The organism is Kitasatospora indigofera, assembly GCF_014655955.1.
Lineage (GTDB): Bacteria > Actinomycetota > Actinomycetes > Streptomycetales > Streptomycetaceae > Kitasatospora > Kitasatospora indigofera.
This window is the reverse complement of sequence record NZ_BNBO01000062.1, coordinates 1-51,918: the sequence shown is the minus strand read 5'-3', so window position 1 is coordinate 51,918 and position 51,918 is coordinate 1. Positions and strand designations below refer to the sequence as shown.

Here is a 51,918-nt window from a genome sequence, read left to right as displayed (position 1 = left end):
GTTGCCGGCCGCCCCGACCCGGGGCGGCCGGCAACGGCGGCCGGTGCGGCCGGGCTGCGGCCCGGCTCCCGGCGCTCCGTCGACGTCCCGTCAACGACGAAGGCCCCCACCGGTGGTGGGGGCCTTCGCGACGTTGGTGACACCGACCCGCCATGCTCGCCTCGCGGCAAGTGGTCGCTCGAAGCGACTAAGGTTGGGCCCGGGGGCTTGGATCGAGCCGGTGTCCCGTCCAATGTAACGCATCCGCTCCGAACGCCAAGAGCACGCGGCGGATTTCCGGTGCGAGGTTCCGCCGGCCGGAGACTCTTTTGTGGAGTCCGGACACTCAATGAACTTTATTTCTGCGTACCCCCTGGTAGGTGCGACGATCGAGGTCTAACATGCGCTGGGCGCGATCTTCAACACTTTGTTGAAGGCGCCTCGGTGTTGCAGACCCTCAGAGTCATACCCTCAGTGGACGGAAGAAGGACGTCGATGGCGACCGTGCCCAGTGTCTCCAACTCGATCACGGTGCGGATGGAGGTCCCGGCCTCGGGCAGCGCCGTCAGCTCGATCACCACCGCCGTGGAGTCCTCCGGCGGCTCGGTCACCGGCCTCGACGTCACCGCCTCCGGCCTGGAGGCGCTGCGGATCGACGTCACCGTCGCCGCGTCCTCGGTCGCGCACGGCGAGGAGATCGTCGAGAAGCTCCGCGCGATCGACGGCGTCACCATCGGCAAGGTCTCCGACCGCACCTTCCTGATGCACCTCGGCGGCAAGATCGAGATGTCCTCGAAGCTGCCGATCCGCAACCGTGACGACCTCTCGATGATCTACACCCCGGGTGTCGCCCGGGTCTGCATGGCGATCGCCGAGAACCCCGAGGACGCCCGCCGCCTCACCATCAAGCGCAACAGCGTCGCCGTGGTCACCGACGGCTCCGCCGTGCTGGGCCTGGGCAACATCGGCCCGGCCGCCGCGCTGCCGGTGATGGAGGGCAAGGCGGCCCTGTTCAAGCGCTTCGCCGGCATCGACGCCTGGCCGCTCTGCCTGGACACCCAGGACACCGACGAGATCGTGGCGATCGTCAAGGCGATCGCCCCGGGCTTCGCCGGCATCAACCTGGAGGACATCTCCGCGCCGCGCTGCTTCGAGATCGAGGCCCGGCTGCGCGAGGCCCTGGACATCCCGGTCTTCCACGACGACCAGCACGGCACCGCGATCGTGGTGCTCGCCGCGCTGACCAACGCGCTGAAGGTGGTCCGCAAGGAGATCTCCGAGATCCGGGTGGTGATGTCGGGCGCCGGCGCGGCCGGCACCGCGATCCTGAAGCTGCTGCTGGCGGCCGGCGTCGAGCACGCCACCGTCGCGGACGTCCGCGGCGTGGTCCACGGCGGCCGGGACGACCTGAACGACAGCCTGCGCTGGATCGCCGAGCACACCAACCGCTCCGGCCGCACCGGCAGCCTCAAGGAGGCCGTGGCGGGCGCCGACGTCTTCATCGGCGTGTCGGCCCCCAACCTGCTGGACGGCGACGACCTCGCCACCATGGCGAAGGACGCGGTGGTCTTCGCGCTCGCCAACCCCGACCCCGAGGTCGACCCGGCCGTCGCCCGGCAGAGCGCCGCCGTGGTCGCCACCGGCCGCAGCGACTTCCCGAACCAGATCAACAACGTGCTGGTCTTCCCGGGCGTCTTCCGCGGCCTGCTGGACGCCCAGAGCCGCCACGTCACCACCGAGATGATGCTCGCCGCCGCCCGCGCGCTGGCCACCACCGTCGCGGACGACGAGCTGAACGCGAACTACATCATCCCCAGCGTCTTCCACCCGGACGTGGCCAAGACCGTCGCCGCGGCCGTGCGCGAGGCCGCGCTGGCCAACGCGGGCCCGCAGGAGCCCGCCCGGGACCGCCCCACCCCGGGCTTCGTGGGCACGCTGGACACCTCGTCCTTCCCGGCCGTCGAGCTCTGAGCCCGCCGGCCCGGGCGGGCCGTCAGGGGCGTCACGCCGCCGGGCAAATGACCGGCTCGCGACCCTACCCGCCCGAGCCGGGCCCGAACCCTTGCGACACAAGGGCGAGGGGCGTGTTTGGGCTTGTCCGCGCCAGGGCGTACGGTAGCCCTGAACGGGGCAGGCGTGTCCGACAAGTACGGAACGTCCCCCCGGCCTACCGGCGTGTCGTCCCGACCGCCGCCCGCTCCGGTGCACCGGAGCCGACGGAGCGTCACCGTTCCGACGGGCGGGCGCTGTTCGGGTCAACAGCGCCGGGGCCCGATTGGCTTTCTCGGGCCCGGTCGGGGCAGGATTCGTACCCAGGCAGGCACGCGGGCAGAAAATGCACGGCGCGCGGCTCGGGGTACGAGCCGACCCCTGACCGACCCCATGCCTGAATGAGCACAGTGTGCGGACCAGTGGCCACCCGGGTGCCCCCGGAGGGACGACCGCTGGGTCCCCTGCACACCGCAACGCGAACAGACCACAGGAGTACACATGAACCGCAGTGAGCTGGTGGCCGCGCTGTCCGAGCGCGCCGAGGTGACCCGCAAGGACGCCGACGCCGTTCTGGCCGCTTTCGCCGAGATCGTCGGCGAGGTCGTCGCCAAGGGCGACGAGAAGGTCACCATCCCCGGTTTCCTGACCTTCGAGCGCACCCACCGCGCGGCTCGCACCGCCCGCAACCCGCAGACCGGCGAGCCGATCCAGATCGCGGCCGGCTACAGCGCCAAGGTCAGCGCCGGCTCCAAGCTGAAGGAAGCCGCCAAGGGCGCCTGACGCCGCAGGCTCCCAGGAGCCCCGCAGCAGCTGTGAACCGCCGGGGGCGGACCGACTTGGGTCGGTCCGCCCCCGGCGGCGTCGTACGGCCCGGTGAACGGGCGTGGAACGGCCGGTGGCCGGGCCCCCGAGGGGAGCCCGGCCACCGGCCGTTCTGCGGGCGGTCAGGCCGTCACCAGCTCCTCGCTGGGCAGCTCGACGTGGGCGCCGAGGTCACGGAGCTTCTCCATGAAGTTCTCGTAGCCGCGGTTGATCAGGTCGATCCCGTGCACGGTGGAGGTGCCCTCGGCGGCCAGCGCCGCGATCAGGTACGAGAAACCGCCGCGCAGGTCGGGGATGACCAGCTCGCCGCCGATCAGCTTGGACGGGCCGGAGACGACCGCCGAGTGCTGGAAGTTGCGCGCGCCGAAGCGGCACGGCGTGGAGCCCAGGCACTCGCGGTAGAGCTGGATGTGCGCGCCCATCTGGTTCAGCGCGCTGGTGAAGCCGAGCCGCGACTCGTAGACCGTCTCGTGCACGATCGACAGGCCGCTGGCCTGGGTCAGCGCGACCACCAGCGGCTGCTGCCAGTCGGTCTGGAAGCCGGGGTGCACGTCGGTCTCCAGGGCGATCGCCTTGAGCTCGCCGCCCGGGTGCCAGAACCGGATGCCCTCGTCGTCGACCTCGAAGGCCCCGCCGACCTTCCGGAAGGTGTTGAGGAAGGTCATCATCGGGATCTGGTCGGCGCCGCGGACGTAGATGTCGCCGCGGGTGGCCAGCGCCGCGCAGGCCCAGGAGGCGGCCTCCAGGCGGTCCGGCAGGGCGCGGTGGTTGTAGCCGCCCAGCTCGTCCACGCCGGTGATCAGGATGGTGCGGTCGGTGCCCAGCGAGATGATCGCGCCCATCTTCTGCAGCACGCAGATCAGGTCGACGATCTCCGGCTCGATGGCCGCGTTGCGCAGCTCGGTGACGCCCTCCGCGAGGACGGCGGTGAGCAGCACCTGCTCGGTCGCGCCGACCGAGGGGTAGGGCAGCTCGATCTTGGTGCCGCGCAGCCGCTGCTGGGCCACCAGGTAGGTGCCCTGCGGGTGCTTCTCGATGGTGGCGCCGAACTGGCGCAGCACCTCGAAGTGGAAGTCGACGGGCCGGCCGCCGATGTCGCAGCCGCCCAGGCCGGGGATGAAGGCGTGGCCGAGGCGGTGCAGCAGCGGGCCGCAGAACAGGATCGGGATCCGCGAGGAGCCGGCGTGCGCGTCGATGTCCGCGACGTTGGCGCTCTCCACGTGCGAGGGGTCGAGGATCAGCTCGCCGTCCTCGTCGCCGGTGCGCACGGTCACACCGTGCAGCTGCAGCAGGCCGCGGACGACCTTGACGTCGCGGATGTCCGGGACGTTGCGCAGCCGGCTGGGGCCCTGCCCGAGCAGGGCGGCGACCATGGCCTTGGGGACCAGGTTCTTCGCACCACGGACCCGGATCTCGCCTTCGAGCGGGTTTCCGCCGTGAACCAGCAGGACGTCGTCGGTCATCGTTCTCGCAATCCGGGGTGCCAGAGGTCGGGTCCGGGCTCCGCGGGAGAGCCTGGCATGGTGGGGTCGAACGGGCGGCTGTGGGGCCCGGGCGAGCGAGTTTCCGCCGCGAAAGGGCGTCCACCATCAGTAGATGGTAGTAGGCGTGTGATTGGTTCCCGTCTGCTCCTCCGGTGATCGTGCTCTCTCCGGGTGGTGGCGCGCCCCCGCAGAGGGCCGTACGGGTGGCCGGCGGGCCCGGCGGGGTTTCGTGTTGAGGTGCCCCGGACGGGCTCTCCTGCGGGATCATGTGAGGCATGACCGCGGCGCACTCGCACACCGGCCGGCTGCTCGTCGCGACTCCCGTGCTCACCGATCCCAACTTCGCGCGGGCCGTCGTGCTCCTCCTCGACCACGATGCCGAGGGGGCGCTCGGCGTCGTCCTGAACCACCCGACGCCGATCGAGGTGGGGGCGGTGCTGGACGGCTGGGGCGCGATGGTCGGGCAGCCCGCGGTGGTCTTCCAGGGCGGCCCGGTCGCGCTGGACGCGGCGCTGGGCCTGGCCGTCGCGCCGGGCGAGCCCGGGCAGGCCGAGCCGCTCGGCTGGCGGCGGGTGCACGGCGCGATCGGCCTGGTCGACCTGGAGGCGCCGCCCGAGGTGCTGGCGGGGGAGCTGGGCGGGCTGCGGATCTTCGCCGGGTACGCGGGGTGGTCGCCGGGCCAGCTGGAGGCGGAGATCGCCGAGGGCGCCTGGTACCTGGTGGACTGTGAGCCGGGCGACATCTCCAGCCCCGAGCCGGAGCGGCTCTGGCGCTCGGTGCTGCGGCGCCAGCGCGGGCCGCTGGCGCTGCTGGCGACGTACCCCGAGGACCCCACGCTGAACTGAGGCCCGGCCGGGCCCGGGGCGGCGCGCGGGGGCCCCGGCGGCGGGACCGGGGCGGGGCGCCGCCGCACGCGCCGCCGCACACTGGCCCGCCCTCGCGGCGCCCCCATAGACTTGGCACTCATGAGCACTCTTGAGCCCGAGCGCGGCCTCGGCACCGGCACCCTGGTCGAGCCCGTCCCGCAGGTGTCCCACGGGGACGGCGACCACGAGCGCTTCGCGCACTACGTCCAGAAGGACAAGATCATGGAGAGCGCGCTCTCCGGGTCTCCCGTGGTGGCGCTGTGCGGCAAGGTCTGGGTGCCGGGCCGTGACCCGAAGAAGTACCCCGTCTGTCCGATGTGCAAGGAGATCTACGACGGCATCGGCCAGCCGGCCGACGGCAAGGGCGGCGGCAAGGACAACGGCTGACCTGCGCAGACCAAAGGCGGATCGATCCTGCGGACCGGCCGAATCGATCCCACGATTGGTCTATGCCATTTGGGTTCGGCGGGGCAGGATGGCGGCATGGACCTCATCCCTGCCCCGCTGAGTTCTGTCCGCCTCGCCGACCAGGACCTCCTCCTCGACCAGGACACCACGCTCACCGCCGCGCCCGGCCTGGAGCCGGTCGAGCAGTGGCTGCGCACCGCCCTCACGGCGGCGACCGGGCTGGCGCTGCGCCCGGCCCCGCCCGGTTCGGCGGCCGGCGTCGAGCTGGCCCTCGACGACACGCTGGACGCCGAGGCGTACCGGATCTCGGTCCGGGCGGACCGGGCCGTGGTCACCGCCGGCGGCCCCGCCGGGGCGCTCTGGGGGGCGCAGACCCTGCGCCAGCTGCTCGGCCCCGACGCCTACCGCCGGGCGCCGCTGCGCCGCACCGGCTGGGTGCTGCCCGGCGGTGACGTCGAGGACGCCCCGCGCTTCGCCTGGCGCGGCGTCCTGCTGGACGTCTCCCGGCACTTCCTGCCCAAGTCCGACGTGCTGCGGTTCCTGGACCTGATGGCCGTCCACAAGCTCAACGTCCTGCACCTGCACCTGACCGACGACCAGGGCTGGCGGATCGAGATCAAGCGCTACCCGCGGCTGACCGAGGCGGGCTCCTGGCGGGAGCGCTCGATGACCGGCTACCGGGCCGGCGAGCGCCGGGACGACCGCCCGCACGGCGGCTTCTACACCCAGGACGACCTGCGCGAGATCGTCGCCTACGCGGCCGGCCGGCAGATCACCGTCGTCCCCGAGATCGAGCTGCCCGGCCACGCGCAGGCAGCCGTCGCCGCCTACCCGGAGCTCGGCAACGGCGACGTGGTGGACACCGCGGCCCTCGGCGTCTGGACCGACTGGGGCGTCAGCCCGAACGTGTTCAACGTGTCGGACGAGACCCTGCGCTTCCTGGAGGGGGTGCTGGAGGAGGTCCTGGAGATCTTCCCGTCCGAGTACGTCCACATCGGCGGCGACGAGTGCCCCAAGGAGCAGTGGCGGGCCAGTGCCGCCGCGCAGGCCCGGATCAAGGAGCTCGGGCTCGCCGACGAGGACGAGCTGCAGAGCTGGTTCGTCCGGCACTTCGACGGCTGGCTCGCCGCGCGCGGCCGCCGGCTGGTCGGCTGGGACGAGATCCTGGAGGGCGGGCTGGCGCCCGGCGCCACGGTGTCCTCCTGGCGGGGCTACGGCGGCGGCGTGGCGGCCGCGAAGGCCGGGCACGACGTGGTGATGTGCCCCGAGCAGCACGTCTACCTGGACCACCGGCAGGCGCCCGGCGACGACGAGCCGATCCCGGTCGGCTGGGTCCGCTCGCTGGAGGACGTCTACCGCTTCGAGCCGGTGCCCGCCGAGCTGGACGAGGACGCCGCCCGGCACGTGATCGGCACCCAGGCCAACCTCTGGACCGAGTTCATGGACAGCGCCCGGGACATCGACTACCGGGCCTTCCCCCGGCTGGCGGCCTTCGCCGAGGTCGCGTGGTCCCGTCTGCCGGCCGACCCGGCGGCGCGCGACTACGCGGGCTTCGAGCGGCGGATGGCGGCGCACCTGGCCCGGCTGGACGCGCTCGGCGTCGAGTACCGCCCGGCCGCGGGCCCGCACCCGTGGCAGCAGTGGCCGGGGGTGCTGGGCCGCCCGATCGAGGGCGCGCCGCCGCGGGTGTGACCGGCGCGCCGCAGGTGTGACGCCGGCGCCGGGAACTTCGACCCGGTCGTCGTGCGTCAAGAAAAGGTGAACAATCGGCTCCGGTTCGTACCGGACCGGAGCTGATACCGGCTGGTTTCAGCCACAATCGGGCACACCTGTCCACCGGCCCAGAAATGATCATCAAGCTTTGTGTGCCAGAGTTGCCCAACCCTGCCCGATCGCCCGTACCCTACGGGCCAGGCCGTGCTGCCAGACGGGGGCGGGTCGTCGATGAGCAAGTGGAGCACGGTGGGACCCAGGTGAACCGGACGATCATGCTGCCGGCCTCCCTCGACGAGGCCGTCGAGGCGCTTGCCGCCACCCCGGCCGCGGTACCGGTGGCCGGCGCCACCGACCTGATGGAGGCCGTCAACGCCGGGCGGCTGCGCCCCGCCGCCCTGATCGGCCTGGGCCGGATCACCGAGCTGCGCGGCTGGCGCTACGAGGACGGCGGCACCGCCGTCCTCGGCGCCGGCCTCACCCACGCCCGGATGGACCGCCCCGACTTCGCCGCCCTGATCCCCGCCCTGGCCGACGCCGCGCGCACGGCCGGGCCCCCGCAGGTGCGCAACGTCGGCACCCTCGGCGGCAACATCGCCACCGCCGCCCCGGCCGGCGACACCCTCCCGGTGCTCGCCGCCCTGGAAGCCACCGCCACCCTCGCCCGGCCCGGCGCCACCCGCGAGGTCCCGGTCAGCCACCTGCTGACCGGGCTGGACCCGCTGCGCCCCGGCGAGCTGCTCACCTGGGTACGGGTCCCGCTGCTGCACGCCCCCCAGGTCTTCCTCAAGGCCACCGGCCGCAGCGGCCCGGCCCGCGCCACCGCCTCGGTCGCCGTCGTGCTGGACCCGGCCCGCCGTGCCGTGCGCTGCGCCGTGGGCGCCGTCGCACCGGTGCCGCTGCGGCCCCTGGAGGCCGAGACCTGGGTCGCCAGCTGCATCGACTGGGACGGCTCGCGCGAGATCGACCCCGCCGCCACCGCGGCCTTCGGCGAGTACGTGGCCGCGGCCTGCGTCCCCGACAGCTACGCCGCGGAGGGCCCCTGGGAGGCCGTGACCGAGGGGCCGACCGCCGCCGCCGTCCGGCTGCGGCGTACGGTATCGGTGCTGGCCCGCCGGGCACTGGGAAGGGCGCTGAAGTGACCACCGAATCTCTCGACTCCGGCCCGCTCGACCCGGCTCCGCCGGTGAGTGCGGAGATGCGCCCCTGCGCCTCGTACACGCTGCGGGTCAACGGCTTCGAGCGCCCCGTCACCGACGCCTGGATCGGCGAGAGCCTGCTGTACGTGCTGCGCGAGCGGCTCGGCCTGGCCGGCGCCAAGGACGGCTGCGAGCAGGGCGAGTGCGGGGCCTGCTCGGTGCAGGTGGACGGGCAGCTGGTGGCCGGCTGCCTGGTCCCGGCCGCGCTGGCCGCCGACAGCGAGATCAACACCGTCGAGGGCCTCTCGGCCGGCGGCGCCGCCAGCGACGTCCAGCAGGCGCTGGCCGAGTCGGGCGCGGTGCAGTGCGGCTACTGCACCCCCGGCATGGCGATGGCCGTGCACGACCTGCTGCAGCGCAACCACCGGCCCAGCGAGGTCGAGGCCCGCCAGGCGCTCTGCGGCAACCTCTGCCGCTGCACCGGCTACCGCGGCGTGCTGGCGGCCGTGCAGACCGTCGCCGAGTCGCGGGCGGCCGAGGCCGAGCAGGCCGAGGAGAGCACCGCCCCGGCCGAGGAGGGCGCCGCCGAGCGGCCCGCCGCGGCCCCGGTGGTCACCGAGCAGTCGGCCGCCGACGTCCCGCTGGCCGGCGAGCTCCCGGTCTACGCGGACTCCGACGCCTGGGTCGAGCACGTCCCGCAGCCGCCGGCGGCCGGGCCGCCGCCCGCCGGGCACCAGGGACATCAGGACCACCAGAGCCACCAGGGACATCAGGACCACCAGGGGCATCAGGACCACCAGAGCCACCAGAGCCACCAGGGACAGCCGCAGCACCAGGGACAGCCGGGGCAGCCGGGCGCCGGGCCGTCCGGCGAGCACCTCGGCGGCCCCTACGGCGACGGCGCCGGCCCCAGTGGCGGGCCGACCGCCGCCGGCACCGGCACCGGCATGGGGATGGCCTACGGCGGCCACGAGCAGGGCGGGCAGCCCGGCGCTCCCTACGACACCGGCGTGTACGACACCGCGGTGCTGCCGCCGGTGCCGTCCTTCCCCACCCAGCAGGGGCCCGCCGGCCAGCAGAACGGCCAGGGCTACTACCAGCAGCCCGGGTACCCCGAGGGGGCCTACGCCGGCCCGCCCGCGCACGGCACGCCCGCGCACGGCACCTACCTGCCCGGCGCGCCCGGCTACCAGGAAGCCCCGTACGAGGGCATGCCCTACCAGGTCCCCGGCCAGCAGAACGGCCAGCAGCACGGCCAGCAGGGCGTGCCCTACCCCGGCCCGGCCTACCGCAGCGGCGAGTACGACACCACCGACTTCGAGCACGCCCCGTACGACGGCCCGGTCTACGAGAGCACCCCCGCGCACGGCACCGCCTTCGACGGCACCGGCTACGACGGCACCCCGGCGCAGGGCACCCCGTACATCCCCACGCCCCCGCACGGCGTCCCGACCGACGGCGCCCCGGCGGGCGTCCCGTACGGCGCCGACCCCGCGCACGGCATCGTCCCCCAGCCTTCGGGGACCTCCATTCCCGAGGACCGCCACGCATGACCTCGCCCAGCGACATCGCGGCAATGCCCCCCGCGGACAACGCCCGGCCGGACGGCGGCGACGGCGAGCAGCCCGAGCCGTTCGGCCTCGGCAGCTCCCCGCTGCGCACCGACGCGCTCCCCAAGGCGCTCGGCATCTACCCGTACGCCTCCGACCTGTGGGCCGAGGGCCTGCTCTGGGGCGCCGTGCTCCGGGCCCCGCACCCGCACGCCCGGATCCTCTCGGTCGACACCTCCGCCGCCCTCGCGCTGCCCGGCGTCCGCGCCGTGGTCACCGCCGACGACCTCCCCGCCGGCCCGGACGGCGGCCACGACGGCGCCCCGCACGGCCCGGTGGTCGCCGACCGCCCGATCCTGGCCGCCGGCGTGGTGCGCCACCACGGCGAGCCGGTCGCCGCGGTCGCCGCCGAGCACCCCGACACCGCGCGGCTGGCCGCCGCCCTGATCGTGGTCGAGTACGAGCTGCTGGAGCCCGTCACCGACCCCGAGCAGTCCTTCACCGCCCCGCCGCTGCACCCGGACGGCAACCTCTTCCGCCACCTGCCGCTGCGCACCGGCGACCCGGAGGCGGTCGGCGAGGTCGTCGTCGAGGGCCTCTACCAGGTCGGCCGCCAGGACCCGGCGCCGCTCGGCGCCGAGGCGGGCCTCGCGGTGCCCCGCCCCGACGGCGGCGTCGAACTGCACCTGTCCTCGACCGACCCGCACGGCGACCGCGACCGCACCGCCGCCTGCCTCGGCCTGGAGCCCGACCGGGTGCGCCTGGTCGTCACCGGTGTGCCCGGCGCCACGGCCGACCGCGAGGACCTCTCCTTCCAGGTCACCCTGGCCCTGCTCGCGCTGCGCACCGGCCGCCCGGTGAAGATGACCCTCACCCGTGAGGAGTCCTTCCACACCCACACCACCCGGCACCCGGCCCTGCTGCGCTACCGCCACCACGCGGACGCCGAGGGCCGGCTGGTGAAGGTCGAGGCGCAGATCCTGCTGGACGGCGGCGCCTACGCCGACGTCTCCGCCGAGGCACTGGCCGCCGCCACCGCCTTCTCGGTGGGCCCGTACGTCTGCCCGAACGTCTTCGTGGACGCCTGGGCGGTGCGCACCAACAACCCGCCGGCCGGCCGGATGCGCGGCGAGGGCGCCCTGCAGACCTGCTTCGCGTACGAGTCCCAGCTCGACCAGCTCGCCGTCCGGCTCGGCCTGGACCCGGTGGAGATCCGCCGCCGCAACGCGCTCGCCACCGGCGACTCGATGCCCACCGGGCAGGCCGTCACCTGCCCCGCGCCGGTCACCGCCCTGCTGGACGCCGTCGCGTCCGAGCCGCTGCCCGCCCTGCCGGTGGACGACCCGGACGCCGACTGGCTGCTGCCGGGCGGGCCCGGCGGCGCCGGCGACCCCGCCTCCGTGCGGCGCGGCATCGGCTACGCGGTCGGCATGGTGCACATGCTCGGCGCCGAGGGCGAGGACGAGGTCTCCACCGCGACCGTCCGGGTCAGCGGCGACCACGCCACCGTGATCTGCGCCGCCGTCGACTCCGGCCAGGGCTTCGCCACCCTGGCCCGGCAGATCGTGCAGAGCGTGCTCGGCGTCAGCGAGGTCTACATCGCGCCGGTCGACAGCGACCAGTCGATCGCCGGGCCGTCCGCCCGCGGCCGGCACACCTGGGTCTCCGGCGGCGCCGTGGAGCGGGCCGCGCTGATGGTCCGCCACCAGCTGCTCCAGCCGATCGCCGCCAACTTCGGCATGTCGGTGGAGCTGCTCTCGATCGCCGACGGCAAGATCACCTCCTACGACGGCGTGCTCGGCATGCCGGTCGGCGAGGCTTTGGAGGGCAAGGAGCTCTGGGCCACCGCCCAGTGCCGCCCGCACCCGACCGAGCCGCTCGACGAGGCCGGCCAGGGCGACGCCTTCGTCTCCATCGCGTTCTGCGCGATGCGGGCCGTGGTGGACGTGGACATCGAGCTCGGCGCCGTTCGGGTGGTCGACGTCACCGTCGCCCAGGACGTCGGCCGGGCGCTCAACCCGCGCCAGATCGAGGACCGGATCGAGGCGGGCGTCGCCCAGGGCGTGGGCCTGGCCCTGCTGGAGGACCTGCGCACCGAGGGCGGCCTGCTGGTCAACCCCTCGCTCACCGGCTACCGGCTGCCGACCGCCCTGGACACCCCGGAGGTCCGGATCGCGGCCCTGCTGGAGGAGCGCGACGTGGTCGCCACCTTCGGCGCCAAGGCGGTCAGCGCGGCCCCCGCGGTGGTGGCTCCCGCCGCGGTCGCCGCCGCCGTCCGCGCGGCCACCGGCCTCCCGGTGGGCCGGCTGCCGATCCGGGCCGAGGACGCCGTCAGCGCCTGAACCCCGTCGCCCGAGCCCTGTCGCCCCAACCACGACGGCCGATCATCCACGCCCTCCCGCTCCCGCTCCGGCGGGGGCCGGGAGGGCGTCGTCGTGGTGGCGGGTCGCGACGGCCGGGGCGTCGTCGCAGGCCCGGCCGCGTGCGGGGGAGCGGAATCCCGCCGCGGGATTCCCGGGGAATGCCCGAAGAATTGCACGAAGAATTGCCGGTCGGCATATTTCTGCCGACCGGCAATTCAAGGGGAGGCCATGACGGGAATCGAACCCGTGTAAACCGCTTTGCAGGCGGTTCCCTAAACCACTCGGGCACACGGCCGTGGGGGTGACGCGGGCTCAGCCCGTCGTCGGGGGGAAGAAGCTGCGCTCAGGCGCAGGGACAGGGCCGACAACACCGGGGAGCGGCACAGGTGCGGGGCGCCGAGAGGGCCACCGGCTTCCTGTTCATGTCCAACTCCTGTCGTCGCGCTGTTCGGTGAATTCATCTTATGCGGACCTGGGTGGGGTGCGTCAATATCTATTGTAAATTCCGTGTGGCGGCTTCGGCGGCGGTGCGTGCTACGGTCGAAGGCAGGCGAGCGATCGCCCCGGACGAGCGCGTCGTACCCGGCACGACAAGACGGCGCAGGACAGCGGCAACCCGGCCGCTGGTCACTGCGAAGGATCGGTTCCGTCATGGCCTGGCTCGTGCTCCTCCTCTCCGGCGTCCTGGAGACCGTCTGGGCGGTCGCCCTCACGAACTCCAAGGGGTTCTCCCGCCTCGTCCCCACCCTCGTCTTCGCCGTCGCCCTGGTGCTCAGCATGGGCGGCCTGGCCTACGCGATGCGCTCGATCCCGATCGGCACCGGCTACGCGGTCTGGGTCGGCATCGGCGCGATCGGCACCGCCCTCTACGGCATGACGGCCCTCGGCGACCCCGCCACGGCGGCCCGGATCGGCTGCCTACTGCTGATCGTCTCCGGCGTGGTCGGCCTCAAGGTGCTGCACTGACCTCGCCCGGTGCCCGGGCCGGGGCGCCGGGCCTAGGACTCGCGATGTAGTCGATCAAGGTCGCAGGTCAGGGGTCACCGGAGTCGTAGCGCCTTACCATGGCGGGTATGACCACAGCCTCCCCCACCTCGGTCGACCCTGCCCCCGACCGGCTCCCCCCAGGCAAGGACGACTCCGACGGGGTGATGGGCGGGCGCTACCGGGCACTGACCCTCGGCATCGTCTCGGTGGTGCTGCTGCTGGCCTTCGAGGCGACCGCGGTGAACACCGCGATGCCGGTGGCGGCCCGCCAGCTCGACGGGATCGCGCTCTACGCCTTCGCCTTCTCCGGCTACTTCACCACCACGCTCTTCGCGCTGGTCGTCTCCGGCCAGTGGTGCGACCGCAGCGGCCCGTTGCGGCCGCTCTTCACCGGCATCGCGGTGTTCGCCGCCGGCCTGGTGGTGGCGGGCACGGCGCCGGGCATGTGGACGTTCGTGGCGGGCCGCGCGGTGCAGGGGCTGGGCGGCGGGCTGGTGATCGTCGCCCTGTACGTGGTGGTCGGCCGGGCCTACCCCGAGCGGCTGCGGCCGGCCGTCTTCGCGGCCTTCTCCTCCGCCTGGGTGCTGCCCTCGATCGTCGGTCCGGTGGTCTCCGGCGCCGTCACCCAGCACCTCGGCTGGCGCTGGGTGTTCCTGGCCGTGCCGGTGCTGGTCCTGCTGCCGCTGGCGGTGATGGGCCCGGCGCTGCGCCGCTCCGAGAAGGAACAGCCGGCGGCCACCGGGGAGCCGTTCGACCGGCGCCGCAGCGGCCTGGCCGCGATGGCCGCGCTCGGCGCCGGACTGCTGCAGTACGCGGGCCAGCGGCTGGACCTGCTGGGGCTGCTGCCGGCCGTGGCGGGGGCGGCGCTGCTGCTCCCGGCGGTGCTGCGGCTGCTGCCGCCCGGCACCCTGCGGGCCGCCCGCGGGCTGCCGACCGTGATCCTGCTGCGCGGGGTCGCGGCGGGGGCGTTCTTCGCCGCCGAGGCGTTCATCCCGCTGATGATGGTGACCCAGCGCGGCCTGTCGCCGACGCTCGCCGGGCTCACCCTGACCAGCGGCGGCCTGTCCTGGGCGCTGGGCTCCTGGCTGCAGGGCCGGCCGGGGGCGGAGAAGTACCGCGACGCGATGATCCGGTCGGGCTTCGTGCTGACCGCGGTGGCGATCGCGGGCGCGGCCCTGGTGCTGGTCCCTGCGGTGCCGACCTGGGTGACCGCGGTGGCCTGGGCGGTCGGCGGGATCGGGATGGGCCTCGCGGTGGCCAGCATCAGCGTGCTGATGATGAAGCTCTCCACCCCCGAGGAGGCCGGGGCCAACTCGGCCTCGTTGCAGATGAGCGACGCGCTGGGCAACGTGCTGCTGGTGGGCCTGGCGGGGGTGCTGTTCGGCGCGCTCGGCGGCGGCTCGCTCGCCGCCGCCCACGAAGGGGCGGAAGGCACCGGCTCGGCCGGTGCCTTCGCGGTGATCTTCCTGACCATGACCGGGGTGGCGCTGCTGGGCGCCGTGCTCGGCGGCCGGACCAGGGCCCGGGCCTGAGGGCTCAGCCGGCCGCCGCGGTGGCGGGGGCCGACGCGGCCGGCGGGGCGGCGGGGGTGCCGAGGAAGTTCTCCCAGCCGCCGGCCGGCGACTGGCCCGGGTTCAGGCCCTGCAGCTTGCGCAGCACCGCCGGGTCCTGCGCCTCCAGCCAGTTGACGAGCTGCCGGAAGGACACCAGCCGGACCTCGGGCCGGCTCGCGATGGTGGTCAGCACCTCCTCGACGGCGTTCATGTAGATGCCGCCGTTCCACTGCTCGAAGTGGTTGCCGATGTAGAGCGGCGCCCGGTTGCTGGTGTAGGCCCGCTCGAACCCGGCGAGGTAGGCGTCCCGGGCCTGGGTCTGCCAGGCGGGGTACATCCCGGAGTCGCCCTTGGTGTTGTTGCCGGACTGGTTGTACATGATGTTGTAGTCCATCGAGAGCACCTGGAAGCTGTGCCCGGGGAACGGGACGGACTGCAGCGGGAAGTCCCAGAGCGCGCCGCCCTGGAACTTCTGCGGCCAGACCTGGAGCCCGCCGGGGCCGCTGCTGTCGTACTTCCAGCCGCGCTTGGCCGCGGTCGGCAGCAGTCCGCGCTGCCCCTCCAGGCACGGGGTCCGGCCGCCGATCAGCTCCTTGCGGTAGTCGAAGGGCAGCGCGGGCAGGTCGGTGAAGCCGGTGTTGGTCCGCCAGTTCATGACGAAGCCCATCGCCTGCTCGATCTCGCTGTCCCACTCCTCGGGGGACCACTTGCCGCCGCCGTTGGCGCCGCAGAAGTGCCCGTTGAAGTGGGTGCCGATCTCGTGGCCCTCCAGCCAGGACGCCCCGATCTGCTCGATCGTGTCGTGGATGTGCTGGTCGGTCAGGTACCCGATGTCGGAGGCGCCGACGTTGTGCTGCGGCGGACGGTAGAGGTCCTTCTTGCCCTCGGGGAGCATGTAGATCCCGCTGAGGAAGAAGGTCATCGAGGCGTTGTGGTCCTGGGCGAGCTTGCGGAACCGGGTGAACAGCCGGTTGTCCAGCTCACCGGCGCCGTCCCAGGAGAACACCACGAACTGCGGCGGACGCTCACCGGGCTTCAGCTGCTCGGCCTTCGGCTGGTTCGGCTGCGGGCCGGTGTCCGAGGTGGAGCCGTCGCCGATGGCGGTGGCCGGCGGCTTGGGGACGGCCGTGGGGCTCTCCGTGCGCGCCGCCGGGTCCGCCTGGACCGGTGCGGGGGCCGCCGCCTGCCCGCCGCCCGTGCCGCTGCCGGAGCAGCCGGCCGCCAGGGTGGCGGCGGTGGCGGCACCCGCGGCCAGCAGAGTCCGACGGGAGAGCGCGTCCATGGTCACTCCGTTCGTGAGGAAGTCCGGACGTCCAGTCCGACAAATGGGGTGATAGGCCTTCGGGCCCGATGTGCGGACAGCATGGCATGCCGCCCGGTCACCTGGGCGTACGTGCCACGCGATCCCCCGGGCGGGCGCCGGGTGATCGCCCGATCGGAGCAGCAGCCGGGCGAGCCGGAGGGAAAAACGGGATGAACCGGCGTCAGATGGGAGAAATCGCCGAGCCGTCCTGCTGAGTGGCAGCCGGCCCGAGCGGGGGGACGGTCCCATGTGGCAGGCGCTGCTCGACACCTACCGGGAGCGGATCGTCGACAGCGGCCGCCAGCCGCTCTTCCTGCTGCTGGTCGGCCTGATCGGCGCCTTCCTGTTCATCCGCTTCAGCGTCCGGATGATCCGCCGCGGCACCAGCTGGTGGCCCGGCAACGTCACCCCCGGCGGGCTGCACATCCATCACGTGGTCTTCGGCCAGGCCCTGATGGTGATCGCCGGCATCGGCTCGTTCACCGTCCGGGGCTGCGGCGAGGCGCCCTGGGACATCCTCGGACTGGCCTTCGGCATCGGCTGCGGACTGGTGCTGGACGAGTTCGCGCTGGTCCTGCACCTGGAGGACGTGTACTGGAAGGAGCAGGGCCGCAAGTCCGTGGACGCGGTGATCATGGCGGTCGCCTTCATCGGCCTGCTGCTGGTCGGCGAGCTGCCGCTGGGCGGCTTCCAGCGGCACCTGACGGCCGGGCAGCTGATCGTCGCCGCCGTACTGCTGGCCCTGGTCGTCGTCAGCCTGCTCAAGGGCAAGCTGTGGACCGGTCTGATCGGCCTGATGGTCCCGTTGCTGCCGCTGGTCGGCGCGATCCGGCTGGCCCGGCCGCAGAGCCCGTGGGCGCGCTGGCGCTACCGCAGCAGGCCCAAGCGGCTCGCCCGGGCCGAACGCCGGGACGCCCGGATCCACCAGCGGATCGTCCGGTTCAAGACCTCCGCCTACAACGTGCTGGCCGGGGCACCCGACCGGGCCCCCGGGGGCGGGGCCCCGCCGGCCGTCGAGGGCGGACCGGCCCCCGCGCCCGCGCCCGCGCCCGCGCCCGCGCCCGCGCCGGCGCCGGCGCCCGGGCCGCGGCCCGGCCCGCCGCCCGCGCCCGAGCCCGAGCCGGGCCCCGCCCCCGGACCCCTGCGGCCGCTGCCGCCCTGGCGGGCCCGCTGCGCGTCGGCGGCCGAGTGGTACCTGCGGGCGGCCGCGGTGCTCAACCTGGTCGCCGCCCCGGTCGCGCCGTTCCGCGACCGGGTCCAGCGGGCCAACTCCGGCGAGTACTTCACCCCCGTCCTGATGACGGCCGGCTTCACCGCCGCGCTCTTCGCCGGCCTGCTCGCCGTCATGCTGCGCCGCCGCAAGCGGGCCGCCTGGATCGTCGCCACCACCGTGGTGGGCCTCTACACGGCGGTCTTCGTGCTGGCGATGGTGCTGCTGCCGGAGGACCGCGCCCACCCGTTCAACTGGATCTCGGTCGTCCTGAGCCTCGGCCTGCTGGCCGCGCTGGTGCTGGGCCGGCCCGCCTACCGGGTCCGCGGCCAGCACGGCAACGTGGCGCTCGGGCTCTGGGTGCTGATCGGCGGCTCGGTCGTGGTGACGACGCTGGGCGCCGTGCTGGTGCGGCTCGCCTCGCCCGGGGAGACCCCGCCGAGCTGGGGCGCGAGCTTCCTCTACGCGTCGCTGCGGCTGTTCACCGTCTCCGGCATCGTCCTGGACACCGGCATCGACCTGGCCGGCTGGGTCGATCTCACCCTCAACATCCTAGGCGCGGCGCTCTTCCTGCTCGTCCTGCGGGTGTTCTTCCGCTCCCCGCGCGGCCGGGTCCGGATGGGGGACGAGGACGAGCGGCGGCTGCGGGCGCTGCTGGAGCGCCAGGGCGAGCGCGACTCGCTCGGCTACTTCGCGCTGCGCCGGGACAAGTCCGTCTGCTGGTCGCCGTCCGGCAAGGCCGCCGTGCTCTACCGGGTGGTCTTCGGGGTGGCGCTGGCCTCCGGCGACCCGGTCGGCGACCCCGAGGCCTGGCCGCAGGCGATCGAGGAGTGGCGGGCCTCGGCCCGGGCCAACGCCTGGGTGCCGGCCGTCACGGGGGCGAGCGAGCAGGCCGGCACCGCGTACGGGCGGGCCGGGCTGAAGGCGCTGGAGTTCGGCGACGAGGCGGTGGTCGAGGTGGCCGGGTTCAGCCTGGAGGGCCGGTCGATGCGCCCGCTGCGGCAGGCGTACAACCGGGTCCGCAAGTCCGGCTACCGGGTGGTGGCGCGCCGGCACCGCGACATCCCGTCGGCCGAGCTGGAGGACCTGGTGCGGCTGGCCGACGCCTGGCGGCACGGCCGCACCGAGCGGGGCTTCTCGATGGCCCTCGGCCGGCTCGGGGACCCCGCCGACGGCGACTGCCTGATGCTGGAGTGCCGGGACGAGAGCGACCGGGTCTGCGCCCTGCTCAGCTTCGTCCCCTGGGGCGGGCGCGGGCTCTCCCTCGACCTGATGCGCCGCGACCGGGAGTCCGACAACGGCCTGGTCGAGTACCTGGTCACCGAACTGCTGCTGAGCGCGACGCGCGGCGAGCTGGCGGTCGACCGGGTCTCACTGAACTTCGCGATGTTCCGCTCGGTCTTCGAGCAGGGCGGGCGGCTCGGCGCCGGACCGGTGCTGCGGCTCTGGCGCTCCGTCCTGCTGCTGTTCTCGCGCTGGTGGCAGCTGGAGTCGCTGTACCGGGCGAACGCCAAGTACCAGCCGGCCTGGCACCCGCGGTTCCTGCTGTACGAGCGCTCCTCGGAACTGTTCGCGGTCGTGGCGGCCAACGCCGCCGCCGAGGGCTTCGTCACCCGGCCCCGGCTGACCGGGCCCAAGCTGCCGTGGACGCGCGACTGAGCGGCGCCCGGCCCCGTTCGGAGCAGCCCGCGGGACGCTTCGGACGGGCTCGGTCGCACCACCGGTGACCTGCGAGGACGCCGCCCACGCGGGCCCTGGCGCGGACCTCGGCGGCGGGGCGCCGGGCGGTGCCGGGCGGCCGGCGCCGGTTCACTGGCCGCAGCGCGGCAGAGCGGGAGCGAGAGGGGCACCGGGGTGGGCGGGCAGCAGAGCAGGAGTCCCTGGCCGGGCACGCTGGCCGTCGGCGCGGCCCTGGTGCTGGGCGCCTGGATGCTGCACGACGGCGGGCGCACCCTGCCGCCCCTGCCGGGCGCCGGGCAGCGGATGGCCGGCTTCGGGCCGGTCTCGGTGGTGCCGCCGCTGGACGCCTCCACCCCGACCCGGATCAGGATTCCGGCCGTCCGGCTGGACGCCCCCGTCACCGGGCTGGGCCTGGACGGCGCCGGGCACCTGGAGCCCCCGCCGGAGACCGACCGCAACCTGGCCGGCTGGTACCGGGGCGCCGTCACCCCCGGGCAGCGCGGCACCGCGATCCTGGCCGGCCACGTCGACACCCGCAGCGGTCCGGCGGTCTTCTACAGCCTGGGCGCCCTGCACCAGGGCGACCGGATCGAGATCGCCCGGGCGGACGGCAGCACGGCGGTCTTCCAGATCTACGCGATCGAGGTCTACGACAAGCAGGAGTTCCCCGACGACCGGGTGTACGGCCAGGCGGGCGACGCGCAGCTGCGGCTGATCACCTGCGGCGGCGGCTTCAGCGAGCGGGACGGCTACCGGGGCAACGTCGTGGCGTACGCGTTCCTGGTGGACACCGTGCGGGGCAAGCGGGCGTGACGGGGCGCGGCGCCTGCGCCGGCGGGATGCGGGCGGGGCGCGGGCGGCCGGGGGCGTCGGGGCGTACGGGCCGCCCGGGCGTCAGCCGAGCAGTTCGGCGAGCGCCCGGTCGGCGTCCAGGTGGTGGTGCTCCTCGCCCTCGGGGACGGCCCGGAAGCTCAGCCGCAGGAAGTGCCGCAGGCCGGGGGTGTCGAACCGGAGCACGGCCACCCCCTCGGCGGCGCGCAGCTCGACCGTGGTCTGCGGGCCGGGCCCCGGCCGGACGTGGACGTCCCCGATCCCGGCCGGCCGGTCGAGGCCGGCGGCCAGCAGCTGCCGGGCGAAGACCCAGGTCACCTCCGCCCCGGCCGGCCCGTCGTCCGGCCCGGTGGCGTCCAGCGAGTACTCGGCGGGGAAGAGCATCCGGACGGCCAGCGGGTCGTCGGCGCGGTAGCGCAGGGTGACGCCGAGCAGCGCGGAGCGCCGGGTGGAGAGGACGAGGCGGGCCTGCACGGTCTGCTCGACGGCGGGGGTGGGCACGGGGTTCCTCCGAGGGTACGAGTGGGGCCCGAGTGACGGACGGTGCTGCTGCGGCCCCACCTGAGGAGAGAGTCGCGGGGGCGCCGCCGATTACCCGGCTTCACCCCTCCGGTCATAGTGACGCGGATCACAGGGCGATGGGAAAAGTAGTACCGAATTGACCCCAGAATCAGTACCGTTTCGGTATGGCGATGAATCTGCGACTGACCGACGAACAGCAGGAGGCGCTCCGCGAGCGGGCCGAGGCGGAGGGCCGCAGCATGCACGCGGTGGTCGTCCGGGCGATCGAGCGCTACCTGGACGAGGGCACCGACCGCGAGGCCGTGCGCAAGCTCGGTGCCAAGTACGCCGCCCGCCACTCCGACCTGCTGCGAAGGCTCGGGGAATGAAGTACCTGAGCGTGATGGAGATCCTGGAACTCGCCGAGTACGCCTGTCAGGAGCAGGAGGTCGGCGTCCGCGACCTCGGCCTGCTCTCCTCCGCCGCGCACCGGCCGGAGTCCCAGATGTTCGGGGTCGAGGCGTACCCCGGCCTGTTCGAGAAGGCGGCCGCGCTGCTGCACTCGCTGGCGATCAACCACCCCTTCGTCGACGGCAACAAACGGACGGCGTGGATGAGCGCGGTGGTCTTCCTCGACCTGAACGGGGCGGAGATGACCGGCATCGACCAGGACGCCGCATACCTGCTGGTGGTGGGTGTCGCGGCCGGTGAGATCGGCGACGTGGACGCCATCGCGGAGCAGCTGCGGGCGCTCCACCAGGGGCAGTCCTGACCCCCGTCCGCCCTCCGTGTCGGGCGCCGCTCCGGCGCCCGGCCCGGTAGGCTAGGCGGGTTGTCCGACCGCCGCCCGACCGCGGGGCGGGGCCGCTAGAGTGCCCCTGACCTGCGACGATCCCCCTCGGAGACCGTGAGTACCGCAGCCGCTTCCGCCGCCATGTCGCCCCTGTTCTCCGACGCGGTCGAGCCGCACGCACCGGTCCGCCCGGCTGCCGCGGGGGCCCCGTCGCACCACCTCTCGCCGGCCTTCCCCGGGCGTGCGCCCTGGGGTACGGCGGGCAAGCTGCGGGCCTGGCAGCAGGGTGCCCTCGACCGGTACATCGAGAAGCAGCCCCGCGACTTCCTGGCCGTCGCGACCCCCGGCGCCGGCAAGACCACCTTCGCGCTCACCCTGGCCTCGTACCTGCTGCACAACCACCTGGTGCAGCAGGTCACCGTCATCGCGCCGACCGAGCACCTGAAGAAGCAGTGGGCCGAGGCGGCCGCCCGGATAGGCATCAGGCTCGATCCGGCGTACTCCTCGGGGCCCCTGTCGAAGGACTACCACGGCATCGTGGTCACGTACGCGGGCGTGGGCGTCAACCCGATGCTGCACCGCAACCGCACCGAGGCCCGCAAGACGCTGGTCATCATGGACGAGATCCACCACGCCGGTGACTCGAAGTCCTGGGGCGAGGCCTGCTTCGAGGCCTTCGAGCCGGCCACCCGCCGGCTCGCGCTGACCGGTACGCCGTTCCGCTCCGACACCAACCCGATCCCCTTCGTCCAGTACGAGGCGGGCAGCGACGGCATCCGCAAGTCGGTCGCCGACTACACCTACGGCTACGGGCACGCCCTCGCCGACCACGTCGTGCGCCCGGTGATCTTCCTCTCCTACAGCGGCAACATGCGCTGGCGCACCAAGTCCGGCGACGAGCTGGAGGCCCGGCTCGGCGAGCCGATGACCAAGGACCTGATCGCCCAGGCCTGGCGCACCGCGCTGGCGCCGCAGGGCGAGTGGATCCCGAACGTGCTGCGGGCCGCCGACAAGCGGCTCACCGAAGTCCGCAAGGCCATCCCGGACGCGGGCGGACTGGTGATCGCCACCGACCAGAACGCGGCCCGCGCCTACGCCAAGATGATCCGCGAGATCACCGGCGAGGGCGCGACCGTGGTGCTCTCCGACGAGACCGAGGCCTCGCAGCGGATCTCCGACTTCTCGGCCGGCACCTCCCGCTGGATGGTCGCCGTCCGGATGGTGTCCGAGGGCGTCGACGTGCCCCGGCTCGCGGTCGGCGTGTACGCCACCTCGATCTCCACCCCGCTGTTCTTCGCCCAGGCCGTCGGCCGCTTCGTCCGGGCCCGCAAGCGCGGTGAGACGGCCTCGGTGTTCCTGCCGTCCGTCCCGACCCTGCTCGGCTTCGCCAACGAGATGGAGCTCCAGCGCGACCACGTGCTGGACCGGCCGAAGAAGGAGGGGGACGGCCTCTTCGACGAGGAGGACCGCCTGCTCGCCGAGGCCGAGCGCGCCAACGACGGGCCGGACGGCGCCGGCGGCGACGAGTTCTCCTACGAGGCGATCGGCTCGGACGCGGTCTTCGACCGGGTGCTCTACAACGCCATGGAATTCGGCATGCAGGCGCACCCGGGCAGCGAGGAGGAGGACGACTACCTCGGCATCCCCGGCCTGCTGGAGCCCGACCAGGTGCAGATGCTGCTGCAGAAGCGCCAGCACCGGCAGATCCAGCGCAGCAGGGCGAAGCCCGCCGAGGAGGCGGACCTGCTGGAACTCCCGGCCGACCAGCGGCCGGTGGTCACCCATCAGGAACTGCGGGACCTGCGCAAGGAGCTCAACGGGCTGGTCGCCGCCTGGCACCACCGGACCAGCCAGCCGCACGGCACCATCCACAACGAGCTGCGCCGCCAGTGCGGCGGGCCGCTCACCGCGCAGGCGACGGCCAATCAGCTCAAGGCCAGGATCGCCAAGGTCAAGGAGTGGGCGGCCTGACCGCCGTTCCCCGTCGGCCTGTTGACGGGGCGTGAGGTACGGGGTTGGACGCCGGTGCGGGGCGCACCGGCGCGGCCCGGGCCGGTTCTTCGCGGCCCGGCCGGCGGGCGCCGGTCCCCGGCCGGGCCGAAGCGGGCCGGGCCCGAAGCGGGCCGGGTCGAACTGTGCCGGGCCGGGCCGACCCGAGTCCCTCGGGTCGGCGTCCCCGGGGGAGCGGCGTGCGGCCGCGACGCGGCGCGCGGGTGGCGGTGCGGCAGGTCCGCCCGGCGGATGACCGCCGTCCGGCCGGGGCGGGCCGGGGGCCGCCGCACGGTCACCGTGCGGCAGATTCCCGTCGATTGTCTGACGCAGCGTAACCAAATGGTCATGGGGGATTAATGGGATGGCGGAGAATTCGTGGAGACATCCGGTGTGATCATCCGCTAGTGTTCCGCGTGCTACGCCGCCACGGGGGGACCGCCACGGCTTCGGGCCGTCACGGGCGGCCCGCCGGGGTCTCGTCGAGGACGAACGGTGTCGTGTCCCTTCCTCTTCGAACGCTCCGCCCGAGCGTTCCGTCCGGGCGGCCGGAGACCCCAGCCGCCCGGTCCTGTCCTCACAAGGAGCAGACCGAACGTGTCGTACCCCCAGAACAACGCCCAGCAGTCCGACAAGTCCAAGGTCGTCGCGGGCGTCCTGCAGATCTTCCTCGGCGGCTTCGGCGCCGGCCGCTTCTACACCGGCCACACCGGCATGGCCATCGCCCAGCTCCTCACCTGCGGCGGCCTCGGCGTCTGGGCCCTGATCGACGGCATCATCTTCCTCACCAGCAACGACCGCACCGACGCCCAGGGCCGTCTGCTGAAGAGCTGAGCCATGCGCTCCCCGCGCCCCGCGCGCGAGCCGCGATCCCTCCGCCCCGGTGACCGTACCCGGGGCGGAGGCTTCGCCGTTCCCGTGGCCGTCCGGCTGCGCACCGCGGCCGCGCCGCTCGGGCTGGCCGCCGCCGGCGCCGCCGGGGCGGCCTACCTCTGGTCCCGCGATCCGCACCTGCCGGGGCAGCTCCTGCCGTTCTGCCCCTGGTACCGGCTCACCGGCCTGCAGTGCCCCGGCTGCGGCGGCACCCGGATGGCCTTCGACCTGCTGCACGGCGATCTCGCCGCGGCCTGGCACGACAACGCGGTGCTGCTGCCGGCGCTCCCCGCGGTGGCCGCGCTGTACCTCACCTGGCTGCGGCACGGCCTGGCCGGGCGGAGCTGGCGGCCGGTGCTGGGGCGCCGGGGGACGGCCGCGGTCCTCGGGGTGGCCGTGCTCTGGACGATCACCCGCAATCTGCTCTGAAACCGGCATTCCGGCCGGGTGGGTGTCCGAAGTCCGGACTGTGATCGAACTGGTGCACAGGAAATCTTTGTGAATTAGGCGCTTCTGTCCGGGTTTGTCGGATCGAATCAAAACGATCATGACCGAATTTTGGACAAGCACTTCCCCAGTGAGCATCTCCTTCACTACCTTTCCCCCACGCTCACTCGCCAGGCAATCCCCCGCGAGCGGGGCACCCCCGCAGGGCCGCACGCCCGTCAACGACGACGGCACCGGCGTGCCCTGGCGCGGCCCACCCAACCTGCGCGCGACACCCCCACCCGGACGGCCCAGCCCCTCCGGTGACCGCCGCGGAAAGGAATGCGCGTCGTGACTGCCGAGACCTCACAAACCCTGGACCGAGGAGTACGGGTCCTCAAACTGCTCGCCGACTCGGAGCGCGGGCTGACCGTCACCGAGCTGGCGGCCCGCCTCGCGGTCAACCGCACCGTCGTCTACCGGCTGCTCGCCACCCTGGAGCAGCACGGGCTGGTCCGCCGCGACATCGGCGGCCGGGCCCGGGTCGGCCTCGGTGTCCTGCGGCTCGCCCACCGGGTCCACCCGCTGCTGCGCGAGGCCGCCCTGCCCGCCCTGCGCAGCCTCGCCGAGGACCTCGGCGCCACCGCCCACCTGACCCTGGTGGACGGCAACGAGGCGCTCGCCGTGGCCGTCGTCGAACCCAGCTGGACCGACTTCCACGTCGCCTACCGGACCGGCCTGCGCCACCCGCTGAGCGAGAGCGCGGCCGGCCGGGCGATCCTGGAGGCCCGGGGCTTCCCCGGGCAGCGCAGGCCCGAGGACGGCTTCGTGATCACCCGTGCGGAGGAGCAGTCCGGCGCCAGCGGGGCCGCCGCCGCGCTGGTCGGACTGAGCGGCATCGAGGGCAGCGTCGGCGTGGTGATGCTGAACGGGCTCGTCCCCGAGCGGGTCGGCCCCCGGGTGGTCGAGGCCGCCACCGAGGTCGCCGACGCGCTGCGCTGACGGCCGGCGCCGGCGACCGGCGCGGCCGGGACCTCGTGCCCGGCCCCGCCGGGCGCCCCCGGTGTGTTTGGATGCCTCTGTGCCCGACCAGAAGCTGCCCCCCGCCCTGACCGCCCCCCGGACGCGCGCGCTGACGCTCTGCGGCGTGCTGGTCGCCGCGCTGTTCGGTGTGGCGGCCTTCGTGCCGCTGCCGTACACCCTCACCATGCCCGGCGTCACGGCGGACACCCTGGGTGACTACCAGGGGCGGCCGGTGATCACCATCACCGGTGCGCCGGTGCGCCCGACCGACGGACAGCTGCGGATGGTCACCATCTCGGCCACCAACCAGGACGAGCGGACCAATCTCTGGCGGGCCCTGCAGGCCTGGGCGGACCCGGACGAGGCCGTCCGGCCGACCGACTCGGTCTACCCCAAGTCCGACCCGGTGAAGTCCGAGCAGGTCAACGCCCAGCAGATGACCGAGTCGCAGGACAGCGCCACGGTCGCCGCGCTGGACTACCTCCACCTCTCCCCGGCCCAGGTGAAGGTCAAGATCGACCTGGGCGACATCGGCGGCCCCAGCGCGGGGCAGATGCTGGCGCTCGGGATCGTCGACAAGCTCGGCGGCGACGGCGGCAGCCTCACCGCGGGCCGGACCGTCGCCGGCACCGGGACCATCGACGACGAGGGCAATGTGGGCGCGGTCGGCGGCGTCCCGCTGAAGACCCAGGCGGCGGCGCGGGACGGTGCCACGGTGTTCCTGGTCCCCAAGGGCGAGTGCTCGGACGCCAAGGTGAACACCCCCGAGGGGCTCCGGCTGGTGCCGGTCTCCACGCTCGCGGAGTCGGTCTCGGCGCTCAAGGCGCTGCGGGACGGCGGCGAGGTGCCGAGCTGCTGAGGGGCGCCGGGCCGCTGAGGTACCGGGCCACCGGCGTGCTGTGATGCTGACGCGCCGAGGCGCCGGGCCGCCGGCGTCCGTGCTGCTGAGGTGCTGAGGCGCTGAGGTACCGGGCCGCCGGGAAGCTGTGCCGCTGGGGCGCCGGGCTCGTCGGGCCCGCCGCGCCTGCCGGGCCGCCGTGCCGTCGCCGGTGCCCACGCGCGATCCGTCGGCCGCCGTAGGGGCCGGGCGCAACCCCGTTCGCCCGGCCGGTGGGGGCAGGGGCGTCAGAGGCCGAAGGCCACCGCGAGGAAGTCGTCGCTCAGCCGGGTGCGCAGCTGGGCGGCGATGGCGGCTAACCGGTGCGCCTGGGCCATCGGCAGGGAAACCGACACGGCGGCGATGCCGTAGCCGGCCACGATCGGCACCGCCGCGCCGGCCGTGCCGAGCACGTACTCCTGGTACTGCGTGATCGGGGTCGCCCGCTGCGGGCCCTGGCGGGGCAGCAACGGCAGGTGGGCGGGCTCCCGCAGGGTGTACGGGGTCAGCGGGACCATCGGGTGGCGGGCCAGGTGCGAGCGGCGCTCCTCGGCGGACATCAGGGCGAGCAGGGTCTTGCCCGCCGAGTGGGCGTGCGCGCCCGAGCGGTAGTTCCGCTGGTCGATCAGCGGCGCGCCGGGGGCCGGCACGGAGGCGACCAGCTCCACCTCGCCGTGGCGGTAGCGGGAGAAGTAGACGGCGGCGGACAGCTCGTCCGACAGCAGGGTGAGCAGCCGGGTGAGCCGTTCCCGGCCCGCCACCGGGGTCTCCCGCCCGGTGAGCCCGGAGACCGCCGGGCCGGTCAGGTAGCGGCCGTCCAGGCGTTCCAGGTAGCGGTCGTGCACCAGGGTCCGCAGCAGGTGGTAGGTGGTGCCGAGGGCGAGCCCGGTGTCCCGGGCCAGCTGCTTGGCGGTGGCCCCGCCCGGGTAGCGGGCGGCGGCCTCCAGCAGCCGCAGGGCCCGCTGGGCGGAGGTGATCAGGGTCGGCGCGGCGTCGGCCGCGGGCGTCGTGGCGGCGTTCACCGGGCGGCCTCGCGGGTGGCCGCGGGGCCGGCCGGAGGGGACGTCATGGCGGTACCGAGAGATGACTGAACGTTCATGCACGGATCATGGCCGCACGAGCCGCTGGCATATGCCTCGGCTGACGGCGGGTCGCCTCGATTCGTGCCGTGCCGCGCCCCCGGGCGGCCGGATCCCCGCCGGGCCGTCAGGCGGCCTGGCCATCAGCGCCCCTGAGGTGCCCTCACTCCGCGGCGGCCTGGTCCACCAGCGGCAGGATCCGGTACGGCACGGGGTTCTCCAGGGCGATCGCGGTGGAGGAGCGGACGATCCCGTCGAAGCCCACCACCCGGTCGATCACCCGTTGCAGATCGGCGTTCGAACGGGCCACGATCCGCACCATCATGTCCCCGTGCCCTGTGATGGTGTGCAGCTCCAGCACCTCGGGCACGGCCGAGAGGTGGGCCCGTACGTCGGCGCCCTGGCCCTGCGAGATCTCCAGGGTGGCGAAGGCCGTGACGGGGTAGCCGAGCGCCGCCGGGTCGACCTCCGGGCCGAACCCGCCGATCACCCCCTTGGCCTGCAGCCGGTCCAGCCGGGCCTGCACCGTGCCACGGGCGACCTGCAGCCGGCGCGAGCACTCCAGCACCCCGATCCGCGGCTCCTCGGCCAGCAGCCTGATCAACTTCCCGTCCAGGGCGTCGATCGCGTCGTTCACCGACCCGGCCGGGCGGGCGGCCGCCGGGCCGGCCGCGGCACCGGCCGACCCGGGCGACCCGGGCGAGCCGGGCGAGCCGGGCGAGCCGGGAGAGCCCGGGGACCCGGGAGAACTGGGGGAGTTGGCGGGGGGCATCGCGGGCTCCGTCCGGATGGGCATTCTGTACAACCGTGCCGCCAATTCTCCGGCCCGGCAGCGCACCTTGACCAGGATGAATCGGAACAGTTGCGCATCGGTGTGCGGGGCGCCACCCTCCAGCGACACCCCGCGGGCCGGCCCCCACCGCCCGTCGGGACGCGTACTGGTCCGCACGCCCACCGGGAGGGCTCGTCATGACCGAAACCGCCGCCGAACACGCCACCGAACACGCCACCGTGCACACCTTCCGCACCCGCACCCGAACCGACCGGGGCGGCGGCCGGGGGTCCGGGTACGACCTGGCCCCGGAGGCCGGCCCGGACGCCGGACCCCGCACCCGCCCGGGGGGACACCCCGGCCACGGCCCCGTCGCCGCCCCCGCTCCCGGCGCGACGGCGACGGCGACGGTGGTGACCGACGACGACGGCGGGCCGTTGCCCGGCGGCCGCACCGACGCGGTGGTCTTCGTGGTCCGGGACGCCGAACGGGCCGCCCGGCGCTACCTCGACCTGCTCGGCCTCAGCTGTACCGCCTACGCCGGGCCGGACACCGGCGAGCCGGAGACCGTCTCCTACGTGCTCCAGGGCCCCGGCAGCAGGTTCGTGCTGACCTCCGTCGTCCAGGTCGTCGGCGAGCGCGGCCGCACCCTGGCCGCCCACCTCGCCAGGCACGGCGAGGGCGTGGTCGACCTCTCCGTCGCCGTGCCGGACGTCCACTACGCCTACGACTTCGCGGTCGACCGGGGCGCCCGCTCGTACGCCGAGCCGTACGAGATGCGGGACCGCCACGGGTCCGTGCTGATCGCCGTCATCGGCGCGCCGGGCGGCATCCGGCACACCCTGGTCGACCGCTCCCGGTACGCCGGCCCCTACCTGCCCGGGTTCGTCGCACCGACGGCCGGACGCATCGTCAGAAACACCGCAGTGCAGGTGGATTGACGGTACTGACGGCTCAGCGCACCACGGTCTGGACGTCCGGCTCGTGCCCGTTCCAGGTCACGAAGACGGAGTTGGCGTCGCCGCCCTTGGAGAAGTCGATCCGCATCCACTGGTCGCCGTGCCAGACCTGCATCTGCCAGCCGGGGTCGGGCGTCGCGGAGACCAGCTCGGCACTGCTCGGCCGCAGGTCCAGCGCCACCTTGCCGCCCGGCACCAGGAAACTGCGCACCGAGGTCTCGGCCGGCTTGCGGGAGGCCGCCGGGGCCGCCGCGGTGGTCGGGGCCGGCGCCGGGGGCGGCGTGGAGGTGGCCGGTGCGGCGGCCCGCTGGGTCGCCGTGCCGAGCGCGGCCTCCGGGGTGGACTCCACCCGGGAGGCCGAGGGCGACCGGGTGGCCGACTCCGCCGCCGCGACGTCCTTGGCGGCGGGCGAGGGCAGCGGCAGCGCCGTCGGCTGCTCGAAGGCCGCGCCGGTCAGCACCGCGTGCACGCCGAACCAGGACAGCGCCACCGCCGCGCCGGTGGCCGCCGCCCAGGCGCCGAGTTGAACCAGTCCGTTCCGCATCGCCCGCTCATCCTGCCGTATCGGGACGAGCACCAGCTCAGCACCCCTGGCCTTCGGAAGGGAACTTGCACAAACCACCCGGACCCGATCGGGATGCAGCTGATATCCGTCCGAGACCGACCGGGCCCGCCACCCCGGACCCCGCCGCCAACTCCACCCCGAGGTACAGACCACCTGACCTGGATGGCGTACCGTGCTGGCCCATGGCAACAGTGCTCGTGGTCGAGGACGACCCCTTTGTACGCTCCGCCCTCATCCGGCACCTGACCGACTCGGGGCACGCGGTCCGCAGCGTGGGTACCGCTCTTGAGGCCCTGCGCGAGGTCGCCCAGGTCGGCTGCGACCTGGTGATCCTGGACCTCGGGCTGCCCGACCTGGACGGCAGCGAGGCGCTCAAGATGATCCGCGGCCTCACCAACGTCCCGGTGATCATCTCCACCGCCCGGGACGACGAGGCGGAGATCGTCCGGCTGCTGAACGACGGCGCCGACGACTACCTGGTCAAGCCCTTCTCCGGGGAGCACCTTTCGGCCCGGATGGCCGCCGTGCTGCGCCGGCTCGGCGGCGGCACCGCCCCCGCGGCGAAGATCCTGCGGGTCGGCGGCCTCGCCATCGACCTGCAGCGCCGCGAAGCCGCCCTGGACGACCGCCGGCTCGACCTGACCCGGCGTGAGTTCGACCTGCTGGCCTTCCTGGCGGCCCGTCCGGGGGTCGTCGTCCCGCGCAAGGAGATCCTCGCCGAGGTCTGGCGGCAGACCTACGGCGGCGACCAGACCATCGACGTCCACCTCTCCTGGCTGCGCCGCAAGCTGGGGGAGACCGCCTCCAACCCGCGTTACCTGCACACCGTGCGCGGGGTCGGCGTCCGGCTGGAGGCGGCCGGACAGGCCCCCGGGCCGACATCCGCGGAGCACCGGAGGTGAGGCGGGCACCGGGCGGACGGGGGGCGCCGGGACCCCGGGGCGCGTCGGACCGGCCGTCGTCCGGGCACTCGCTGCGCTGGGCGCTGATCAAGGCCGCCGTCGCCGGCACCACCATGGTCGCGCTGGCCTTCTTGATCCCGCTCGGCCTGATGGTCCAGCAGACCGCGCGCGACCGGGCCTTCATCGCCGCCGAACGGCAGGCCGCCGCACTCGGCCCCGCCCTGGCCATCACCACCGACCAGGACGCCATCTCCCGCGCCGTGGCCAGCACCGACGCCGGCGCCCAGGGCCGGATGGCCGTCCACCTGCCCGCCGTCGCGGGCACCGGCGCGGCCCCCGGTACCGCCGCCGCGGGCGGGGGCCCGGCCCCCACCCCGGCCCCCGGCGCCACCCGGAAGGGCGGCGACTGGGGAGCCTCGACCGGCACCGTCGCCCTCGGCTCCAGCATCGGCGCGGTCCGCAGCCTGGACGCGGACGTCGCCACCGCCGCCAGCCAGGGCCGCTCGTACACCGTCCACGTCCCCGGCGGCTACGCCCTGCTGCAGCCCGTCGCCGTCGACACCGCCCGGGTCGCGGTGGTCGAGGTCTACGTCGACGACGGGGACCTCACCCGGGGCGTCTCCACCGCCTGGCTGGTGCTCTCCTTGGTCGCCCTGGCCCTGGTCGCGATCTCCGTCCTGGTGGCCGACCGGATGGGCGCCCGGATCGTCGCCTCCGCCCGCTCGCTCGCCGCCGCCGCCCGCTCCCTCGGCGGCGGCAACCTCGCCGTCCGGGTCCCGCTGGACGGCAAGCAGGCCGACGGCAGCCCCGAGGAGCTGCGCGAGGCCGCGCACGCGTTCAACTCCATGGCCGACCGCGTCGTCCACCTGCTGGCCGCCGAACGCGAGTTGGCCGCAGACCTGTCGCACCGGCTGCGCACCCCGCTGACCGTGCTCCGGCTGAACGCCGCCTCGCTCGGCGAGGGCGACGCCGCCGACGCCACCCGGCACGCCGTCTCCCAACTGGAGCGCGAGGTCGACCAGATCATCCGCTCCGCCCGCCGGGCGCCCGAGGACGCACCCGCCGTCACGGTCGGCTGCGACGCCGCCGAGGTGATCCGCGAGCGGGTCGGCTTCTGGTCCGCGCTCGCCGAGGACGAGGGCCGCCGCTGGCAGCTGGCCGGCGCCGAGCGGCCCACCCCCGTACCCGTCCAGCGCGGCGACCTGGCGGCCTCCGTCGACGCCCTGCTCGGCAACGTCTTCCGGCACACCGTCGTCGGCACCGCCTTCTCGGTCGACGTGCTGGCCACCGACAGCTCGGTGATCGTCCTGGTCGGCGACGCCGGGCCGGGATTCAGCGACCCCGACGCCGCCCTGCAGCGCGGCCAGGGTCACGGCGGCGACGGCTCCACCGGCCTCGGGCTCGACATCGTCCGCAAGCTGGCCGAGGCCACCGGCGGCGACCTGGCGCTGGGCCGCTCCGCCGTCCTGGGCGGGGCCGAGATCCGGCTGCGCCTGCAGACCCGCCCCGACGGGACCCCCGCCCGGGCCAGCCGCCGTCGCACCCGCAGCTCCCTGTTCCCGCGATGACCGGCCGTCACCACCGCTGAGCGCAGGGGCGGGCCCGTCCCCGGACGGGCCGAGCCGGCGGACCGGTGGCCTCGCGACCGACGGCGACCAGCACCCCGCCGCCGCCCGCGGCCGCCCGGCACCCCCGCCCGGCCCGGCCGCCGCCGGGTGCTCCGGAGCCGGCCGCCCCGCCGGTCGGCCGCCCCGGACGGGCCTGCCGACGGATCTTCCTTAAGCGCGCCGTAAGGGAGCTGTTCGCCTCCCTGAGCAGGCCGCCGGGCCCCGCGCCGCGCCGCTAACGTCGGCCGTGCCCGGGCCGGACGAGGCGTCCAGACCCCCACCGGCGACGCCTCGCCCGCCCGCCCGGGCCCCTGTTCCCACGGTCACCTCGCGGAGGTACGCCCACCATGACGTCCCAGCCCACCAGCCGTACGCGGCACCACCGGCGCAGCCGCAAGGGCACCGTCGTCGGAGCCTCGGTGGTCGCCGCCGCCGTCGTCGCCGGCGCGGTGGTCGCCCTGGCCTCCTCCGCCAGCGCCGCCTCGCTGGGCGCCGTCTACAGCCGCACCAGCACCTGGGACGGCGGCTACACCGGCCAGTACCTGGTGACCAACCCCGACAGCAGCGCCATCGAGGACTGGACGCTCAGCTTCGACCTCCCCGCGGGCGCCAGCATCAGCTCGCTCTGGAACGCCGGGTTCACCGCCTCGGGCCAGCACATCACCGTCAAGCCCGAGTCCTGGAACAAGCACCTCGACCCCGGCAAGAGCCTCTCGGTGGGATTCGTCGTCCAGGGCTCCGGCGCGGCCCAGGCCGAACCCGGCAACTGCCTCATCAACAACGCCTCCTGCAAGGCGGGGGACGGCACCCTGCCGACCCCCTCGGGCCGCCCCACCTCGACGCCCACCGTGCAGCCCAGCGCGTCCCCCACCGCCACGGCCGCGCCCAGCACCGCCGCGCCCAGCCCGACCGCCACCAAGACCCCCACCGCCACGCCCACCACCGCCACGCCGACGCCGACCCAGACCGCCGCCCCGGTCACCGGCGCGGGCTTCGCCCCGTACGTCGACACCTCGCTCTACCCGCCGTACGACCTGGTCGCCACCGCGAAGGCCACCGGCGTGAAGAACTTCAACCTCGCCTTCGTGGTCTCCGGCGGCGGCTGCACCCCCAAGTGGGGCGGCGTCAGCGACCTCGCGACCGACGCGGTGGCCGCGCAGATCGGCGCGCTGCGCGCCGCCGGCGGTGACGTCCGGGCCTCCTTCGGCGGGGCCAACGGCAGCGAACTCGCCCTGGTCTGCGGCACGGTGGCGGACCTGACCGCCGCGTACCAGAAGACCGTCGACGCCTTCGGCCTCACCAAGGTCGACTTCGACGTCGAGGGCGGCGCCATCGCCGACGCCGCCGCCAACACCCGCCGTGCCCAGGCGATCGCCCAGCTGCAGAAGAACGCCGCCGCCAAGGGCCGCACCCTGGACGTCTCCTACACCCTCCCGGCGCTGCCCACCGGCCTCACCCAGGAGGGCGTCAACCTGGTCGCCGACGCCAAGAAGAACGGCGTCGCGATCGGCGCCGTCAACATCATGGCGATGGACTTCGGCGACGGCGTCGCCCCCAACCCGCAGGGCCAGATGGGCAAGTACGCCATCGCCGCGGCCACCGCGACCCAGGCGCAGGTCAAGAGCGTGCTCGGCCTCGACGACAGCGCCGCCTGGGCCAAGGTCGCCGTCACCCCGATGATCGGCGTCAACGACGTCTCCACCGAGGTCTTCACCGTCGCGGACGCCAAGCAGCTCGCCGACTTCGCCAAGTCCAAGCACCTGGCCTGGCTGGCCATGTGGTCCGGCACCCGGGACAAGGCCTGCGACGGCGGCGCCAAGCAGTACGCGGACGCCTCCTGCAGCAGCATCGTCCAGCAGCCGCTGGACTTCACCCGTGCCCTGGGCGCCTACACCGGCTGATCCCCACCGCTCCCCTCCCCACCGCCCCCGACACCACCGTCCCTTCCCCGCCGGCCGCGACTCCCGCCAGGAGCCGCGGCCGGACCGGTTCCACCCGTCGCGCACCCGGCCGCCGGCACTGACACGCGGTCAGCACCGGTCGTGGGCAGCGCGGCCGCCCACGACCGGGCGTCCGCAGGGGTGGGCTATTTTGGAGGACAGAGCGCGCGGCGTCCGGCCCGCGCGACGGGGGACGGCCCGCCACGGCGGGCGGTGAACGGGGGTGTACGGACGATGCCGATCGACACGAGTGGCGGCGGCTCCGGGTTCGAGGTGAAACCGGAGGTCCTGGAGAGCGCGGGGCAGAACGGCCGGCGGACGGCGGCCCGGCTCCCCGACCAGGCCAAGGGCCTGGCGGCGCCGGCCGAGGCGGCCCGGGGAGCCCTGAAGGGGTGGGGGAGCGGCGCGGCGCTGAACAACTGCACCGACAGCTGGAAGGCGGCCCTGGACTCCACCGCCGCGGACATGGACCGCTGCGGGGACAACCTGGTCAGGACCGCCGGCAACTACCGCGCGGCCGACCAGGCGAACGCCGGCACGATGGCGGCCGCCGGCGACACCACCGGCCTCACCGCCACCATGACCACCATGGCCGCCACCGGCCTGGACGGCACCCACACCCTGCCGTACCCCGCCCCGCCCCGCAGCGGGAGCGGCCCGGACGCGGTGATCCTGCCGTACCCGGACCGGCCCGGCGAGGAGGGTGTCGTCCACCCGGTCGCCCCGGGCGGCCGCGACCCGATCGCGCCCGGCCGGCCGGGGATCGTCCCGCCGGTCTTCACCGGCCCGGGGCCCGCGGTCGTCCACCCGATCGCACCCGGCCCGGCGCGGCCCGCCACGGTCACCCCGATCGACTGGATCACGGCGCCGTACCCGGCGGACATCATGCCGGTCTTCGTGCCGGGCCCGGTGAAGCCGCTGCCCGCGGCCACCGGGCCGGACGAGCCGTTCGAGATCCACCACTTCGACCCGCCGACCAAGGAGGCGCAGGAGCGGATGCACCGCGCCATCCTGGGCGAGGGTCCCGCACCGACAGGGCTGTGACCATGGACTTCCGATCGCTGCGCGAGGCCGACCCGAGCGCCCTCGAAACCGCCGCCCAGGCGTACGCCAAACTGCAGGACTCGCTCCAGGACGACCAGCGCGAGTGGCGGGGCGGCACCGCCGACCCGGTCGCCCACTCCGGCTGGCAGGGCCCCGCCGCCACCGCGGCCAACGGGTCCATCGGGCGGACCGGCAAGAAGCTCGACGACACCACCACGGGGCTCGCCCCGATGAGCAAGCTGCTGAACCAGGGCGCCGCCGACATCCGGGCCGCCCAGATCAACCTCCAGCAGACCGTCGACGAGGCGACGGCCGGCGGCCTGGTCGTCGGCGACGACGGCAGCGTCTCCTGGGAGGCCACGCCGACCGCCTACACCGACGAGGCCACGGCGGCCCGGCAGGACGCCGAGCTCAAACAGCGGGCCGAGCGGACCAGCGCCACCATCGGCCGGATCCTGGAGCAGGCCGCCGACACCGACCGGGCCCTCACCGGGCAGCTCGACGCCATGAGCGGGACGGCCCGCGGCCTGGCGGGGCAGGTCCGCACGGCCTGAGGCCGTCGCCCCGGCGTCCGCGACGCGTCGCCGTCACGGACGCCGGGGCCGGGTGCCCGTCCCGGCCCCCGCCCACCGTCCGGCTCGCCCACGGCCCGGCCGGCCCTCCACCCATCGGGTAGGGTCCCTAGTTGGTCGAACGGCGGACGGAGCTGACAGTGACAGCGGTGCAAGACGAGCACAGGGCGGCGCAGGCCGTACCGGGCCCGGGTCCCGCCGCCGTGCCGGCCCGGCCGTCCGCCCGCCTGGCGGCCGCCCTGGCCGCCCCCGTCCGCGCGGTGCGCGAGGCGCCGCGCCGCCCGATGCTGACCGCCGGCGCCGTGGCCTTCGTCTCACTGCTCACCTACGCCGTCGTCCGGCACTTCGTCGGCACCTCGATGGTCGACATGATCGTCTACCGCGCGGAGGGCTCCGCCGTGGTGAACGGCGGGGACCTCTACGGGTTCCGGGTGACCGAGTGGGCGCTGCCCGCCACCTACCCGCCGTTCGCGGCCATGCTCTTCGTCCCCACCACCTGGTTCGGGATCGGCTTCCTGCGGATCGCCGTCACGGCCGGGAACGTCGCGCTGCTGGCGCTGCTCGCCCACCTGTCCTTCAAGCTGGTCGGCCGGCCGCGCCGCGAGCTGCGCCCGGTCGGGGTGGTCCTGATCGCCGGCTGCGGGGTCTGGCTGGAGCCGGTCTTCACCACGCTGCGGTACGGGCAGGTCAACCTCGCGCTGGCCTGCCTGATCCTCTGGGACCTCACCCGCTCCGACACCCGGCTCTCCAAGGGCATCGGCATCGGCATCGCGGCCGGCATCAAGCTCACCCCCGGCCTGTTCGCCGTCTACCTGCTCGTCACCGGGCGGATCCGGGCCGCCTTCGTGGCCGGCTTCGCCTTCCTCGGCACCTTCCTGCTCGGCGCGCTCTTCCTGCCCGACGCCACCTGGGGCTACTGGACCACGTACCTGTTCGACTCCACCCGGGTCGGCAAGACCGAGATCGTCGACAACCAGTCCGTCCGCGGCGCCGTCGCCCGCCTGCTGCACACCGCCGAGCCCGGGACCCTCGCCACCCTGGCGGGCGGCCTGGTCGCCCTCGCCGGTGTCGGCGTCGCGGCGTACGCCTCCCGCAGTGCCCGGGTGCTCCCGCGCGCCGAGGCCTGGGGCGTCTGCTGCGCGGCGGTCACCGCCGTGCTGGTCTCCCCGATCAGCTGGACCCACCACTGGGTGTGGTGCGTGCCGGTGCTCGTCCTGCTGGCCGCCGAGGCGGCCCAGGAGGCCTCGCGCCCGGCCGCCGTCCGGCGGATGCGCTGGCGGCCGGTCTTCGTGGCCACCCTGATCGCCTTCTGCTCCTTCGCGATGTGGCTGGTCCCGCACAAGGGCGACCTCGACCAGCACCTCGCCCCGCTCAGCCAGCTCCCCGCCGCCGTGTACCCGTTGGTCGGGGTCTGCTTCCTGCTGGTCGCCGCCCTGCGGACCGGGTCACGCCGCCGCGCCGCCGGGCTCCCGCTCCTCGGCCGGAGCGGCCACCGGGCGGACGAGCGGGCGGACGCGGGCCAGGTCCCCGTCGCCGCGCCGGAGCCGCCGAGCACCGGCGCCGGGCCGGCGAGCACCGCCGCCGAGCGTCAGCAGGCCCCCGCGGCCGGCTGACACCCCCGGACGCCGCCGCCGGTACTTGCCGCCCGCACCGGCCGGGCCGCCCGGCCGCGGACCGCTCATGCCAGCAGCTCGGCGAGCGAGCCGTCCATGTCCAGCGCCGCCAGCTCACTGCCCGGCGGCACCAGCCGGTGCGCCCGCTCCAGCCAGGCGGCCACCACCGGCAGCGGGGCCTCCAGCAGCGCGTCCCCGGCCGGCGAGCTCAGCGCCATGCACAGCACGCTGCGCCGCCCGGCCGTGCGGCTCCCGGCCGGGGACTGGGCCGCCGCCGGCCAGATCCGCACGTCCCCCTGCCCGCACGGCCGGAAGGTGCCCTCCACCAGCAGCTCCCGGGCGAACACCCAGGTCACCGGCGTACCGGTGTCCAGGTGGAAGGTGATGTGCACCGCGAACGGGTCGTGGCTGCCGTACGACAGCCGGGCCGGGACGGGGACGCTGTGCTCGGGGGAAAGGATCAGGTTCAGTTCCAGCTCGTGCTCGACCACGCTCGTCGAGTGCTCCATCGTCGCGTTCCTCTCTGCTCTGACTTCGGTCCGGGGCCCGGCCCCCGCCGGGCCCTGCCACCGTTGAGAGCGCAGTCCGCCCGGGGTCTTACACAGGTTTCGTGGAATCACGGCGAATTCGTGGCAGGGGTTCCGTCGGATTCCGCCGAGCAGAGGTGAACCTGACCCGACGGGCGCGTGCACGAGGACGCGCGCCGGGCGTGCGTCTGCCCCGGACGGCACGGACATACCCGTACGGGCGCCCCGCTGTCCGGGGAATGCCCAAGTTCCGCCCTCAGGGGCGCCGAGGTACTACCCTTTGTGACTGCCCGGCGACTGTCCGCCCATGAGTGCAGGCGTGCAGCCGCCGTTCGGCGCGGCCGCTCGTCGGCACGGCGCACCGGCCCTGCCAGGAAAGAAGACCCTCATGACGGACCTGCCCTTCGCCGGCGGCGCGGACACGACCGTCGGCCCCGTGCCGGGCTACTACGCCGACCCCTCCATCCCCGGCTACGTCCGCTACTGGGGCGGTACCGCCTGGGTGCCCGGCACCAGCAGGCCCACCCCGGCCGAGGGCGAGGTGCTGGAGCCGCCGCGCTTCCTGGGCCGCCCCGGCCGCCCCGCGGGCGCCCGGTACGTGCCGCCGCCGTCGGGGTCGGGCGTGGGAGCCGGGGGTACGGGCGCGGACATGGCCGGGGGCGGGGCCGGCGCGGACCCGGGTACGGGTACGGGTCCATGGGCCGGGCCCGGTGGGGGGCCGGGCGACGCCGGTCCGGGTGGCGCGGCCGGTCCGGGCAACGGTGGTGGTGCGGGCGGCGGGACGGTGCTGGGCCCCGGGGACACCGGGCCGGTGTACTTCGACCAGACCACCGGCGGGGCGTCCTTCGTCCTCGCGCCGCAGGCGGAGCTGGAACTGCGCCGGCAGGCGGACATCGAGGCGCGGGCGGCGCTGGAGCAGGCCCCGGCCCGCCGGCAGGCGCGCGGGCCTGCCCCGGTGCACGGACAGGCCCCTGGGTCGGGGCAGGCGCACGGGCCGGGGCAGGCGTACGGGCCGGGGCAGGCCAAGGCGCAGTGGGGCGGGCACCCCTTCGCCGCCGCGCTCCCGCCGGCGGACGAGGGGCGCGTCCCGCACGTGCCCGGCTCCGTCCTCCGGGTCGCCGAGCCGGGTCCGCGCAACGCGGCGGCGGCCCCCGCGAGCGGGGGAGAGGCGGCCGGGCCCGCGGCCCCGACTGCCTACGCCGACCCGCAGGCCGCTCCGGCCCCGGTGCCCCACCAGTCGACCGGCGGGGCCGAACCGGCGGGCCCGGGGCCGGCCGCCGGCGGTTCGGGCTGGCAGGCCGACCCGCGCGCCCAGCCCGGCCTGCTGGAGACCGGCGGCTCCCCGCGCTGGGTCTCCTGGGGCGTGCTCCCCGGCTCCACCGAGGCCGGCGCCGAGGCCGGCGCCGAGGCCGGCGCCGGGATCCGCGCCGAGGCCCGGCCCGGAGGGCGGCCCGAGGCCGCCGGGGTGCAGGCCGCGACCTCGGGGCCCGCCCGGACGAAGGCCGAGGTCCAGCACCGGGCCGAGGTGCGGACGGAGGTGCGGGCCGAGGTGCGGGCCGAGCCCGAGGATGCGCCCGGGGCCATGGCGGGCGCGGCCGGCGGCCCGGCCTCCGGGGCGACGACCGCGAGACCCCGGTCCGGCCCGGCCGTGCCCCCCGGTGCCAGGACGCCCGCCCGCCCGGCCGGTGCCACCCGAGCCACCACTCCCGTTCCGGCCGCCGCCGACCGCGCTCCCGCAACCGCTGCCGCCGCCACCGCTGTTACCGCCACCGGGTCGGCCGCCGGCGGCCCGGCCCGCCGGTCGGCCGCCGGCCGGAAGCCCGCCCCGCGCCCGGTCGCCGGCCTGGGCCGCCGGCTCTTCGCCCGGGTCGTGGACACCACGGTGATGGCGATCGTCGCGGTCGCGGCCGGCCTGCCGCTCGCCTCCTCGGCCACCGAGCATGTCCAGGACAAGCTCGAACGCGCCCGGACGGCCAGCAACCTGGCCGGCCGTCAGATCCAGGTCTGGCTGGTGGACGGCGTGGTGATGGGCAAGGCCGGCGTCCTGCTGGCCGTCCTGCTGTTCGTGGGGGTCCTGTACGAAGTCCTCCCGACCGCCCGGACCGGTCAGACCTTCGGCAAGCGACTGGCGGGCATCCGGGTGGTGGACGCCGCCGAGGCCCGGCCGCCCGCACGCGCGAAGGCGAGCGGCACGGCCCGCCCGGCCGCCCGCGCCGGCACCGCCGCCCGGGCGAAGCAGCGGAAGGCGGGCACCCGAACGCCCACGCTGGGCCGCTCCCTCCTCCGCTGGATCGTCGGCCAGCTCGCCTCGGCCCTGGTGATCGGCCTCTGCTGGCCGCTGTTCGACCGGCGGGCCCGGCGGGGGTGGCAGGACCGGGCGGCCCGCACCCGGGTGGTCCGGGCCTGAAGACCGCACGCCGGATAAAACGGACTAAATGTACCGAATTTGCACTAAGGGTGATGTTCTACTCGGGTCATGAGCACCTACGACCCCTCAGGGCCCGAGCCGGAGGAGGGCGGTAAGCCCTCGTTCGACAAGAACCCCCCGCCAGCGGGCGGCACGCCGTCAGGTGCGCCGTCCGACCCGTACGGCACGCCGACGCCCCCGCCCAGCGACCCGTACGGCACCCCGCCCCCCGCCGGGAGCCCGTACGACCGGCCCGGCGCCTACGGCGGCACCTACGGGGGCGGCCCCACCGACCAGCCGCCGCCCGGGCAGGGCTACGGCACCGGCTACGGCCCCGGCGGCCAGGGCTCGCCCGGCGCCGGACCGGTGCCCGGGATGCCACCGCTGGGCAGCTGGCCGAACCGGATCCTTGCCCGCGTCATCGACTACCTGCTCGTGCAGATCGTCGCCATCCTGCTGGTGCTGCCCTTCGCCAGCCTCGGCAACCGCAGTGGCTCGACCGGAGCCTTCTGGCTGGCCTGCGTCCTCTGGTTCCTCTACGAGGGCTTCATGCTCAGCCGGGACGGCCAGACCCTCGGCAAGAAGGCCATGAAGGTCCGCGTCGCCATGCTGGTCGACGGCAACATCCCCACCAAGCCGGCCGCCTGGACCCGCTCCGCCGTCTTCATCGTCCCCGCCGTGATCTGCTGCGCGATGCTCTGGTGGGTGATCGACGGACTGTTCGGCGTCTTCGACAAGCCCTACCGCCAGTGCATCCACGACAAGTCGGCGAAGACCGTGGTGGTCTCCACGGCCTGACCCCCGCCCGGGTCGCCGGGCGGACAGACGTGGGGGAGGCCACCGGTTCGGTGGCCTCCCCCACGTCCTTCCGTTCGGCGGCTCAGCTCTGCCGCGCGTACTCGCGGGCGGCCGGCGTCCGGACGCCGGGCCCGGCCGCAGCAGCGGGCGGCGCGGCGACGGACCGGGGGGCCGGCCGCCGGCCGCGGCCGGCCATGGACAGTGCGGTGGCGAGGGTGCCGAGGGCCAGGGCGACGGCCACCACGACCGCGATCTCCAGGGCGCCGGTGACCCCCGAGACGCTGAGCAGGGCCACGGTGGCGACGACGACGGTGAGGGTGCCGGTGCAGATCTGAGCGACTGTGGGGCGCGGCATGGCGGTCGGTCCTTCGCGCGTCGGGGGCTGCGGAGTGGTCGGGCGGCGGAGCTGTGCGAGGTGGAACGCCTACTGGAGAATGCCTACCCAGCTTGGGAGTTCGGTAAGTTCACCCTAACCCGGCATATGCGGGGCACGGGGGGCGCACAGGCTCATCACATGGTCGTGCGCCCCTGCGGAGGCCCGGGGCCGGCCTCGGTACGGTGATCACCACGCGCCTGTTCGACCCGGCTGTCCGCCTGTGTCGTCCGGCCCTGTCCGTTCAGCCCTTCCCATCCCGGGCGCCCGCCTCGCGGAGCCCGCGTCCGATCCGCACCGAACCGCCTGGGGGACCCCGTGCCGATTCCCGCCGACTGGCCGACCAGCGAGGCCGAGGCCCTCGCCGAGCAGGAGCGCCTGCGCGCCCTGGTGGAGCCGTACGGCCCCGGCCCGGCCGAAGGCGACCTCGTCGCCGGCGTCGACGTCGCCTACGACGACGAGCGCGACCTCGTGGTCGCCGCCGCCGTACTCCTCGACCACACCACCCTGCGGGTCGTCGAGGAGGCGACCGCCGTCGGCCGGATCGCCTTCCCCTACATCCCCGGCCTGCTCGCCTTCCGCGAACTCCCCGCCGTACTGGACGCCCTGGCCGCCCTCACCCGCACCCCCGACCTGGTGGTCTGCGACGGCTACGGCCTCGCCCACCCCCGCCGCCTCGGCCTCGCCAGCCACCTCGGCGTCCTCACCGGTCTGCGCACCTACGGCGTGGCCAAGACCCCGTTCACCTTCACCAGCACGGCCCCGGGCTCCGAACGCGGCTCCTGGGCCCCGCTCATGGACGTCCCGGCCGGCGAGGGCGGGGAGCCGGGGCCGGGCGAGGGCCGGGCCGAGGAGGTCGTCGGCCGCGCGGTCCGCACCCGCACCGGGGTCAAGCCCGTGTTCGTCTCCGTCGGCCACCGGATCGGCCTGGACGAGGCCACCGCGAGCACCCTCCACCTCGCCCGCGACTACCGTCAGCCCGAGACCACCCGCCGCGCCGACTCGCTCTGCCGCCGCGCCCTGACGGACCTGCAGCGGGCCTCCGCCTGACGGCCGGAGCGCCCCCGGGCACGGATCCGCAGGTCAGGCGCGACGGCGGCAATCCAGGCCGGAGGGGCCGTTCTGCCCGTCGTTGCCATGTGTTAGACATAAGGGTTACGGCTTGAAAGCTGTCATGCCGAAGGTTCGTCGACCGGACCGCAAGCCGGCGGGACACACAGGGTTCATGGGATGTACGGGGGAGGTACGAGGCGTGAGCACGGGGACAGGTTCGAGCGGCGGCTCCGGAAGCGGCTACCGCGTTGAAGTCGACAACCTGAAGGCTTTCGCCGCGCAGGTACGCCGGCTGCTCGCGGAGTTCGAGGCGTACGCGGACGGCACCAAGACGCACGGACAGAGTGCGATCGGGAAGAACGCCTTCGGCACGTTCGCGGAGGCGCACGACCTCCACGCGCAGTACGAAGTCATGCGGGACGGTCTGCGCGACGTCATGAACCAGCTTCAGGACGCGGTCAACGACGCCCACCGCAAGGCCGAACTCACCGCGGTGAACTACGAGGAGCAGGAGCACGCCACCTCGCAGAAGCTCAAGCTCAGCTCGGACGGCTGGTCGGTCGCCAACCCGTCCCCCGCGAGCACCGCCGCGGTGACCCAGGCCACCGCCCCGCCGGCCGGCCCCACCCAGCCCCGGACCACCGCCGCCGGCCGCCCCGGCCAGCCGGCCCAGCCCGGATGGTGAGGGGCCGCACCATGATGACTGAACGCCGGCCGCAGGCAGTTCGAGCGAGCGGGACGGGAGACGCCCGATCATGAGTTTCACCGACTTCAACAGCTACAGCCACGGGTCGCTCCGAAGCATGGTGCAAGCCATGAACTCGGGCGAGGTGATGAGCGCCAGCGACCCGTGGCGACGGGCCGCCGACACTCTGAAGGCGATCCACACCTCCCTCCAGTCCACCTCCGGCGAGGCCGCCCTCGACTGGGAGGGGTCGTCCAGCGACGCCTTCTACTCGAAGATGACGAAGCTCGCGAACAACATCAACAACACCGCGTCCTACGCGCAGGACGCCGCCGAGACCCTGAAGCACATGGCCCAGGCCATCGACCAGGCCAAGCAGACCATGCCCGAGGAGCCCGGCCTCTGGGACCAGTTCACGGACGGCTTCGGCGACACGGTCTCGGCCACCTTCGGCGGTGACGACGAGGACACCAAGACCACCGTCACCGACGAGAAGAAGGCCCAGGCCGTCGCGGTGATGCAGACCCTGGCGATGAAGTACCGGGCGGCCACGCCGGTGCTGAAGCCGCCGAAGGAAGGCGCCGGGCGCAACGAGGAGGACGTTCCCCCGCCTGGCGAGCCCACAGGAGCTGCCATCGGTGGACTGATTGCCGGTGCCAGTCTCGGCACAGTGGGATCGGGTAGTAACGGGAGCGGGGGCAGTGGCAGCTACGCTTCCCAGTCCCGGACGGGCAGCTCCACCACGTCGACTCCCAAGGCTCCCAGGACAACCGCTCCTTCGGCGCCTGTCGATCCGGCCATCAAGGGGGGCGCGGTCCAGCCCGCTCCCAAACCGCCGACCCCGGGCAACGTCGGCCCCGGCACCGGGATCGACGGTGCTGTCCTGGCGCCGTCCCCCGCCGGGTCGGGCGCTGGTTCGTCGAATCCCGGGGGCGCCGGAGCGGGCGCGACCGGAGCCGGCCACGCCGGTTCGGGGGGTCTCTCCGGTGGAGTGCCCCAGGGGGGCCTCGGCGGACTCGGAACCGGTAACAAGACGCAGGGTGGCGGGACGGGGAGTCTCTCCGGCGGCCAGAACAAGGCCGGTGCCGCGGGTAAGGAATTCGGCCGTGGCGGTACGGGGGCCGGTGCCGCCCGTGGCGGCAGCGCCTTCGGTGCGGGCGGGATGAACGAGGGCGGCTTCGGAGGTGGCGGCCGCGGTGCCGCGGGTGGCCGGGGTGGCGCGAGCGCCGCCAGCCGAGCCGGTGGCATCGCCGGCCAGTCCGCCGGGACGGGGGCCGGCCCTGGTCGCAAGGCCTTCACGGAGGGCGGCTCCGGCCTGGGGGCTCGTGCCCGTCTGCAGGCCGAGCACGGTACGGGTCCGCAGGGTGGCAAGGGCGCCCAGGGCCAGGGCGTGCCGCTCAGCGATGCGCAGCGCCGGAAGAAGGACCGGGACAAGGGCGGCAAGCGCCCGGACTATCTCGTCGAGGACGAGGAGACCTGGGTGTCGGGTCAGCACAGCAATCCGAACGTGGTGGAATGATTCCCTGTCCGCCTGAGGACAGTCCGATCTGACCGGTCGTCCCGTAGATCCCGATCTACGGGACGACCGCTTCTTTGAGTGGGGTGAACAGGTTTGAGGACCAGCCGACCAGTACGTGGTGTGGCAGTGTTCGCGCTAGGAGCCCTGCTCTGGAACCTTGGAGCCGCCGCAGCCGCGGCTGACACCATTCGTGATTCTCAGTGGCCGTTGCAGAATTATCGCGCAGATACTGCGGTCTGGCCGATCTCTCAAGGCGACGGCGTCATCGTTGCGGTTGTCGACAGTGGAGTTTCGAATCAGCATCAGGATTTGACTGGTCAAGTACTCCCCGGTGCTGACTTCTCTGGCGAGGGGACGGACGGGCGAGTTGACAAGATCGGTCATGGAACCGGCATGGCCGGCCTGATCGCCGGCCATGGCCACGGAGACGGAGCCGGAATCATGGGCCTGGCCCCGAAGGCCAAGATTCTTCCGGTTCGGGTGGCGCTGAACGAGAACGGTGAAATCGATGCCGGTACGGAGACGAAGGTCGCCGAGGCGATCCGTTATTCCGTCGACCACGGAGCCAAGGTTGTAAATCTGTCGATCGGCGTGTCCGGATTGAGGCTGGACAAGGAGACGCGGGATGCTGTCGGCTATGCCGTCTCCAAAGACGTCGTCCTGGTGGCATCGTCGGGAAATTCCGGAGACCGGAACCGATCGGTTGAATATCCGGCCGCATTCCCGGGAGTTGTTGCCGTCGGGGCTGTCGAGCAGCAAGGAAACATGTGGCCGAAGTCCAACAGCGGCCCTGAGGTCACACTCGTAGCGCCGGGGCAGGGAATCTACAGCCCGGGAAGCAGTTCGTCGTCCGAGTACAAGTTTGCGTCCGGCACCTCCGACTCCACCGCCTACGTCTCCGCCATCGCCGCCCTGGTCCGCTCCAAGTACCCCGACCTCTCCGCCGGGCAGGTGATCAACCGGATCATCAAGAGTGCGGTGGCGCCGCCGGACGGGTCGGCGGTGCCCAACGACCACTACGGGTACGGGATCGCTTCGCCGTCGAAGGCGTTGGCCGCCAATCCCGGGGTCGACAACGGGCCGAAGGAGAATCCGCTGCTGTCCCGTCCGGAGTCGCAGGGTTCGCCGGACTCGCCCGCTCCCGTCCCGACGGGGGACGGGAAGGACCCGGGGGCGAAGGTGGTCGGTGACGGGCTCGGGAAGACGGACAGCTCCGGTGTCCCGGTCTACGCCTATGCCCTGGCCGGTGTGCTGGGGCTCCTGGTCGTGGTGGGTGTCGCCTTCCTGGTCGTGCGCGGCCGGAAGAACGGCGGCAGCGGGCCGCCGCCCCCGCCGCCGGGTGGCGGGGGGCACCAGCCGCCCGCCCCGGCCTCGTACGGGCAGGCCGCGCCCTACGGCCCGCCCGCGTCGTACGGGCAGGCCCCGCAGGCGCCCTACGGCGGCGCCCAGCAGCAGCCGTACGGGTATCCGCAGGGGCCGCCGGTTCCGCCGTCCGGGCCGCCCGCTCCGCCTTCGGGGCAGCCGTACCGCTGACGCGCCCACGGTCAGGCGAATGGCCGGAGCAGTACCGGGCCCTTCCGATAGTCATGGTTCTCCACCGCCTATCGGAAGGGCTCCGTCATGTTCAGACCTCAGCTTCGTCTTCCCGTGTCCGCGTCCGCCTTCGCTTCTCTGCCCGCCCTCGTTCTGGTCGCCGCCGTGGCGGCGGTGATGCTGGCCGCTCCGGCGCGGGCGGAGGGGTCGACCGGGCCCAAGAACCCGCAGGAGGCGGCTGTTTGCAAGAGCCTGCTCGGCTGGGTGCTGCCGGGCGGCTCGGGGGGTTCCGTCGACGCGCTCTGCGCCGTGCAGGGGAGCGGCAGCTGAGGTGATCGCCCCCGTGCCAGGAGGCGGGTGAACTAGCCTCCTGGCATGGACTGTTACAGCTGTGAGCGGGAGGCCGGGTTCGCCGGCCTCCCGCCGCGTGAGCGGATCGCCGTGGACGAGCACTGGCGGGTGGCGCACGCCGTGGGGAGTGCGCTCCCGGGCTGGCTGGTGCTGCTGCCGCGCCGCCACGTCACCACGATCGGGGAGTTGACGGACGCGGAGGCGGCGGCGCTGGGGAGCTGGCAGGTCCGGCTGTCCCGTGCGCTGGCCGCCACGACGGGGTGCGCCAAGACCTACGTCGCGCAGTTCGCGGAGGCGGAGGGCTTCGCCCACGTCCACTTCCACGTCGTGCCGCGGGCCGTGGACCACCCGGTGGAGCTGCGCGGCCCCAGGGTGTTCGGACTGCTCGGCTCGGAGCGGCCGGTCCCGGACGGGCGGATGGACGAACTGGCGCTGCGGATCAGGGCCGCGCTCTGACCCGGGCATCCGTCGGGCCGGCGAGGCCCCGTCGCCGGGGCCGCCGCGTCCTGCCGGGTCCTGCCGCGTCCTGCCGGGGTCAGAGCCTCCGGTACATCACGAGCAGGCCGACGTACCCCTTGTCGGGGTGGTGGAAGGCCTCGGGGACGGTGGTCAGCACCTCGAAGCCGAGGGACTGCCAGAGCGCCACCGCGCGGTGGTTGGTCTCGACGACGGCGTTGAACTGCATCGAGCGGTAGCCGTCGGCGCGGGCCTGTTCCAGGACGTGGGCGCACAGGGCCCGGGCGATGCCCCGGCCCGTGTGGCGGGGGTCGACCATGAAGCCGGCGTTGGCGACGTGCGAGCCGCCGCCCATCTGGTTGCGGTGGGTCTCGGCGGTGCCGAGGACGGTGCCGTCCTCGTCCACCGCGACGAAGGTCCGGCCGGGGGCCTCCTTCATCCACATCGCGCGGGCGTCCGCCTCGGCGATGTCCCGGTCCCAGGTGAAGGTGTCACCGGCGGCGACGATCGTGTGCAGGAAGGGCCAGATCTGCGGCCAGTCGGCGGCGGTGGCTTCGCGAATGAGCATGACGTCCAGCATGGCTCCCGCTCACGCCTCCGACCAGTGGTTTTCGGCCCGGGCGGGTCTTCAGCGCCGGGGCGGTGGCCCGGCCGGCCCGCTGGCGGCATTTCGGCGTTCCGTGGCGGGAAGGCCGCTGGTGAGGGGTTCGCGAGGCCCGCCACCATGGAGGCATGACCACTGCTGAGAACACCGTCGTCACCGCTCCCGTCACCGCTCCCGCCGCCGTCACCGCTCCCGCCGACGGGGAGGCGGCGGCCGCCACGGACGCGATCACGCCGGACGACAAGGACTGGACCTGGGTCCTGGAGCGGTCCTGTCCCGACTGCGGGCTGGACACCCCGGCGGTCGTCCCCGAGGAGGTGGCCGGCCTGGTGCGTGCCAACGCGGCGTCCTGGCTGGCCGCGCTCGACGCGGAGGAGGACGGGCTGCGCCGCCGGCCCCGGCCGGACGTGTGGTCGGCGCTGGAGTACGCCTGCCATGTGCGGGACGTCTTCCGGCTGTTCCACGTCCGGCTGAACCTGATGCTCGACCAGGACGGCCCGCTCTTCCCCAACTGGGACCAGGACGAGACGGCGCTCGCCGAGCGGTACGGGGAGCAGGATCCGCGGACGGTGGCGGCCGAGCTGGCCGAGGCGGCCGAGATCCTGGCGGGCGGCTTCGACCGGGTCTCCGGTGAGCAGTGGCAGCGGACCGGGAACCGCAGTGACGGGGCGCGGTTCACCGTCGCGAGCTTCTCCCGCTACCTGATCCACGACCCGGTGCACCACCTCCACGACGTCACGGGCGTGCCGGCGGCGTAGCGCCCGGTGCGCGTCGGCGGGGCCGGGTGGGGCAGCGCCGGGTGCGGGCCGACTGCGGGGAGGCCGGTCATCGTCGCCGTTCCTCGTACGGCCGTGCGGGCAGGCCGTGCGGTGGGGCCTCGGCCAGGACCTCCGGAGCGCCGGTGCCCGCCCGGACGGTCAGGACGAAGCGGTGCCCGGCCCCGGCGCCGGAGCGGAGCGGTTCGAAGGCGAGGTACGCGAACGGGGCCGCCGGGCTGCTGGACTCCGCCAGTCGCGTCAACTCCTGCTCCACGGCGGCCCATTCGTCCTCCGGGACGTACTGGCGCATGATCGAGTGCCAGACCACGGTGAGGGCGCCCGGCTGCACGGTGACCTCCCGCAGGAAGGCGGCGGCGCCGATCGGCCGGACGTCGGGGGGCTGCTTCGCGGCCAGGGCCAGGGCGCCGGCCAGGCGGGCGGTGCGCCCGGGCTGGTCCGGCCAGACGTAGGCGCGCAGGGCGAGGGCGCCCTCGGGGGAGGCCGGGTCGATCGGGCGGAGGTCGCAGCCGTGGCGTTCGGCGAAGGCGAGTGCCGGGGTGGCCCCGGCGGCCCGCCGGAGCCAGTCGGGCGGGGCGTCCTGCCAGGCCTCCCGCAGGACGACCGGGGAGTCGGCCGGGCCGTGGCCGAAGGGGCCGGCGGTGTACCGGAAGCGGTCGGCGAGCAGGTTGAGGCCGGCGCTGGCGCCGAGTTCGAACAGCCGGACGGGGAGCCCGGCCGGGAGGACCCGGAGCAGGCCGGTGACCAGGAGGACGGCCCGGCCGACCTCGTTGGTCTGCGGGGGCCGGGTCAGCCAGTCCCGCACCCAGGGCAGGTTGTCCCTGACGGTGGCGCGGAAGGCCGGCCAGCCGGCGTCCGGCCGCAGGGGGTCGAACCTGCCGCCCGCGCTCGGGTAGTGCGCCGCGAGCCCCGGCGCGCGACCGGTCAGGACCAGCGCGTGGACGCCGCCGAGCAACCGTAGGGCGAGCGCGTCCGCGTCGGAGGCGTCCTCGTGCCCGGCCAGGGCCTCGGCGCACGGGCCGCCGGCCGTGACGTCCTCGGCGACCCGGCGGAGCAGGGCGCCGTACAGCGGGGAGCCGAGCCGCTCGCAGGCGGCGGCCTGCTGCCCGGCCAGTTCGGCCGTGCGGGAGCGGAAGGGCTGCCGGTCGCGCTGCCGTTCGGGCCGCCCGTCGGGCCGCCGCGAGGGGTCGCGGCCGGCCGGTCCGGCGCCCGGCCCGGTGGATGGCCCGGTGGATGGCTCGTCGGTCATGCACGTACCTCCGGCTCGGTGGCCGGAGCGGGCTCACCGGCCGGGACGATCCTTCCCCGGGGTGCGGGCGGTCTCCCGGCGCCACGCGGTGACGTCGGTCACCAGTCGGCGGGCTCGTGCAGCAGGGCGCGGCGCAGCCGGCCCGCCACGTTGGCGGTGTCCGACCCGACCACGTCCGCGATCTCCGGGGCCGCGAGCCCGACCACGTAGTGCAGGATCGCCAGGTCCTCGTCCGCCGGACCGGACCCGCGCGGTTCGGGGGCGGCGGAGGTCTCGGCCCGCAGTCGCGCGGCCACGGTGCTGCGCAGGATGTGCCAGGCCTCCGCCGTGGGGTTCCGGCTGACCAGCAGGTCGCGCCAGTGCACCGCGACCTCGCAGAGGGCCTCCTGGACGCTGTCCGCCGCCTCGTCGGCGTCGGGCAGCCACACCCGGGCGTAGCTCAGGTACCGCGGGCGGTGCAGTTCGCAGAAGGCCGCGTACTCCACGGGCATGGCAGGTTCCGGGGGCCGGGCACGCGAGGTGCCCGGCTCCTCCGGCGGCCCGGCGGGCCGGGGGTGACGAGTGGTCATCTCTGCCTCTCGGCAAGGGAGATGTGCGGCTGGGGGGATCTTCGGTGCTCACTCTACGGGAATCGGCCGGTGCTCAGGGTAACCAATCGGATTGGATACCCGGAACGTGATCGACAGCGGCGCGGCCGAGTGGCGGACGGGCGGTTCCGGGCGGCCGGGCCGCTGTCCGCCGCCCGGGTCCCGGGCCGCCGGACGGCCGGCGCCGGGCGGGTGCGGGCGTGCGGGTGCCGGGCCTTCCGTGCGAACCCGTGCGCAGGGGCGCGGCAGGCCCAGTTGCGAGGCTCTCGCACCTGGTCGGAGGGTGTAGGACGGCAGTGGCTGCAAGGGAGTTGATGTGCCACCGTAAGCCATATGGAGGTCCACGCGCATCCTCATCCGCACTCGAATCCGCACTCGAATCCGTCGTCGGGGCCGCAGGCGGAATCGCGTCCGGATCCTCACCCGGACCCTCACCCGGAGCCGCGTGCGCACGACGGCCATGATCACGACGATGGCCAGGGGCCAGGGGCCGGCCACCGGGCCGCCCACAGCCACGATCACGACGGCCACGATCACGGCGCCCACGATCACGGCCGCCGCGGGCCGCACGGGCGGCTGCGGCACCGGATCGGCCACCTGCTGCGCCCGCACTCGCACGAGGCGGCCGACAAGGTCGACGCCGCCCTGGAGTCCTCCGCGGAGGGCCTGCGCACCCTCTGGGTCTCGCTGCTGGTGCTCGGGCTGACGGCGCTCGCGCAGGGCGCGATCGTGCTGATGTCCGGGTCGGTGGCGCTGCTCGGGGACACCGTGCACAATCTCGCCGACGCGCTCACCGCCGTCCCCCTGGGCATCGCCTTCCTGCTCGGCCGGCGCGCGGCCGACCGCCGCTACACGTACGGGTACGGGCGGGCGGAGGACCTGGCGGGCGTGGTGATCGTGCTGACCGTCGCGGCCTCCGCCGTGTTCGCCGCCGTCACGGCCTTCGAGCGGCTGCTGCACCCGCAGCCCGCGACCCATCTCTGGGCGGTGGCGGGCGCCGGGCTGGCCGGCTGCCTGGGCAACGAGTGGGTGGCCCGCTACCGGATCCGCACCGGCCGCCGGATCGGCTCGGCGGCGCTGGTCGCGGACGGTCTGCACGCCCGCACCGACGGGCTGACCTCGCTCGCCGTGCTGGCCGGCGCGGCGGGCGCGGGGCTCGGCCTGCCGTGGGCGGACCCGGTGGTCGGGCTGCTGATCACGGTGGCGATCCTGGCGGTGCTGCGCGGCTCGGTCCGCGAGATCGGCCGCCGGCTGATGGACGCGGTCGACCCGGCGCTGGTCGACGCCGCGGAGCGGGCCCTGCGCGCCGTGGACGGCGTGCGCGGCGTGGGCGCGCTGCGCATGCGCTGGATCGGGCACGCCCTGCGCGCGGAGGCCGAGGTGGTGGTGGACGGCACCCTCTCGGTGGTGGCCGCGCACCGGGTCGCGGAGGCGGCCGAGCGGGCCGTGGTGGGGGCGGTGCCCCGGTTGCTCGGGGTCACCGTGCACATCGACCACGAGCCGCTCACCTGAACGGTCCTGACGGTGCGTCGAGGTTGTGCGCACGGCAGGACGTGGCCCCGGCGGTCCGGTGACGGTCCGCCGG

47 protein-coding genes, 1 tRNA gene and 1 riboswitch are annotated in these 51,918 nt (G+C 74.4%); of the genes, 36 read left to right on the top strand and 12 right to left on the bottom strand.

Annotated elements, in window-relative coordinates:
* Window positions 1–474: 474 nt before the first annotated feature.
* Window positions 475–1,950 carry an NAD-dependent malic enzyme gene (locus IE329_RS34025; RefSeq protein ID WP_190214888.1) on the top strand — a complete coding sequence of 492 codons (1,476 nt, stop codon included), beginning with the start codon at window positions 475–477 and terminating at the stop codon, window positions 1,948–1,950.
* A 519-nt stretch (window positions 1,951–2,469) separates the two neighbouring features.
* Window positions 2,470–2,751, top strand: a complete 282-nt coding sequence (locus tag IE329_RS34020; protein WP_030059737.1) for an HU family DNA-binding protein — start codon at window positions 2,470–2,472, stop codon at window positions 2,749–2,751.
* Between the two features lie 164 nt (window positions 2,752–2,915).
* Here the strand turns inward: IE329_RS34020 and murA are convergent, their stop codons facing one another.
* Window positions 2,916–4,256 carry a UDP-N-acetylglucosamine 1-carboxyvinyltransferase gene (murA, locus tag IE329_RS34015; RefSeq protein ID WP_073923020.1) on the bottom strand — a complete coding sequence of 447 codons (1,341 nt, stop codon included), beginning with the start codon at window positions 4,254–4,256 and terminating at the stop codon, window positions 2,916–2,918.
* A 296-nt stretch (window positions 4,257–4,552) separates the two neighbouring features.
* Here murA and IE329_RS34010 point away from each other — a divergent pair, with 296 nt between their 5' ends.
* The 6 genes from IE329_RS34010 to IE329_RS33985 all read left to right on the top strand — a co-directional run bounded on the left by IE329_RS34010 (window position 4,553) and on the right by IE329_RS33985 (window position 12,295).
* Window positions 4,553–5,122 (top strand): YqgE/AlgH family protein, encoded by a 570-nt coding sequence (locus IE329_RS34010; RefSeq protein WP_073923021.1) that lies wholly within the window; start codon window positions 4,553–4,555, stop codon window positions 5,120–5,122.
* Between the two features lie 120 nt (window positions 5,123–5,242).
* On the top strand, window positions 5,243–5,530 hold the full coding sequence (locus tag IE329_RS34005) for a DUF3039 domain-containing protein (protein ID WP_073923022.1): 288 nt from the start codon (window positions 5,243–5,245) through the stop codon (window positions 5,528–5,530).
* A 96-nt stretch (window positions 5,531–5,626) separates the two neighbouring features.
* A complete protein-coding gene (locus IE329_RS34000; RefSeq protein WP_190214887.1) occupies window positions 5,627–7,243 on the top strand; it encodes a beta-N-acetylhexosaminidase in 1,617 nt (538 codons plus the stop codon).
* Between the two features lie 296 nt (window positions 7,244–7,539).
* Entirely contained in the window at window positions 7,540–8,406 is an 867-nt protein-coding gene (locus IE329_RS33995) for an FAD binding domain-containing protein (protein ID WP_190214895.1), read from the top strand.
* Window positions 8,403–9,956 (top strand): (2Fe-2S)-binding protein, encoded by a 1,554-nt coding sequence (locus tag IE329_RS42125; RefSeq protein ID WP_373311383.1) that lies wholly within the window; start codon window positions 8,403–8,405, stop codon window positions 9,954–9,956. Before IE329_RS33995 ends, IE329_RS42125 begins: the two co-directional genes overlap by 4 nt.
* Window positions 9,953–12,295: a xanthine dehydrogenase family protein molybdopterin-binding subunit gene (locus IE329_RS33985; RefSeq protein WP_190214886.1), complete on the top strand. Its 2,343-nt coding sequence runs from the start codon at window positions 9,953–9,955 to the stop codon at window positions 12,293–12,295. Before IE329_RS42125 ends, IE329_RS33985 begins: the two co-directional genes overlap by 4 nt.
* A gap of 244 nt (window positions 12,296–12,539) precedes the next feature.
* Here IE329_RS33985 and IE329_RS33980 read toward each other — a convergent pair.
* Window positions 12,540–12,611: transfer RNA gene (locus IE329_RS33980), tRNA-Cys, on the bottom strand.
* Window positions 12,612–12,865: 254 nt separating this feature from the next.
* Window positions 12,866–12,921, top strand: a riboswitch (guanidine-III (ykkC-III) riboswitch).
* 46 nt (window positions 12,922–12,967) lie between these two features.
* Here IE329_RS33980 and IE329_RS33975 point away from each other — a divergent pair.
* Both IE329_RS33975 and IE329_RS33970 read left to right on the top strand, forming a co-directional pair.
* The gene (locus IE329_RS33975; protein ID WP_190214885.1) at window positions 12,968–13,282 is read left to right on the top strand and encodes a DMT family transporter; all 315 of its coding nucleotides are present in this window, start codon (window positions 12,968–12,970) and stop codon (window positions 13,280–13,282) included.
* 107 nt (window positions 13,283–13,389) lie between these two features.
* Complete coding sequence (locus tag IE329_RS33970; RefSeq protein WP_190214884.1) at window positions 13,390–14,835, top strand: MFS transporter; 1,446 nt, start codon at window positions 13,390–13,392, stop codon at window positions 14,833–14,835.
* Window positions 14,836–14,839: 4 nt separating this feature from the next.
* On the opposite strand, the gene IE329_RS33965 is transcribed toward IE329_RS33970, so the two are convergent.
* On the bottom strand, window positions 14,840–16,138 hold the full coding sequence (locus tag IE329_RS33965; protein WP_190214883.1) for a polysaccharide deacetylase family protein: 1,299 nt from the start codon (window positions 16,136–16,138) through the stop codon (window positions 14,840–14,842).
* Window positions 16,139–16,406: 268 nt separating this feature from the next.
* Between IE329_RS33965 and IE329_RS33960 the strand changes: the two genes are divergently transcribed.
* Both IE329_RS33960 and IE329_RS33955 read left to right on the top strand, forming a co-directional pair.
* Complete coding sequence (locus tag IE329_RS33960) at window positions 16,407–19,028, top strand: phosphatidylglycerol lysyltransferase domain-containing protein (protein WP_190214882.1); 2,622 nt, start codon at window positions 16,407–16,409, stop codon at window positions 19,026–19,028.
* 270 nt (window positions 19,029–19,298) lie between these two features.
* Entirely contained in the window at window positions 19,299–19,862 is a 564-nt protein-coding gene (locus IE329_RS33955) for a class F sortase (RefSeq protein ID WP_190214894.1), read from the top strand.
* Between the two features lie 81 nt (window positions 19,863–19,943).
* Here IE329_RS33955 and IE329_RS33950 read toward each other — a convergent pair whose 3' ends face one another.
* Window positions 19,944–20,381 (bottom strand): SsgA family sporulation/cell division regulator, encoded by a 438-nt coding sequence (locus IE329_RS33950; protein ID WP_190214881.1) that lies wholly within the window; start codon window positions 20,379–20,381, stop codon window positions 19,944–19,946.
* Window positions 20,382–20,566: 185 nt separating this feature from the next.
* Between IE329_RS33950 and IE329_RS33945 the strand changes: the two genes are divergently transcribed.
* The 7 genes from IE329_RS33945 (at window position 20,567) to IE329_RS33915 (ending at window position 26,344) form a co-directional block, all read left to right on the top strand.
* On the top strand, window positions 20,567–20,770 hold the full coding sequence (locus tag IE329_RS33945; protein WP_373311382.1) for a ribbon-helix-helix protein, CopG family: 204 nt from the start codon (window positions 20,567–20,569) through the stop codon (window positions 20,768–20,770).
* Complete coding sequence (locus IE329_RS33940; protein ID WP_190214880.1) at window positions 20,767–21,153, top strand: type II toxin-antitoxin system death-on-curing family toxin; 387 nt, start codon at window positions 20,767–20,769, stop codon at window positions 21,151–21,153. Before IE329_RS33945 ends, IE329_RS33940 begins: the two co-directional genes overlap by 4 nt.
* Window positions 21,154–21,315: 162 nt before the next feature.
* A complete protein-coding gene (locus IE329_RS33935; RefSeq protein WP_229927986.1) occupies window positions 21,316–23,145 on the top strand; it encodes a DEAD/DEAH box helicase in 1,830 nt (609 codons plus the stop codon).
* Window positions 23,146–23,760: 615 nt separating this feature from the next.
* A complete protein-coding gene (locus tag IE329_RS33930; RefSeq protein ID WP_073923030.1) occupies window positions 23,761–23,997 on the top strand; it encodes a TM2 domain-containing protein in 237 nt (78 codons plus the stop codon).
* 3 nt (window positions 23,998–24,000) lie between these two features.
* Complete coding sequence (locus IE329_RS33925) at window positions 24,001–24,465, top strand: DUF2752 domain-containing protein (protein WP_190214879.1); 465 nt, start codon at window positions 24,001–24,003, stop codon at window positions 24,463–24,465.
* Between the two features lie 348 nt (window positions 24,466–24,813).
* Entirely contained in the window at window positions 24,814–25,464 is a 651-nt protein-coding gene (locus IE329_RS33920) for an IclR family transcriptional regulator (RefSeq protein ID WP_073923031.1), read from the top strand.
* Between the two features lie 79 nt (window positions 25,465–25,543).
* Window positions 25,544–26,344, top strand: a complete 801-nt coding sequence (locus tag IE329_RS33915) for a YlbL family protein (RefSeq protein ID WP_229927983.1) — start codon at window positions 25,544–25,546, stop codon at window positions 26,342–26,344.
* 266 nt (window positions 26,345–26,610) lie between these two features.
* Here the strand turns inward: IE329_RS33915 and IE329_RS33910 are convergent, their stop codons facing one another.
* Together IE329_RS33910 and IE329_RS33905 are read right to left on the bottom strand one after the other, a co-directional pair.
* Entirely contained in the window at window positions 26,611–27,384 is a 774-nt protein-coding gene (locus IE329_RS33910; protein ID WP_190214878.1) for an IclR family transcriptional regulator, read from the bottom strand.
* Window positions 27,385–27,604: 220 nt separating this feature from the next.
* A complete protein-coding gene (locus IE329_RS33905; protein ID WP_190214877.1) occupies window positions 27,605–28,078 on the bottom strand; it encodes an Lrp/AsnC family transcriptional regulator in 474 nt (157 codons plus the stop codon).
* A gap of 332 nt (window positions 28,079–28,410) precedes the next feature.
* Here IE329_RS33905 and IE329_RS33900 point away from each other — a divergent pair, with 332 nt between their 5' ends.
* A complete protein-coding gene (locus IE329_RS33900; RefSeq protein WP_190214876.1) occupies window positions 28,411–29,154 on the top strand; it encodes a VOC family protein in 744 nt (247 codons plus the stop codon).
* Between the two features lie 13 nt (window positions 29,155–29,167).
* Here the strand turns inward: IE329_RS33900 and IE329_RS33895 are convergent, their stop codons facing one another.
* A complete protein-coding gene (locus tag IE329_RS33895; RefSeq protein ID WP_190214875.1) occupies window positions 29,168–29,716 on the bottom strand; it encodes a hypothetical protein in 549 nt (182 codons plus the stop codon).
* A gap of 203 nt (window positions 29,717–29,919) precedes the next feature.
* Here IE329_RS33895 and IE329_RS33890 point away from each other — a divergent pair, with 203 nt between their 5' ends.
* The 6 genes from IE329_RS33890 (at window position 29,920) to IE329_RS33865 (ending at window position 37,415) form a co-directional block, all read left to right on the top strand.
* Window positions 29,920–30,639 (top strand): response regulator transcription factor, encoded by a 720-nt coding sequence (locus IE329_RS33890; RefSeq protein WP_190214874.1) that lies wholly within the window; start codon window positions 29,920–29,922, stop codon window positions 30,637–30,639.
* Between the two features lie 71 nt (window positions 30,640–30,710).
* Window positions 30,711–32,207, top strand: a complete 1,497-nt coding sequence (locus IE329_RS33885) for a sensor histidine kinase (RefSeq protein WP_190214890.1) — start codon at window positions 30,711–30,713, stop codon at window positions 32,205–32,207.
* 386 nt (window positions 32,208–32,593) lie between these two features.
* The gene (locus IE329_RS33880; protein ID WP_190214873.1) at window positions 32,594–34,147 is read left to right on the top strand and encodes a cellulose binding domain-containing protein; all 1,554 of its coding nucleotides are present in this window, start codon (window positions 32,594–32,596) and stop codon (window positions 34,145–34,147) included.
* Window positions 34,148–34,420: 273 nt separating this feature from the next.
* A complete protein-coding gene (locus IE329_RS33875) occupies window positions 34,421–35,230 on the top strand; it encodes a WXG100 family type VII secretion target (protein WP_190214872.1) in 810 nt (269 codons plus the stop codon).
* 2 nt (window positions 35,231–35,232) lie between these two features.
* Window positions 35,233–35,784: a WXG100 family type VII secretion target gene (locus IE329_RS33870; RefSeq protein ID WP_190214871.1), complete on the top strand. Its 552-nt coding sequence runs from the start codon at window positions 35,233–35,235 to the stop codon at window positions 35,782–35,784.
* Between the two features lie 167 nt (window positions 35,785–35,951).
* Window positions 35,952–37,415, top strand: a complete 1,464-nt coding sequence (locus IE329_RS33865; protein WP_229927982.1) for a glycosyltransferase 87 family protein — start codon at window positions 35,952–35,954, stop codon at window positions 37,413–37,415.
* Between the two features lie 65 nt (window positions 37,416–37,480).
* Here the strand turns inward: IE329_RS33865 and IE329_RS33860 are convergent, their stop codons facing one another.
* Window positions 37,481–37,924, bottom strand: a complete 444-nt coding sequence (locus IE329_RS33860) for an SsgA family sporulation/cell division regulator (RefSeq protein WP_190214870.1) — start codon at window positions 37,922–37,924, stop codon at window positions 37,481–37,483.
* A gap of 406 nt (window positions 37,925–38,330) precedes the next feature.
* Between IE329_RS33860 and IE329_RS41720 the strand changes: the two genes are divergently transcribed.
* Together IE329_RS41720 and IE329_RS33850 are read left to right on the top strand one after the other, a co-directional pair.
* Window positions 38,331–40,349 carry an RDD family protein gene (locus IE329_RS41720; RefSeq protein WP_190214869.1) on the top strand — a complete coding sequence of 673 codons (2,019 nt, stop codon included), beginning with the start codon at window positions 38,331–38,333 and terminating at the stop codon, window positions 40,347–40,349.
* A 69-nt stretch (window positions 40,350–40,418) separates the two neighbouring features.
* Window positions 40,419–41,147: an RDD family protein gene (locus tag IE329_RS33850; protein ID WP_190214868.1), complete on the top strand. Its 729-nt coding sequence runs from the start codon at window positions 40,419–40,421 to the stop codon at window positions 41,145–41,147.
* 82 nt (window positions 41,148–41,229) lie between these two features.
* On the opposite strand, the gene IE329_RS33845 is transcribed toward IE329_RS33850, so the two are convergent.
* Window positions 41,230–41,502: a hypothetical protein gene (locus IE329_RS33845; RefSeq protein ID WP_190214867.1), complete on the bottom strand. Its 273-nt coding sequence runs from the start codon at window positions 41,500–41,502 to the stop codon at window positions 41,230–41,232.
* A 336-nt stretch (window positions 41,503–41,838) separates the two neighbouring features.
* On the opposite strand from IE329_RS33845, the gene IE329_RS33840 reads away from it, so the two are divergent.
* The 6 genes from IE329_RS33840 to IE329_RS33815 all read left to right on the top strand — a co-directional run bounded on the left by IE329_RS33840 (window position 41,839) and on the right by IE329_RS33815 (window position 47,117).
* Complete coding sequence (locus IE329_RS33840; RefSeq protein ID WP_190214866.1) at window positions 41,839–42,570, top strand: endonuclease V; 732 nt, start codon at window positions 41,839–41,841, stop codon at window positions 42,568–42,570.
* A 202-nt stretch (window positions 42,571–42,772) separates the two neighbouring features.
* Window positions 42,773–43,258, top strand: coding sequence for a hypothetical protein (locus IE329_RS33835; RefSeq protein WP_190214865.1), 486 nt, complete (start codon window positions 42,773–42,775; stop codon window positions 43,256–43,258).
* 70 nt (window positions 43,259–43,328) lie between these two features.
* Entirely contained in the window at window positions 43,329–44,777 is a 1,449-nt protein-coding gene (locus IE329_RS41715; RefSeq protein WP_190214864.1) for a WXG100 family type VII secretion target, read from the top strand.
* 120 nt (window positions 44,778–44,897) lie between these two features.
* The gene (mycP, locus tag IE329_RS33825; protein ID WP_190214863.1) at window positions 44,898–46,310 is read left to right on the top strand and encodes a type VII secretion-associated serine protease mycosin; all 1,413 of its coding nucleotides are present in this window, start codon (window positions 44,898–44,900) and stop codon (window positions 46,308–46,310) included.
* Window positions 46,311–46,424: 114 nt separating this feature from the next.
* Complete coding sequence (locus tag IE329_RS33820; protein ID WP_190214862.1) at window positions 46,425–46,640, top strand: hypothetical protein; 216 nt, start codon at window positions 46,425–46,427, stop codon at window positions 46,638–46,640.
* A 45-nt stretch (window positions 46,641–46,685) separates the two neighbouring features.
* Entirely contained in the window at window positions 46,686–47,117 is a 432-nt protein-coding gene (locus tag IE329_RS33815; protein ID WP_190214861.1) for an HIT family protein, read from the top strand.
* Window positions 47,118–47,196: 79 nt separating this feature from the next.
* On the opposite strand, the gene IE329_RS33810 is transcribed toward IE329_RS33815, so the two are convergent.
* A complete protein-coding gene (locus IE329_RS33810) occupies window positions 47,197–47,685 on the bottom strand; it encodes a GNAT family N-acetyltransferase (protein ID WP_229927980.1) in 489 nt (162 codons plus the stop codon).
* A gap of 164 nt (window positions 47,686–47,849) precedes the next feature.
* Here IE329_RS33810 and IE329_RS33805 point away from each other — a divergent pair, with 164 nt between their 5' ends.
* Window positions 47,850–48,479, top strand: a complete 630-nt coding sequence (locus IE329_RS33805) for a DinB family protein (protein ID WP_190214859.1) — start codon at window positions 47,850–47,852, stop codon at window positions 48,477–48,479.
* Window positions 48,480–48,546: 67 nt separating this feature from the next.
* Here IE329_RS33805 and IE329_RS33800 read toward each other — a convergent pair whose 3' ends face one another.
* Window positions 48,547–49,746: a DUF2332 domain-containing protein gene (locus tag IE329_RS33800; RefSeq protein ID WP_190214858.1), complete on the bottom strand. Its 1,200-nt coding sequence runs from the start codon at window positions 49,744–49,746 to the stop codon at window positions 48,547–48,549.
* A gap of 98 nt (window positions 49,747–49,844) precedes the next feature.
* Window positions 49,845–50,237, bottom strand: a complete 393-nt coding sequence (locus IE329_RS33795; protein WP_190214857.1) for an RNA polymerase sigma factor — start codon at window positions 50,235–50,237, stop codon at window positions 49,845–49,847.
* A 429-nt stretch (window positions 50,238–50,666) separates the two neighbouring features.
* On the opposite strand from IE329_RS33795, the gene IE329_RS33790 reads away from it, so the two are divergent.
* Entirely contained in the window at window positions 50,667–51,845 is a 1,179-nt protein-coding gene (locus IE329_RS33790; RefSeq protein ID WP_190214856.1) for a cation diffusion facilitator family transporter, read from the top strand.
* Window positions 51,846–51,918: the final 73 nt, after the last annotated feature.

Bases quoted from the DNA above. Each gene is read 5' to 3' on its own strand.
- IE329_RS34025 (WP_190214888.1), top strand. From the start codon at position 475: ATGGCGACCGTGCCCAGTGTCTCCAACTCGATCACGGTGCGGATGGAG.
- IE329_RS34020 (WP_030059737.1), top strand. From the start codon at position 2,470: ATGAACCGCAGTGAGCTGGTGGCCGCGCTGTCCGAGCGCGCCGAGGTG.
- murA (WP_073923020.1), bottom strand. From the start codon at position 4,256: ATGACCGACGACGTCCTGCTGGTTCACGGCGGAAACCCGCTCGAAGGC.
- IE329_RS34010 (WP_073923021.1), top strand. From the start codon at position 4,553: ATGACCGCGGCGCACTCGCACACCGGCCGGCTGCTCGTCGCGACTCCC.
- IE329_RS34005 (WP_073923022.1), top strand. From the start codon at position 5,243: ATGAGCACTCTTGAGCCCGAGCGCGGCCTCGGCACCGGCACCCTGGTC.
- IE329_RS34000 (WP_190214887.1), top strand. From the start codon at position 5,627: ATGGACCTCATCCCTGCCCCGCTGAGTTCTGTCCGCCTCGCCGACCAG.
- IE329_RS33995 (WP_190214895.1), top strand. From the start codon at position 7,540: ATGCTGCCGGCCTCCCTCGACGAGGCCGTCGAGGCGCTTGCCGCCACC.
- IE329_RS33985 (WP_190214886.1), top strand. From the start codon at position 9,953: ATGACCTCGCCCAGCGACATCGCGGCAATGCCCCCCGCGGACAACGCC.
- IE329_RS33975 (WP_190214885.1), top strand. From the start codon at position 12,968: ATGGCCTGGCTCGTGCTCCTCCTCTCCGGCGTCCTGGAGACCGTCTGG.
- IE329_RS33970 (WP_190214884.1), top strand. From the start codon at position 13,390: ATGACCACAGCCTCCCCCACCTCGGTCGACCCTGCCCCCGACCGGCTC.
- IE329_RS33965 (WP_190214883.1), bottom strand. From the start codon at position 16,138: ATGGACGCGCTCTCCCGTCGGACTCTGCTGGCCGCGGGTGCCGCCACC.
- IE329_RS33960 (WP_190214882.1), top strand. From the start codon at position 16,407: ATGTGGCAGGCGCTGCTCGACACCTACCGGGAGCGGATCGTCGACAGC.
- IE329_RS33955 (WP_190214894.1), top strand. From the start codon at position 19,299: ATGCTGCACGACGGCGGGCGCACCCTGCCGCCCCTGCCGGGCGCCGGG.
- IE329_RS33945 (WP_373311382.1), top strand. From the start codon at position 20,567: ATGGCGATGAATCTGCGACTGACCGACGAACAGCAGGAGGCGCTCCGC.
- IE329_RS33940 (WP_190214880.1), top strand. From the start codon at position 20,767: ATGAAGTACCTGAGCGTGATGGAGATCCTGGAACTCGCCGAGTACGCC.
- IE329_RS33935 (WP_229927986.1), top strand. From the start codon at position 21,316: ATGTCGCCCCTGTTCTCCGACGCGGTCGAGCCGCACGCACCGGTCCGC.
- IE329_RS33925 (WP_190214879.1), top strand. From the start codon at position 24,001: ATGCGCTCCCCGCGCCCCGCGCGCGAGCCGCGATCCCTCCGCCCCGGT.
- IE329_RS33900 (WP_190214876.1), top strand. From the start codon at position 28,411: ATGACCGAAACCGCCGCCGAACACGCCACCGAACACGCCACCGTGCAC.
- IE329_RS33895 (WP_190214875.1), bottom strand. From the start codon at position 29,716: ATGCGGAACGGACTGGTTCAACTCGGCGCCTGGGCGGCGGCCACCGGC.
- IE329_RS33890 (WP_190214874.1), top strand. From the start codon at position 29,920: ATGGCAACAGTGCTCGTGGTCGAGGACGACCCCTTTGTACGCTCCGCC.
- IE329_RS33880 (WP_190214873.1), top strand. From the start codon at position 32,594: ATGACGTCCCAGCCCACCAGCCGTACGCGGCACCACCGGCGCAGCCGC.
- IE329_RS33875 (WP_190214872.1), top strand. From the start codon at position 34,421: ATGCCGATCGACACGAGTGGCGGCGGCTCCGGGTTCGAGGTGAAACCG.
- IE329_RS33870 (WP_190214871.1), top strand. From the start codon at position 35,233: ATGGACTTCCGATCGCTGCGCGAGGCCGACCCGAGCGCCCTCGAAACC.
- IE329_RS33860 (WP_190214870.1), bottom strand. From the start codon at position 37,924: ATGGAGCACTCGACGAGCGTGGTCGAGCACGAGCTGGAACTGAACCTG.
- IE329_RS41720 (WP_190214869.1), top strand. From the start codon at position 38,331: ATGACGGACCTGCCCTTCGCCGGCGGCGCGGACACGACCGTCGGCCCC.
- IE329_RS33850 (WP_190214868.1), top strand. From the start codon at position 40,419: ATGAGCACCTACGACCCCTCAGGGCCCGAGCCGGAGGAGGGCGGTAAG.
- IE329_RS33845 (WP_190214867.1), bottom strand. From the start codon at position 41,502: ATGCCGCGCCCCACAGTCGCTCAGATCTGCACCGGCACCCTCACCGTC.
- IE329_RS41715 (WP_190214864.1), top strand. From the start codon at position 43,329: ATGAGTTTCACCGACTTCAACAGCTACAGCCACGGGTCGCTCCGAAGC.
- IE329_RS33815 (WP_190214861.1), top strand. From the start codon at position 46,686: ATGGACTGTTACAGCTGTGAGCGGGAGGCCGGGTTCGCCGGCCTCCCG.
- IE329_RS33810 (WP_229927980.1), bottom strand. From the start codon at position 47,685: ATGCTCATTCGCGAAGCCACCGCCGCCGACTGGCCGCAGATCTGGCCC.
- IE329_RS33805 (WP_190214859.1), top strand. From the start codon at position 47,850: ATGACCACTGCTGAGAACACCGTCGTCACCGCTCCCGTCACCGCTCCC.
- IE329_RS33800 (WP_190214858.1), bottom strand. From the start codon at position 49,746: ATGACCGACGAGCCATCCACCGGGCCATCCACCGGGCCGGGCGCCGGA.
- IE329_RS33795 (WP_190214857.1), bottom strand. From the start codon at position 50,237: ATGCCCGTGGAGTACGCGGCCTTCTGCGAACTGCACCGCCCGCGGTAC.
- IE329_RS33790 (WP_190214856.1), top strand. From the start codon at position 50,667: ATGGAGGTCCACGCGCATCCTCATCCGCACTCGAATCCGCACTCGAAT.